The 57,671-nt window shown below is 30.5% G+C and carries 53 protein-coding genes (2 of these 53 running past the window's edge); 41 read left to right on the top strand and 12 right to left on the bottom strand.

From position 1 onward, the window contains the following. Both CLV91_RS04270 and tatA read right to left on the bottom strand, forming a co-directional pair. A protein-coding gene (locus CLV91_RS04270; RefSeq protein ID WP_121064315.1) for a T9SS type B sorting domain-containing protein crosses the window boundary here: on the bottom strand, window positions 1-4,387 show its 5' portion. Its footprint begins 1,823 nt before the window's first position; only the first 4,387 of its 6,210 coding nucleotides appear in the window; its start codon is at window positions 4,385-4,387; its stop codon lies beyond the left edge, outside the window. A 291-nt stretch (window positions 4,388-4,678) separates the two neighbouring features. Beyond that, the gene (tatA, locus tag CLV91_RS04265) at window positions 4,679-4,864 is read right to left on the bottom strand and encodes a twin-arginine translocase TatA/TatE family subunit (protein ID WP_121064313.1); all 186 of its coding nucleotides are present in this window, start codon (window positions 4,862-4,864) and stop codon (window positions 4,679-4,681) included. 175 nt (window positions 4,865-5,039) lie between these two features. Between tatA and CLV91_RS04260 the strand changes: the two genes are divergently transcribed. From CLV91_RS04260 to purD, 21 genes are all read left to right on the top strand, one after another. After that, window positions 5,040-5,909 carry a M23 family metallopeptidase gene (locus tag CLV91_RS04260; protein WP_121064311.1) on the top strand — a complete coding sequence of 290 codons (870 nt, stop codon included), beginning with the start codon at window positions 5,040-5,042 and terminating at the stop codon, window positions 5,907-5,909. Window positions 5,910-5,914: 5 nt separating this feature from the next. Continuing rightward, complete coding sequence (locus CLV91_RS04255; protein WP_121064309.1) at window positions 5,915-7,420, top strand: GH3 auxin-responsive promoter family protein; 1,506 nt, start codon at window positions 5,915-5,917, stop codon at window positions 7,418-7,420. Between the two features lie 32 nt (window positions 7,421-7,452). Beyond that, window positions 7,453-9,144, top strand: a complete 1,692-nt coding sequence (locus CLV91_RS04250; RefSeq protein WP_121064307.1) for a DUF6909 family protein — start codon at window positions 7,453-7,455, stop codon at window positions 9,142-9,144. A 1-nt stretch (window position 9,145) separates the two neighbouring features. Further along, entirely contained in the window at window positions 9,146-10,150 is a 1,005-nt protein-coding gene (locus tag CLV91_RS04245; protein WP_121064305.1) for a hypothetical protein, read from the top strand. Next, window positions 10,151-11,212, top strand: coding sequence for a dTDP-glucose 4,6-dehydratase (rfbB, locus tag CLV91_RS04240; protein WP_121064303.1), 1,062 nt, complete (start codon window positions 10,151-10,153; stop codon window positions 11,210-11,212). It abuts the gene before it with no gap. 9 nt (window positions 11,213-11,221) lie between these two features. Further along, window positions 11,222-12,079, top strand: a complete 858-nt coding sequence (gene rfbA / locus CLV91_RS04235) for a glucose-1-phosphate thymidylyltransferase RfbA (protein WP_121064301.1) — start codon at window positions 11,222-11,224, stop codon at window positions 12,077-12,079. Between the two features lie 5 nt (window positions 12,080-12,084). Then, window positions 12,085-12,627, top strand: coding sequence for a dTDP-4-dehydrorhamnose 3,5-epimerase (gene rfbC / locus CLV91_RS04230; protein ID WP_121064299.1), 543 nt, complete (start codon window positions 12,085-12,087; stop codon window positions 12,625-12,627). Beyond that, a complete protein-coding gene (rfbD, locus tag CLV91_RS04225; protein ID WP_121064297.1) occupies window positions 12,624-13,403 on the top strand; it encodes a dTDP-4-dehydrorhamnose reductase in 780 nt (259 codons plus the stop codon). Before rfbC ends, rfbD begins: the two co-directional genes overlap by 4 nt. A gap of 91 nt (window positions 13,404-13,494) precedes the next feature. Next, on the top strand, window positions 13,495-14,364 hold the full coding sequence (locus CLV91_RS04220) for an N-acetylneuraminate synthase family protein (protein WP_121064295.1): 870 nt from the start codon (window positions 13,495-13,497) through the stop codon (window positions 14,362-14,364). A gap of 1 nt (window position 14,365) precedes the next feature. Then, the gene (locus tag CLV91_RS04215) at window positions 14,366-15,517 is read left to right on the top strand and encodes an acylneuraminate cytidylyltransferase (protein WP_121064293.1); all 1,152 of its coding nucleotides are present in this window, start codon (window positions 14,366-14,368) and stop codon (window positions 15,515-15,517) included. An 11-nt stretch (window positions 15,518-15,528) separates the two neighbouring features. Next, window positions 15,529-16,551, top strand: a complete 1,023-nt coding sequence (locus CLV91_RS04210) for a hypothetical protein (RefSeq protein WP_121064291.1) — start codon at window positions 15,529-15,531, stop codon at window positions 16,549-16,551. Window positions 16,552-16,573: 22 nt separating this feature from the next. Next, window positions 16,574-17,998: a lipopolysaccharide biosynthesis protein gene (locus tag CLV91_RS04205; protein WP_121064289.1), complete on the top strand. Its 1,425-nt coding sequence runs from the start codon at window positions 16,574-16,576 to the stop codon at window positions 17,996-17,998. A 22-nt stretch (window positions 17,999-18,020) separates the two neighbouring features. Beyond that, the gene (locus CLV91_RS04200; RefSeq protein ID WP_121064287.1) at window positions 18,021-18,539 is read left to right on the top strand and encodes an acyltransferase; all 519 of its coding nucleotides are present in this window, start codon (window positions 18,021-18,023) and stop codon (window positions 18,537-18,539) included. Window positions 18,540-18,592: 53 nt separating this feature from the next. Further along, the gene (locus CLV91_RS04195; RefSeq protein WP_121064285.1) at window positions 18,593-19,774 is read left to right on the top strand and encodes a glycosyltransferase family 4 protein; all 1,182 of its coding nucleotides are present in this window, start codon (window positions 18,593-18,595) and stop codon (window positions 19,772-19,774) included. Window positions 19,775-19,987: 213 nt separating this feature from the next. After that, entirely contained in the window at window positions 19,988-21,070 is a 1,083-nt protein-coding gene (locus tag CLV91_RS04190) for an O-antigen ligase family protein (protein WP_147406401.1), read from the top strand. Then, complete coding sequence (locus tag CLV91_RS04185; RefSeq protein ID WP_121064281.1) at window positions 21,067-22,296, top strand: O-antigen ligase family protein; 1,230 nt, start codon at window positions 21,067-21,069, stop codon at window positions 22,294-22,296. The genes CLV91_RS04190 and CLV91_RS04185 overlap by 4 nt, the downstream gene beginning before the upstream one ends. Next, the gene (locus CLV91_RS04180) at window positions 22,283-23,332 is read left to right on the top strand and encodes a glycosyltransferase family 4 protein (protein ID WP_121064279.1); all 1,050 of its coding nucleotides are present in this window, start codon (window positions 22,283-22,285) and stop codon (window positions 23,330-23,332) included. Before CLV91_RS04185 ends, CLV91_RS04180 begins: the two co-directional genes overlap by 14 nt. 28 nt (window positions 23,333-23,360) lie before the next feature. Then, a complete protein-coding gene (locus CLV91_RS04175) occupies window positions 23,361-24,479 on the top strand; it encodes a glycosyltransferase (RefSeq protein WP_121064277.1) in 1,119 nt (372 codons plus the stop codon). 77 nt (window positions 24,480-24,556) lie between these two features. Continuing rightward, window positions 24,557-25,909 carry an exopolysaccharide biosynthesis polyprenyl glycosylphosphotransferase gene (locus CLV91_RS04170; protein WP_121064275.1) on the top strand — a complete coding sequence of 451 codons (1,353 nt, stop codon included), beginning with the start codon at window positions 24,557-24,559 and terminating at the stop codon, window positions 25,907-25,909. A 19-nt stretch (window positions 25,910-25,928) separates the two neighbouring features. Next, the gene (locus CLV91_RS04165; protein ID WP_121065704.1) at window positions 25,929-26,900 is read left to right on the top strand and encodes a UDP-glucuronic acid decarboxylase family protein; all 972 of its coding nucleotides are present in this window, start codon (window positions 25,929-25,931) and stop codon (window positions 26,898-26,900) included. 51 nt (window positions 26,901-26,951) lie between these two features. Beyond that, the gene (purD, locus tag CLV91_RS04160; protein WP_121064273.1) at window positions 26,952-28,223 is read left to right on the top strand and encodes a phosphoribosylamine--glycine ligase; all 1,272 of its coding nucleotides are present in this window, start codon (window positions 26,952-26,954) and stop codon (window positions 28,221-28,223) included. On the opposite strand, the gene CLV91_RS04155 is transcribed toward purD, so the two are convergent. Then, window positions 28,218-28,439, bottom strand: coding sequence for a DUF6341 family protein (locus tag CLV91_RS04155; protein ID WP_121064271.1), 222 nt, complete (start codon window positions 28,437-28,439; stop codon window positions 28,218-28,220). The genes purD and CLV91_RS04155 overlap by 6 nt on opposite strands. A gap of 40 nt (window positions 28,440-28,479) precedes the next feature. On the opposite strand from CLV91_RS04155, the gene CLV91_RS04150 reads away from it, so the two are divergent. The 3 genes from CLV91_RS04150 to CLV91_RS04140 are packed head-to-tail and all read left to right on the top strand — an operon-like array spanning window position 28,480 to window position 31,104. After that, a complete protein-coding gene (locus CLV91_RS04150; protein WP_121064269.1) occupies window positions 28,480-29,415 on the top strand; it encodes a DUF6427 family protein in 936 nt (311 codons plus the stop codon). A gap of 30 nt (window positions 29,416-29,445) precedes the next feature. Then, window positions 29,446-30,048, top strand: a complete 603-nt coding sequence (locus CLV91_RS04145) for a DUF4254 domain-containing protein (RefSeq protein WP_121064267.1) — start codon at window positions 29,446-29,448, stop codon at window positions 30,046-30,048. 12 nt (window positions 30,049-30,060) lie between these two features. Then, window positions 30,061-31,104: a glycosyltransferase family 9 protein gene (locus tag CLV91_RS04140; protein ID WP_245987135.1), complete on the top strand. Its 1,044-nt coding sequence runs from the start codon at window positions 30,061-30,063 to the stop codon at window positions 31,102-31,104. A 1-nt stretch (window position 31,105) separates the two neighbouring features. On the opposite strand, the gene CLV91_RS04135 is transcribed toward CLV91_RS04140, so the two are convergent. The 8 genes from CLV91_RS04135 to CLV91_RS04100 form a co-directional block, all read right to left on the bottom strand. Next, on the bottom strand, window positions 31,106-31,723 hold the full coding sequence (locus tag CLV91_RS04135) for a TetR/AcrR family transcriptional regulator (RefSeq protein ID WP_121064263.1): 618 nt from the start codon (window positions 31,721-31,723) through the stop codon (window positions 31,106-31,108). A gap of 302 nt (window positions 31,724-32,025) precedes the next feature. Further along, window positions 32,026-33,081 (bottom strand): arsenosugar biosynthesis radical SAM (seleno)protein ArsS, encoded by a 1,056-nt coding sequence (gene arsS, locus CLV91_RS04130; RefSeq protein WP_121064261.1) that lies wholly within the window; start codon window positions 33,079-33,081, stop codon window positions 32,026-32,028. 103 nt (window positions 33,082-33,184) lie between these two features. Beyond that, window positions 33,185-33,520: an arsenosugar biosynthesis-associated peroxidase-like protein gene (locus CLV91_RS04125; protein ID WP_121064259.1), complete on the bottom strand. Its 336-nt coding sequence runs from the start codon at window positions 33,518-33,520 to the stop codon at window positions 33,185-33,187. A gap of 2 nt (window positions 33,521-33,522) precedes the next feature. Next, entirely contained in the window at window positions 33,523-34,386 is an 864-nt protein-coding gene (locus tag CLV91_RS04120) for a metallophosphoesterase family protein (RefSeq protein WP_121064257.1), read from the bottom strand. Continuing rightward, window positions 34,371-35,708, bottom strand: coding sequence for an SLC5/6 family protein (locus tag CLV91_RS04115; protein WP_121064255.1), 1,338 nt, complete (start codon window positions 35,706-35,708; stop codon window positions 34,371-34,373). Before CLV91_RS04115 ends, CLV91_RS04120 begins: the two co-directional genes overlap by 16 nt. 12 nt (window positions 35,709-35,720) lie before the next feature. Further along, a complete protein-coding gene (locus CLV91_RS04110; protein WP_121064253.1) occupies window positions 35,721-37,172 on the bottom strand; it encodes a SusD/RagB family nutrient-binding outer membrane lipoprotein in 1,452 nt (483 codons plus the stop codon). A gap of 10 nt (window positions 37,173-37,182) precedes the next feature. Continuing rightward, the gene (locus tag CLV91_RS04105; RefSeq protein WP_121064251.1) at window positions 37,183-40,386 is read right to left on the bottom strand and encodes a SusC/RagA family TonB-linked outer membrane protein; all 3,204 of its coding nucleotides are present in this window, start codon (window positions 40,384-40,386) and stop codon (window positions 37,183-37,185) included. Window positions 40,387-40,440: 54 nt separating this feature from the next. Further along, window positions 40,441-41,151 (bottom strand): TIGR04282 family arsenosugar biosynthesis glycosyltransferase, encoded by a 711-nt coding sequence (locus CLV91_RS04100; RefSeq protein WP_121064248.1) that lies wholly within the window; start codon window positions 41,149-41,151, stop codon window positions 40,441-40,443. A 332-nt stretch (window positions 41,152-41,483) separates the two neighbouring features. On the opposite strand from CLV91_RS04100, the gene CLV91_RS04095 reads away from it, so the two are divergent. Continuing rightward, window positions 41,484-42,293 carry a patatin-like phospholipase family protein gene (locus CLV91_RS04095; RefSeq protein ID WP_121064246.1) on the top strand — a complete coding sequence of 270 codons (810 nt, stop codon included), beginning with the start codon at window positions 41,484-41,486 and terminating at the stop codon, window positions 42,291-42,293. On the opposite strand, the gene CLV91_RS04090 is transcribed toward CLV91_RS04095, so the two are convergent. Then, window positions 42,262-43,317 carry a ferredoxin--NADP reductase gene (locus tag CLV91_RS04090; RefSeq protein WP_121064244.1) on the bottom strand — a complete coding sequence of 352 codons (1,056 nt, stop codon included), beginning with the start codon at window positions 43,315-43,317 and terminating at the stop codon, window positions 42,262-42,264. The two genes, CLV91_RS04095 and CLV91_RS04090, sit on opposite strands and share 32 nt — an antisense overlap. Before the next feature lie 164 nt (window positions 43,318-43,481). Here CLV91_RS04090 and CLV91_RS04085 point away from each other — a divergent pair, with 164 nt between their 5' ends. The 16 genes from CLV91_RS04085 to CLV91_RS04010 form a co-directional block, all read left to right on the top strand. Then, window positions 43,482-43,886, top strand: a complete 405-nt coding sequence (locus CLV91_RS04085; protein ID WP_121064242.1) for a DUF2059 domain-containing protein — start codon at window positions 43,482-43,484, stop codon at window positions 43,884-43,886. A gap of 184 nt (window positions 43,887-44,070) precedes the next feature. After that, complete coding sequence (gene porW, locus CLV91_RS04080; protein ID WP_121064240.1) at window positions 44,071-46,626, top strand: type IX secretion system periplasmic lipoprotein PorW/SprE; 2,556 nt, start codon at window positions 44,071-44,073, stop codon at window positions 46,624-46,626. A gap of 4 nt (window positions 46,627-46,630) precedes the next feature. After that, complete coding sequence (locus tag CLV91_RS04075; protein WP_121064238.1) at window positions 46,631-47,050, top strand: bactofilin family protein; 420 nt, start codon at window positions 46,631-46,633, stop codon at window positions 47,048-47,050. Continuing rightward, the gene (locus tag CLV91_RS04070; RefSeq protein ID WP_121064236.1) at window positions 47,028-47,258 is read left to right on the top strand and encodes an AtpZ/AtpI family protein; all 231 of its coding nucleotides are present in this window, start codon (window positions 47,028-47,030) and stop codon (window positions 47,256-47,258) included. Before CLV91_RS04075 ends, CLV91_RS04070 begins: the two co-directional genes overlap by 23 nt. After that, complete coding sequence (locus CLV91_RS04065; RefSeq protein WP_121064234.1) at window positions 47,258-47,647, top strand: DUF6168 family protein; 390 nt, start codon at window positions 47,258-47,260, stop codon at window positions 47,645-47,647. Before CLV91_RS04070 ends, CLV91_RS04065 begins: the two co-directional genes overlap by 1 nt. 117 nt (window positions 47,648-47,764) lie before the next feature. Beyond that, entirely contained in the window at window positions 47,765-48,841 is a 1,077-nt protein-coding gene (gene atpB / locus CLV91_RS04060) for a F0F1 ATP synthase subunit A (RefSeq protein ID WP_121064232.1), read from the top strand. Window positions 48,842-48,874: 33 nt separating this feature from the next. After that, window positions 48,875-49,066 (top strand): ATP synthase F0 subunit C, encoded by a 192-nt coding sequence (atpE, locus tag CLV91_RS04055; protein WP_031446173.1) that lies wholly within the window; start codon window positions 48,875-48,877, stop codon window positions 49,064-49,066. Window positions 49,067-49,149: 83 nt separating this feature from the next. Beyond that, on the top strand, window positions 49,150-49,650 hold the full coding sequence (locus tag CLV91_RS04050; RefSeq protein ID WP_121064230.1) for a F0F1 ATP synthase subunit B: 501 nt from the start codon (window positions 49,150-49,152) through the stop codon (window positions 49,648-49,650). Between the two features lie 6 nt (window positions 49,651-49,656). After that, entirely contained in the window at window positions 49,657-50,196 is a 540-nt protein-coding gene (gene atpH, locus CLV91_RS04045) for an ATP synthase F1 subunit delta (RefSeq protein ID WP_121064228.1), read from the top strand. Window positions 50,197-50,243: 47 nt separating this feature from the next. After that, window positions 50,244-51,824, top strand: coding sequence for a F0F1 ATP synthase subunit alpha (gene atpA / locus CLV91_RS04040; RefSeq protein WP_121064225.1), 1,581 nt, complete (start codon window positions 50,244-50,246; stop codon window positions 51,822-51,824). 71 nt (window positions 51,825-51,895) lie between these two features. Then, on the top strand, window positions 51,896-52,756 hold the full coding sequence (gene atpG / locus CLV91_RS04035; protein WP_121064223.1) for an ATP synthase F1 subunit gamma: 861 nt from the start codon (window positions 51,896-51,898) through the stop codon (window positions 52,754-52,756). Between the two features lie 106 nt (window positions 52,757-52,862). Then, window positions 52,863-54,338, top strand: a complete 1,476-nt coding sequence (locus CLV91_RS04030; protein WP_121064221.1) for a lipopolysaccharide biosynthesis protein — start codon at window positions 52,863-52,865, stop codon at window positions 54,336-54,338. Next, window positions 54,319-54,753: a dUTP diphosphatase gene (dut, locus tag CLV91_RS04025; protein ID WP_121064219.1), complete on the top strand. Its 435-nt coding sequence runs from the start codon at window positions 54,319-54,321 to the stop codon at window positions 54,751-54,753. Before CLV91_RS04030 ends, dut begins: the two co-directional genes overlap by 20 nt. A gap of 132 nt (window positions 54,754-54,885) precedes the next feature. Next, a complete protein-coding gene (locus tag CLV91_RS04020) occupies window positions 54,886-55,902 on the top strand; it encodes a sugar phosphate nucleotidyltransferase (RefSeq protein ID WP_121064217.1) in 1,017 nt (338 codons plus the stop codon). A 190-nt stretch (window positions 55,903-56,092) separates the two neighbouring features. Then, window positions 56,093-57,055 carry a tetratricopeptide repeat protein gene (locus tag CLV91_RS04015; RefSeq protein WP_121064215.1) on the top strand — a complete coding sequence of 321 codons (963 nt, stop codon included), beginning with the start codon at window positions 56,093-56,095 and terminating at the stop codon, window positions 57,053-57,055. A 6-nt stretch (window positions 57,056-57,061) separates the two neighbouring features. Continuing rightward, window positions 57,062-57,671, top strand: the 5' portion of a protein-coding gene (locus tag CLV91_RS04010) for a DUF4292 domain-containing protein (protein ID WP_121065701.1). 185 nt of this gene lie beyond the right edge of the window; 610 of the gene's 795 nt are visible here — the first part of the coding sequence; its start codon is at window positions 57,062-57,064; the stop codon falls past the right edge of the window.

Below are 57,671 nucleotides of genomic sequence, written 5' to 3'. Positions count from 1 at the left end.
ATTTAAATGTTTCTAGTGGAATTGTACTATCTCCTGTAAAGATTTCTGTGGTACCACAGGCTACTCCTCCACAACTTAAAGCGTCCGTAGTAACATAGGTTGTTAAATCTATATTTGCTGATGTGGTACAACTAGTAGTCTGGTTTGTAATATCAAAATTATATGACAAATTATCTGAAGCTGTTGCTCCTTGCGGAAGTTGTAGTTCTACTTCTTGATGATTACCAACCGTATTTGTAGTAATATAAGTTACTTGTAAAGCACTTGTTGCTACAAAAGATGAAGGTACATACTGTACGCCATCTGGAAGAATTACTCTAACAAAATCAGTAGTGCCAGTAGTGCCATCTATAATTGAAGTGGTAATATTTACTGTTTCTGGTGTACAACCTTCTAAACGAGCAGCGTTTGTTATAGATAAAGAATTATCTGTACTATAAGGAGGTTCTGCACCAGTAATAATTATTGGGTTTGCAGCTGTTCTACTTCCGCTTCCTGTTGCAGGTGTACCATAAGGATTATTTCCTGTTACGGTATATGCTGTTCCAGTGTTAGAAACATAATTACATTGTGGACTTAAGTCTAAACTAATTATTGCAATTTGCTCATTTATATTTACAGAATTTAGAGAACCTACGAGTCCGTTATTTGCTGCAATTAAGCTGTGATCTAATAGATTTACAGATACATTATTTCCTGTAATTGTTGGGGTTATACTTTCTATATTACCAGAACCTCTAGGATATTCTATAGTAATATCATTAATTAATATAGCTGATATATCTCCGGGAACATCAAAATTCATGATTGGAGAAATTAAATCTGCTTCCCCAGCATTTCTTACTTCTAACACAATATCATAGTCTGTACAGGTATCTACTGTTGTTGTTGGCTCATTTAATATTTGTAATTGTATAGCAGCTGGTGCTGGTTCTAGTGTAAAAGTTTCTTCATGGAAGAATGGAATACCACTAAAGTTTGCGGGGTAAGCTACACAGTCGTAATTATGTGATATTTCTAAATCTATTGGTGTACTAGAAGTGTATGTTCCTTCAAATCTAATTTTTCTACAAATCCAATTACCAGCTTGCATATTTCCAAACTGTATATAAGTAACATCATTTTCTTCTGTAAAAGTTAAAGGAGTTTCTGTTGCACCATTAACTAAAAAAGCATTTGTAACAGTATAATCTGTTCCTGTATCTATACGTAGCCAATTGTTATTTATTTCGCCTGCATCTTGTTTACAAATATCTATCGTAAAACCTTCAATTTCTGAATTTCCAATTTCTACTACATTATCTGAAGAAATCCAATAGTTAGGTATTGTATAATTAAAATCTTTAACATCACTTTCGGTTTTTTGTACAGGGTTATCTGCATAAGCATATTCATCATATGTTACCGAAATATTATGAGAACTTAAAGCTGGTGTAGCACTAGTTGCTGTTAAGCTTATAGATACGCTAGGGTAATAATTTCCTCCTTGGTCTAAATGTGTAAATCTTGGACCAGGGGTTATAGTTACAATATTTCCTGAAACCGAGTAATTTAATCCATTATTCCAAGATGCGGGATCTTGATTTTCTGGCATAACATTGGGGTATCCCCAACTACTAACAAGATTGTTAAATTGCATTCCATCAGGAATTTGTATAGTGGTATTATCCCATAATAAAGGAGGTCTAAATTCGTCTGGAAATTTATCTGCAACACCAGACGCTTGTGATAGGCCTACGTATAACCATTTTTCATCACAACCATTGACAGAGTCACTTAAATCTGCATTAAGTTGAATGTTATTTTCAAAAAAGAAAGCTCTATCATTATAGGTACCACAACCAACCTCATTACTAAAACTATCTAAGCTATAATAACGACCTTGAAAAGAGTGAAACTCATACAATCTTGCTTCTTCAGGAAAACCTTCTTTAAATTCAAAGTTTAGTTCTAAAGAAATTTCATCAGCCTCTAACCCTTCTCCATATTGGTATGTTCCAGATATTAAAGATTGATAAGACGTTAAATCTAAAGTAAAGAAATTATCATTTGTTCCTTGTGTAGTTATTACTGGTGTGTTAGTAATAGGAAAAGTTTGTGGCGTTCCTGAAGAAACGTCGTTAATGGTTATTGTACCATCTGTAAATCCAATAATATCTGCCATGTTTTGACCATTGTCGGTTACATAACGCATTTCAAAATATAAGTTGTCCTGTGTACTACTTTGCATTATAGCATTAGCAGTAACGGTCATTTTATCTTTTGCCATATAATATTTAGTAGCATGTACATTAGGGTCTAAAACTACTTTTGTACTCATAGTTTCATCTGTCCAACCAGAAGTAGTTCTGTTTGCTTCAAAATCTGTAGTTGTTGGTCCTGTACAACTATTTGGGCAGTGTGTAGTTACTCTAAAAGAGCCACAATGTAAATCCTTATTATAGCAAGAACTTTCGTATGATGTAGTATAATTTAAGGCTAATTCTTCTGGACCGGCATAGGTGCTACAATCTATATTTAAAGCAAAATTTATAGGAATACGTAATGCATAGGAGTTATATTCAAAGTCCTCTAATTGTGTTTCTGTAAATATAATTTGATTACCCACCTGAGTATACCTGGAATCTGCACTAGAATCTAGTGTTATACCATTTGGTATATCTAATACAGCCCTGTATATAGTTGAAGGATCGTTAGAAAACATTTCTATACCATTACAAGTAGGAGATTGGTTAGAAGCAACAAAACTACCAACAAAATTTAAATTAAAAACAGAACCATCTTCTGCATCTAAATCATAATCTTCTGGGAATTCCCAATTAAATAAGGCATCTCTTCTTACATAATGTCTTTCTAATTCTTCTCTTAATGTTTTATTGCTGTTATTACATTTATTTACAGTCCAAGTATCTATATTTAAACTTAAGCTTTCTGAGTAATCTGCATTATAAGCATCACATGCAGGGTTTAATTGCAACATAGTAAGGTCTACATTTATTTCAGTAGATGCACCAGGTAACATATCATCAAAAAAACCATCCCCATCTAAATCTTCTAATCCGCCTGCGCCATCTGGATCACTAGTAAAAAAATCTGCTCCGAATAAGTAGGAACCTAGTCCAGTACCACTTGTTGTTGTGCTAGGCCATCTTTGTGGAGAAAAATTGGCTCCTCCAGAAAATCTAAAATTTGATAATTGGCGATTTGTGCCATTATCATCACCATACATAGGATTAAAACCAATGGAAGAGTATCTACTATCCCAAGTAAAGCCAATATTAAAGTTTACATCATATGCATTATCTGCACTAGCATCATTTTCTAGTCTATAGGTATAGGTTACTGGCGCATCCCAACGTGGGCGTGGCTCATTTACTGTAATTAAATTTATGTCTGACCATTCTTGATCAACACCAATAAACCCAGGAATAGGAGCTCCTATTTGGCAGTAAGTACCAGATGTACAACCCCATTTAGGACTATGTCTTGTAACTTGATTATTCGCACAATTTGTAAGAACTAGTCTTTCATTAAGAACAATATTTTCGTTTTCAAAAAGGGCATCACCATCCCCAACTTGTCCTGAAAAGGGAGCAGAATTGAGGTCTATTTGGTAAGTATACATATTTCCACTTATAGATGGCGTAAGTATAGTGCCATTAAAAGATAACTGGTAATTACTTTGTAAACCAGGAGAAACCTCTACATCATGGACAAAAGATTGTATGCTACCATTTCCAGAGTTTGTAATAGTAATTGGCCTATTTGTGGTTTGCCCTACAAGTGCGTTTTCCGTAGTTATATCTTCTACAGCAAGGTAGGCACTTAAAAAGCTATATGCGTTTACAGTTACATCTGTGTCGTTATGAGACCTAGCAGATGTTCCTTGTAGATAAGTTATAGTATGCGCATCTTTAAAAAGTCCGCCATTATAAGAATATTGTACTGCTTCGCAAGCAGCTGTTTTATTAAAAGTAAATTCCACAAAATCGGAAACTTGCCAATTTGCATTACTTGGTCTTTCTATTTGAAAAATTGGATTATTTAAATCTGTTATATCAAATTCTGATAATGTAAAGTTAGAAGAACCCGTTTGGTTTACTATAAGTGCTGTTCCTGTTTGGTAAGTTACACCATCTGGTAAATCAAAATTTATTTTAAAAGTATTTAAATTGGCCATTTTGGCTGTAATACCAACAGTACTTGTTCCGTTATTACTGCCACCACAAGGCCCCATAGTTGTAGAGCTTAGGTCTACTCTAAAATTTCCATTATTTATTTGAGAGAATCCTGTGTTTACGGAAAACAGAATAAAAACAAATAATAGTAATAAATTAGTCTTACTAGATATGGGTTTATTTAAATCGAGGAAACTTTTAATATGCATAGCTTTCTGATAAACACAAGCGATATATTTTTTTGGTTGCTTATGGTTTATCACAAATCTATATATATGGATGGAGGAGGAATATTTTTTGTTGTGAAAGACCTATAAATAGAGGTAAAGTCTAAATTTTTGTTAATTTCCTACAAAGCTAATTTTTAAAAAGTTAGAGGAGTTTGAATAGTAAAAGGTAATTATAACATTATATTTCCTAAAAAAACAGGAATGTATTTTGGGGATACACCATAAAAAAACCCAGCATTTGCTGGGTTTTTTTATGGTGTATTATAAAAATTAATCTTCTTTATTTTCTTCTAATTTGTCTTCGTCTTTAGAGGCATCTTTAAATTCTTTAATGCCGCTACCTAAGCCTCTCATTAATTCAGGTATTTTTTTACCTCCAAATAATAAAAGAACTACTACTACTACTAATATTATTTGTGGTGCACCAATGGCTAAAAATGTTTGTAAAGCTATCATCTTGTATGATTTTTATAGAAAACAAAGATACTAAAAAGTTTATAGAATCGTATTAAATTTTAAAAAGTGAATATTTAATAAAATAAAACAACAATTATATATATTTATAATGCTTAATAAGATAATTTATTGTTGTGTTAGTTAAAGTTTAATACTAGCATTATATTTGTGATTAATGGCTAAGAAAACAAAGAAAAGGAAAGAAATAAAAAGAAAACTGCTTCATAAGTATCGTTTAGTAATATTAAACGAAAGTACTTTTGAAGAGAAAATATCTTTTAAGCTTAGTAGACTAAATGTTTTTGTAACCGGAACTCTTTGTATTATAGCACTAATTGGCTTTACTACTTTGTTAATAGCTTTTACCCCTTTAAGAGAATATATTCCAGGGTATTCTTCTACAAAACTTAAAAGACAAGCTACGGTACTTACTTATAAAACGGACTCTTTAGTGAGAAGATTAAATTATACCAATAGGTATTTAGATAATATTCGTAAAGTATTAAGAGGAGATATTGAGAATAATGAAGTGAGTAGAGATTCTCTTTTTGGAAAATTTAAATTAGATCCATCAACAGTAGATTTAACACCAATTAAACAAGATTCTTTGTTAAGAGCAGAAGTAGCTTTAGAGGATAAGTATAATTTATTTGAACAAAATACAACAAACACCGATTTTATTCTTTTTCCTCCAATATCTGGAATAATTTCTCAAGAATATGATGCAAATGCAAAACACTATGCAGTAGATGTGGTTGCACCCAAAGATTCTCCAGTAAAAGCTATTGCAAACGGCATGGTTATTTTTGCAGAGTGGACAGCAGATACAGGTTATGTAATTATTATAGAACATAAAGATGGTTTATTAAGTATATATAAGCACAATGGTTCTTTAAACAAAAAACAAGGAGAAGTTGTTAGGGCTGGTGAAGTAATTGCATCCGTAGGTAATACGGGAGAATTAACAACAGGTCCGCATTTACATTTTGAAATATGGAATAATGGTGCGCCAGTAAACCCAACAGATTTTATAGATTTTAAATAAAACGTATGTCATTAAAATCCGTAGCCGCAAAAATATTTGCAAAAAATATTGTAAATAAGACTTTAAAGTGGGTAAATAACCCGGTTAAAGCGCAGGAAAAAGTATTTCAAAACCTAATAAATACAGCAAAAAACACTTCGTTTGGAAAAGATCATAATTTTAATAAAATAGGTTCTTTTGAAGATTTTTCTAAAGCAGTACCCGTTAGAGATTATGAGGAGTTAAAGCCTTATGTAGAGGAGGTTGTAAAGGGTAAAGAAAATATTTTATGGCCAGGAAAGCCTATATATTTTGCCAAAACATCTGGCACAACTTCTGGAGCAAAATATATTCCTATAACAGAAGAATCTATAAAAGAACAAGTAAATGCTTCTCGTAATGCAATACTAACTTATATTAACGAAACAGGTAATTCCTCTTTTGTAGATGGTAAAATGATTTTTTTGCAAGGTAGCCCAGAATTAGAACTAAAAAATGGAATTAATTTAGGTCGTTTATCAGGAATATCTGCACATTATGTTCCAAATTATTTACAAAAAAATAGGCTTCCCAGTTGGGAAACCAACTGTATAGAAGATTGGGAAACTAAAGTAAATGCTATTGTAGAAGAAACCATAAATGAAGACATGACTGTTATAGCAGGAATACCTTCTTGGGTACAAATGTATTTTGAAAAGCTAAATGAAAAATCTAAAGTAAAAGTTGGAGACTTATTTAAAAACTTTAATTTATTTATTTACGGAGGTGTAAATTACGAACCATACAGAGCCAAGTTCGAGAATTTAATTGGAAGAAAAGTAGATAGTATAGAACTGTTTCCTGCTAGCGAAGGTTTTTTTGCCTACCAAGATTCTCAAAAAGAAAAAGGCATGCTTTTGTTACTAAACTCTGGAATATTTTATGAGTTTATAAAGTCCGATGATTTTTTTGAAGAAAACCCAAAACGACTAACAATAAAAGATGTAGAAATAGATGTAAATTATGTTATGATTATCTCTACAAACGCAGGTTTATGGGCATATAACCTTGGAGATACCGTTCAGTTTATTTCTTTAAAACCCTATAGAGTAATAGTTTCTGGGCGTATAAAACATTTTATATCGGCATTTGGAGAGCATGTAATAGCTAAAGAAGTTGAGCAGGCTATGCAAGAAGCTATTGGCGCAACTAATGCTAGTGTAAATGAATTTACGGTTGCACCACAAATAACACCACAAGAAAATGAACTTCCATTTCACGAGTGGTTAATAGAGTTTGAAACTTTACCAGATAATATGGAAAAGTTTATTGAAACTTTGGATACATCTTTACAAAATCAGAATAGTTATTATTACGATTTAATAGTTGGGAATGTGCTTCAAACCTTAAAAATTACACAAATAAAACCAGGAGGATATACATCTTACATGAAATCTATAGGTAAACTAGGAGGTCAAAATAAAGTACAAAGACTATCTAATGACCGTAAGTTAGCGAATGGATTACATAAGTATAGTACTACAATTAGTTAAATATAAATTGTAATTTTACATGAAATAGATATATGGGAAAAGCAATAATTACAACTAGAGCACAAGAATCTACCAATGCTATAGAACGCTTGTATATTACAATGCGCCATTTATTTAATCGCGGCTTTTATAAGCCAACTGGAATATCTGGACAAACACTTAAAGATGCTTTACTATTATTACGCCCAGAAATTTATGGTTCTATTGCAGAAGAAAAATCAGAATTAAACGGTCTTATTTATGTTTTAGAACGCCTACCAGAAGGTATAGAGCAATGCAGATTTATAAACTTAACCGCAGACGAAGGCTATAGTAAATCTCATTTTAAAGCTATAGTTCCTCCTAAAAGAAGAAGAAATTGCTATAGAATTGATGATGAGCAAATGAATATTGAAATAACCAGAGGGCGCTCTGATATTTATGATATTCTAACGCATATAACTTTTTTAATTATTGAATCTGAAAAAATTTGTAAAAGGGTTTTAATAGAAGACACGAATAAGACTATAAGAGATTGGGGAAAGCTAGAAGCTTCTGTTAGTAAAAAGAAATTATCTCAGTCCGAAAGAGAAGTAGCATTAATACACACCGCAAATATTTTAGGGCGTTCTTTTGAAGAAATTATTAGTGTTTATGAAAAGTTTGCTACCAAAACAGATCCAGAAAGATTCTTAAGAATAATATACTGGTTAGGTAAACTAGCAATAGAGGAAGAGGTTTCAGGAAACAAGCGAGCAATTACCTTTAGCTCTATACTTAGAGAAACCTTAGGTCATCATATACATGGGGAGCTTTGGGCAAACACAATAAAAGAAACTTTAGTAGCTAATAACTTACTAAACAGACCCATCCATATTATTAGTGCAAACATGCATAGTGTAATGAATTCTTTATTTGCAAGAAAAGCACTTAAAAATGAATTTAAAGACACCAAAAACGATTTAGAAATTTATGAAGCTTTAAGCGCTTCAGAAAATGGAAAATTAAGGGACAAGGTTAAAAGTGTTGCTCTAAAAAATGGTATGATTAGTATAGATGATAAATCTGGGACTAATATAGATATTCAGATTTTTGACATGGCTAAATTAGGAAAAGATAGTTGTTGTTACTCTTTTTCAGATACATTAAAAGAAGAAGAGCTACCAGTAATTTTTGTGATGGACTATGCATTTGGAGAACAAGCATATGAAACTATAGATGAGTTTTTAAAACCATATAAAAAAGAAGGTGAGAAACCTCAATTTTTAAATATTGATTCAATCTCTGTTATGGGGAAAGCAGGTATATTAGATGGCGGTAAAGGAGATTTAATGATTCCTTCTTCTCATATCTTTGAAGGCACCGCAGATAATTATCCTTTTAAAAACGAATTGTGTGCCGAAGATTTTAAAGGACATGGTTTACAAGTTTTTGAAGGTACAATGGTATCGGTTTTAGGAACATCATTGCAAAATAAAGATATTCTTAAGTTTTTTTATGAATCTACCTGGAATGTTATAGGCCTAGAAATGGAAGGTGTACACTACCAAAAAGCAATACAATCTGCATCTAAAATACGTAAGAGTATAAAAGAAGATGTAAAAGTAAGGTATGCCTATTATGCTTCTGATAATCCATTAGAAACAGGAAGCACATTAGCTTCTGGTGGTTTAGGGACTACAGGCGTAAAACCAACCTATTTAATTACAGATAAAATTTTGAAACAGATATTTAATACCAAATAAAATGGAAGAAAAATCACCAACAAACAATACTTCTTCTGATGAAATAGATTTAGGGCAGTTGTTTGAGTTAATTAAAAAAGGATTTCATAAGGTTTTTATTGGGATTCTTCGCGTATTTCTATACTTTAAAAAAAACCTACTAATTTTAGTGCTTTTAGGAGTGGTAGGAGTTGGTTTAGGATATGGTTTAAAACAAATATCTACCATCACAAAAAAGACAGAGGTTATTGTAAAACCTAATTTTGAAAGTAAGGATTATTTGTATGGAATAGTTAATGAATTACAGTCTAAAATTAAAGGAAAGGATAATGAATTTTATAGTAGTATAGGTATAGATTTAGAAGCTATAAAAGGATTTAAAATAGAAATTGAACCTGTTCAGGAATCTAATAATAAGGTAGTAAATTTAGAAGAATCCTTAAAGTATTTAGAATATCTAGGAAATCTTAAAGATGATAACTCCATAAAACAAGTTGTAAAGAATGAAGTTTTGGCAAGTAGTTATGTAAACCATAAAATTTCTTTTTTATACAAAGATGCTAAAATGGGGCAAGATGCTGCGGAGAAAATTATAAGCTATATTAATAAAAATAAGTACTTTCAAGAACTAAAAGAAATATATTTAGACAATGCAGAGTCTCAAATAAGAGAAAATGAAGCACTTGTTAAACAAATTGATTTATTAGTAACAAACTATACAAAAGCCCTTGGAAGTAAAAACGGTACATCTGGAGACGGAATGGTATTGTTAGGCGGAGAAGAAGGGCTAGATATTCCTCAGCTATTAAATCTAAAGAATAAATTAATAGAAACTACAGGTACTAATAAGTTGGAAATTAAAGAACAACAAGAAACTATAAAAATATTAAACTTTGGAGGGCCACAACAAATTAAACAAGCATTTTTTACTAAAGGGCTTGTTTTAATACCTTCTATTTTAATTTTTCTATTTTTTGTTTGGTCGTTCATTAAATATTTAAATAAAAAAACAAAGGAGTTATTATAAATGGATAAACCAAACCAAAAAATATTAATTACAGGAGGAGCAGGTTTTATAGGCTCTCATGTTGTTAAAAGGTTTGTGCTTAAATATCCAAACTACAAGATTTATAATATAGATGCCTTAACATATGCAGGGAATTTAGAGAATTTAAAAGATATAGAAAGCCTTCCTAATTACACTTTTATAAAAGGAGATATAGTTAATGAGAATTTTATTTTTAATCTTTTTGATACGCATAAGTTTGACAGTATAATACATCTAGCAGCAGAATCTCATGTGGATCGCTCTATAAATGAACCACTAGCATTTGTAAAAACAAATGTTATTGGTACATTAAACTTATTACAAGCTGCAAAGAAAATATGGAAAAGGAATTATATTAACAAACGATTCTATCACATAAGTACAGATGAAGTATTTGGTAGTCTGGTTAACAACAATGATTTTTTTACAGAAGAAACTAATTATGACCCTAGTTCTCCATATTCAGCTTCAAAAGCTAGTTCAGATCATTTTGTAAGGGCCTATGGAAAAACGTATGATTTGCCCTATGTAATTTCTAATTGTTCAAATAACTATGGTCCAAATCAGTTTCCAGAAAAATTAATCCCACTTTTTATAAATAATATCATTCAAAATAAACCTTTACCAGTATATGGAGATGGTAATTACACAAGAGATTGGTTATACGTTATAGATCATGCATTGGCTATTGATTTAGTTTTTCATAAAGGAAAGATTCACGAAACGTATAACATTGGTGGGTTTAATGAATGGAAAAACATAGATTTAGTAAAGTTACTTTGTGACTTGATAGATCAAAAACTTAATAGAGAAAAAGGAAATAGTAAAAAATTGATTACATATGTTAAGGATAGACCAGGACACGATTTAAGGTATGCTATAGATGCTAATAAAATTTATAAAGAATTAGGATGGAAACCATCTGTTACTTTTGAAGAAGGATTAGAAAAAACAATAGATTGGTTTTTAGAAAATAAAGAATGGTTACAGAATGTAACGTCGGGTTCCTATAGAGAATATTATCAAAAACAATACCTATAAAGTTATAAAATGAAGGGGATTATTTTAGCAGGTGGGTCAGGAACAAGGTTATACCCATTAACGTTATCTATAAGTAAGCAATTAATGCCTATTTATAATAAACCAATGATTTATTATCCTCTAGCAACACTTATGTCTGCAGGAATAAGAGAAATACTATTTATAACAACACCAAAAGACCGTCCTCTTTTTCAAAATTTATTAGGAGATGGTTCTCAACTAGGTTGCTCCTTTGAATATATTTCGCAGGAGAAGCCTAACGGACTTGCAGAAGCTTTTATACTTGGAGAAAAATTTATTGGAGAAGATAAAGTAGCTTTAATTTTAGGAGATAATATCTTTTATGGATCAGGCCTAGCAGATTTGCTTCAAAATAACAATAATCCGGATGGAGGTTTAATATATGCTTATCACGTACAAGATCCAGAAAGATATGGTGTGGTTACATTTAACTCTGAAGGCAAGGCTATTTCTATTGAGGAAAAGCCAATGAAACCAAAATCTAATTTTGCTGTTCCTGGGATTTATTTTTATGATAACGATGTTGTTACTATAGCAAAGAATATTAAGCCAAGTAATAGAGGAGAATTAGAGATTACAGATATTAATCGTGTATATCTTGAAAAAGGAAAATTAAATGTAAGTATATTAGATAGTGGTACCGCTTGGTTAGATACAGGAACTTTTAATTCTTTAATGAAAGCATCACAGTTTGTTGAAGTGATTGAAGAAAGACAGGGGTTAAAAATAGGTGCTATTGAAGAGGTTGCTTATAATATGGGATACATCAATAAAAAACAACTTCAAGAACTTGCTAAGCCATTATTTAAAAGTGGTTATGGAAAATACTTATTGGATTTAAAATAATTGTATTGAAGGTAACAGAGACTAATTTAAAAGGTTGTTTTATTATAGATCCAACAATCTATGAAGATGATAGAGGTGTGTTTTTTGAAACATACCAAAAAGAACGTTTAGATACTATAGTTGGGTATGAAGTAAATTTTGTCCAAGCTAATCAATCTTTATCTCAAGAGGGAACATTAAGAGGACTCCATTTTCAGCGAGGTAATTATGCTCAGGCAAAACTGGTTTCCGTTGTAAAAGGGAATATTTTAGACGTTGTCGTAGATATTAGAAAAGATAGTAACACTTATGGAGAACATTTTAAAATACAATTGTCTGAAATAAATAAAAAACAACTTTTTATACCAAAGGGTATGGCACATGGTTTTTTAGCTTTAGAAGAAACTATTTTTACATATCAATGCGATAATTTTTATAATAGGAATTCCGAACAAGGGATTATTTATAATGATGAAAAATTAGGCATTAATTGGGGGTATCCAGAATCTAAAATGATAATTTCATTAAAGGATAGAGAGTTACCATCATTTTCAGAAATAAAGTTATGAAACGGATTTTAGTTACTGGAGCAAATGGGCAATTGGGGAAATCAATTCAAGAAATTTCAAGAAATTACCCAAATATTAATTTTGATTTTAAAAGTTCTAAAGAGTTAGATATAACTAATCTTATTGATTTGAAGATTTTGTTCCATACAAACACATACGATTATTGTATAAATTGTGCAGCATATACAAATGTAAAACAAGCAGAAAAAACTCCTGAAATTGCTTATAAAGTAAACACTGAAGGAGTTAAAAATTTGGCTGAAAGTTGTCAAAAAAATCATACTATTTTAGTGCATCTTTCTACAGATTATGTTTTTGATGGGGAAAAAGAAGAACCATATACAGTTAATGATGTTCCTAACCCAATTAATGCATATGGGAAATCTAAATGGGAGGGAGAAAAATACATTCAAAAAATATTAAAAGAGTATTTTATAATTAGAACTTCTTGGTTGTATAGTAAAAAATTTGGCAAGAACTTTTATAAGACTATTTTGGAGAAGGCACAAAAAGGAGAAATTCTGAAGGTAACCAATGAACAAATAGGGTGCCCAACAAATACTTTAAATTTGAGCTTATTTATAATTGAAAAAATTGTTTTAAATAAAAATAGTATATATGGAACATTCCATTTTACAGATAAGCTTCCAATGACTTGGTATGAATTTGCAAAGCTAATTTTAGAAGAAAATAATATGGAAAAATCTATTAAGATTATTAAATCTAAAGATATTTCTTTAAACTTAAAAAGACCAAAAAATAGTGTAATACAATAATTAAAATTTATTTAATTATTGTATTACAAAAATATAGTAGCTTTGTTAAACTGCTAAATAAAAATTTTAATTAACAAACGAAAATTATAACATGAAATTTAAGGAACCAAAAGTAATTGCAGAAATAGGATGTAACCACAAGGGAGAAATGGATATTGCTAAAGAGCTAATTAAGTTAGCGAAAGAGTGTAATGCAGATGTAGCTAAATTTCAAAAAAGAAATAACAAAGAATTATTAACTAAAGAACAATATTTAGCAGAACACCCTAATCCTTCAAATTCATACGGAGATACATATGGAGAACATAGAGAATTTTTAGAGTTTTCTGTTGAACAGCATGAAGAGTTAAGAGATTATTGTAACCAAATAGGAATTGAATATTCTACCTCAGTATGGGATGTAACTTCTGCGAGAGAAATGATTTCTTTTAAGCCTTCTTTATTAAAAGTTCCTTCAGCCTGTAATAATCATTTTGAAATGCTAAAGGTCCTTAGAGATGAGTATTCTGGAGATGTACATTTATCTTTTGGTATGACAACTCAAGATGAAGAAGAAAAGATTGTAAATTTTTTTTTAGAAAAAAAACAAGCCAAAAGGTTGGTAATTTATTCATGTACTTCAGGGTACCCTGTTCCATTTAAAGATGTTTGTTTATTAGAAATTTCTAGGTTAAAAGAAAAATATGGAGATAAAGTTAAAGATATTGGTTTTTCTGGTCATCATCTAGGTATTGCAATAGACAATGCAGCAGTAGCACTGGGAGCTACTTGGGTGGAAAGACACTTCACAAAAGATAGAACTTGGAAAGGAACAGACCATGCCGCTTCATTAGAACCTGCAGGTTTACGAAAACTTTGTAGAGATATTAAAGCAACTTATGATTCTTTGTCTTATAAGGCTGAGGAAATTCTTCCAATTGAAGAGGTTCAAAGAAAAAAGTTAAAATTTCAAAAAGCATAATTTGGAAACAATAGCCTTTATTCCTGTTAGAGGAGGTAGTAAATCTATAAAGAATAAAAACATAAAGAATTTCTGTGGTAAACCTTTAGTTTATTGGGTAATTAAAGCTGCTTCAGAGTCTAAGTATATAAACAAGGTAATTGTTGCTACAGATGATAATAAAATAAAAGAACAAGTTGCTGGTTTTAGTTTAAAAAAAGTTGAACTATATAATAGACAACCTCAAAATGCTACAGACACTTCATCTACTGAAAGTGTAATGATTGAATATTTGAAAAATGTTAATTTAGATTTAGAGAGTAAATTTATATTAATTCAGGCAACTTCACCTTTTTTATTAGAACAAGACCTTTCTAGTGCAATTGAGCAAATGGATCAGGGTGTTTATGATTCCGCTTTAAGCGTTTGTAGAATAAAAAGGTTTTTTTGGGGTAAAAACGGAACTCCAATTAATTATGATTATAATAATAGACCAAGGAGACAAGATTTTGACGGTATATTAGTAGAAAATGGAGCTTTTTATATTTCAACTGTTAAAAGCATTTTGGAGAATGAAAATAGATTAAGCGGTAAGATTTTAACCTATGAAATGCCAGAATATTCTATTACAGAAATAGATGAACCAGACGATTGGGTTTTTGCGGAATATATAATGAAAAAATATATTTTAATTAAAAATAAATCATCTATTAAATTAGTACTTACGGATGTTGATGGAGTTTTAACCGATGCAGGGATGTATTATTCTGAAAGTGGTGATGAAATAAAAAAGTTTAATACCCACGATGGTATGGGGTTTCAACTGTTAAGAGAAGCGGGTTTTAAAACAGGAATAATTACTTCTGAAAATACAAATATTGTTAAAAACAGAGCAGAAAAGCTTAAAGTAGATTTTTTGTTTCAAGGAAAAATTAATGGAGGAAAACTAAATGCAGCTCAAAGTATTTGTGAAAAATTAAATATTACTTTAGATGAGGTTGCATATATTGGAGACGATATAAATTGTAAAGAACTGTTAACTAATGTTGGTATTTCTGCTTGCCCTAAAAATGCTACAAGAACAATAAAAGAAATATATAATATAAATATTTTAGGTAAAAAAGGAGGAGAAGGTGTGTTTAGAGAGTTTACAGAGCTTCTTTTGAAAGAATAGAGTGTAAGGTTATGAAAATACTTATTATTGTAGAATCTCCATTACAACTAATTAATGCTAACGAATATATAAGTAGTTTAAACCAAAAGACTCAATGTAAATTTTACTTTATAAACTGTAAAAGTGAAAGTAATATTTTACAAATGAGAAAAGTCTTTAAGACTTTAAAGATAAAGGGAAATGTAATTGAAGCATCTAAGAATAATGCTTTAAAAAACTTTTATACTAGAACCCTTTACTATATAAAAATAAGAACCTTAAAAATTAAATTAAATTATAATGAAAATATGTTTGATTTGGTATTAATGGGACACATTTTATCAATGTATCAAACAGTTTTAGTTAATGGAGTAACATCTAAAAAAATTGTAATTTTAGATGATGGAAACTCTGCATACATGGAACAAAAAAGATTAAGAAAAGAGAAAATTTTTTCTTTTTTTTCTCCAAAGCAAGTATTTATTGCAAAATTAACAGGATGCAATATTAATTTAAATTATAAGCAAGGAAAATTAAATTTTTATACAATGTATAAAGATTTAATTACGGATAAATACTCTTACTTAAATTTTGAGTTTAATAATTTTAATAGGTTAAGAAAATTATTGTCTACAAAAGTAACTAATACTGAAAAAGTTTTTTTTATCGGGTCTCCGTTTAATGGTAAGATAATATCAAGAGATTATTTTAATAAAAATATAGAGAAGATTACTAAGCATTATTTAAATAAACAAATTGTTTACTTTCCTCATAGATATGAGGACAAAGAACAATTAGAAGTTATTAAACAATTCGGGTGGGAAATAACAAATTTTAATTTACCAATTGAAATAGCATTGGTAGAAATGAAATTTTTACCATTAGAGTTTGCTTTTTTTTATTCTACAGCATTTGTTAGTATTTCTAAATTAGTAGACAAAAACTTTACTTCTTTTGAAATAGATAGTTCAGAATTAATGCTTCAGTATGATTTAATTACAGGGCTTTACCAAGAATATGTTTCTAATGAGAGAATAAATAAAATAAATCTTTAATAAATGCTTTTATAAATTTTTAATGAGTAAAATAGTACAAAATTCTACTATATACATATTCCTAAATTTTTTTCAAAAAGGAATAAACCTATTATTACTTCCTGTATTAACAGTTTATTTGACCACAAATGATTATGGAATTGTAGCAGTTGTAGTAGGAATTAATTCTTTTCTTAATATATTTTATTTATTATGCTTAAATGCAAGTTTAAATAGGTTTTATTATGAGTATAAAGGAGACAAATTAAAAACTAAAAAGTTATTTGGAACTATAATAACCTTTGTCTTAATTTTTAGTGCTTTTTTAAGTTTAATTCTTTTTGTTGCTCATAAATGGCTAATTGACCCTTTTTTAGATTCAATTGATTTTTTTCCTTACATGTTTTTAGGGATGATTTCCGTTTTATTTAACCCAGTATTTGCTATTTTTCAAAGTGCTATGCAAGCAAAACAAGAAGGCAAACGTTTTGGAAAAAATAACTTTGCTTTTTTTATTGTTAACGTAGTATTTGTGTTAATAACAGTTTTAGGGTTTAATTTAGGAGCGAAAGGAGTACTTGGTTCTTTGGCTATTACCAATGTTCTTTTTGGATTTTATACATTAGGTAAATTTGGCAAAGAAATTGTTTTTGGTATAGATTGGCAGATACTTAAAACATGTTTAAGATATTCATTGCCTTTAGTACCACATTCATTATCTGCAGTAGCTACAAATTTTATCGATAGAATTTTTGTAAATACCTTTTTAAGCACCTCATTAGTTGGTATATATAGTCTAGGGAATGTTTTTGGTAGTATTGTTTTGTTTATAGCTACAGGTATTAATCAGGCTTTTGTTCCTTGGTTTAATGAAAAAGTAAAGAAACAAGAACAAAATCAGATACCAGAAAAAGCTAAATTAATTGTATTAGGTTATTGTATTATTGCTTTGGGGCTTTCTTTTTTTGGAAAAGATGTAATATCTATATTAACTCCTAAAGCATACCATGACGCTTGGCAAGTAGTTCCTTTTTTTGCCTTTTCTGCTGTTTTTAATGGTATTTATTATTTTTTAGTTGCTCCATTGTTTTATAATTTAAAAGCGAATGGAAATAGAATTATTCCATTGCTCACAATTTCTACAGCGATAATAAATATAACTTTAAATTATTTTTTTACTATAAAGTACGGTATTATGGGTACAGCAGTATCCACACTAATATCTAAAATGATACTTGCTGTTTTAGTAAGTTTAGTTTATAAAAAGTTTATGAAGATTAATTTTTATGTTAAACTTATGATGATTTATGCATTTAGTTTTTTCATCTTATCGTTATTAATTTTTGTTAACTTTGAATGGAACCAATTTTTAATAAAATTAGCTATTTATCTCTTGTTAATTGTAATAGTATTTATTATGAATAAAAAAAAATTCATAGAACTTTCAACTACTTTTAGGAAGTATTAAAGATGATAAATGCGAGTAACATATGATAAAAAAAGTAATAAAATTTAGTTATGATACTTATCGAAGATTTTCAAAATATTTTTTTACATATCTTGCTAATTTAAGTGTTGGGTTTAAAAGAGGAAAGTTAACTGCGAATGGCTTCACTCTTTTAACAAAGAATACAAAAATAGGTAGTAACATTAATTTTAACGGTTTACGTGTCTTTGGCCTTGGAGAGGTAAATATTGGGGATAATTTTCATTCAGGAAGAAATTGTAAAATAATTACTGATATTCATAATTATAATGGCAATAGTTTGCCCTATGATAGCACTTATATTATTAAAAAAGTTATCATTGAAGACAACGTTTGGCTGGGGTCTGATGTTACAATACTTGGAGGTGTTACTATTGGTGAAGGAGCAATTGTCCAAGCAGGTAGTGTTGTTGTAAAAGATGTTATGAAATTAGCAATTGTTGGAGGTCATCCAGCAAGCAAATTTTCTGAAAGAGATAAAGAACACTATTACAGATTAAAAAAATTAGAAGCATTCCATTAAAACAATTATTTGTTATTTTCATAATCTAAAACTGAATAACTAAAACAAAGAGATTGAACATTCTTTTTATAAATACCCTATATTATCCTTATCAAATTGGTGGGGCTGAAAAATCTGTACAACTTTTGGCAGAAGGTCTTGTTACATTAGGGCATACTGTTTCTGTTTTAACATTAACAAATAAAAAGAATAACCAAGAGGATAAAAATGGAGTTACTATTTACCGTTTAAAAATTAAAAACATTTACTTTCCTTTTACAAAGACGAAGAAAGGAAAGGTGTCTAAAGTTATATGGCATTTACTTGACTCATTTAATCCGTTTTACACAAAGGAAATTAATAATATTATAAAAGTAACCAAACCTGATATTGTTAATGCCAATAATTTAAGTGGTTTTTCTCCTTATATATTAAAAACTATTCATAAAAATAAAATTCCAATAGTAAATACGTTAAGAGATTATTACCTTTTATGTTATAAAGCAACCATGTATCATGGGGGTTGTAATTCAGAAAAGCAATCTATGTTGTGTAAATTAACTGCTAATCAAAAAATTAAATTAGTAAATAAATATAGTTTTGCAACTATTGGCATTAGCGATTTTATTTTGAAAAGACATTATAAATTTGGTTTAAACAAAAACCCCCTAGACAATGTAATATATAATACAGTAGCTTCTAATTCGATTAATAGTACCACAGAAATTGATGAGAAAATATATAAAATAGGTTATATTGGTAGAATTTCAGAAGAAAAAGGAGTCTTATATTTGTTAAAAATGTTGTCATCAAAACCTTTACATAAGTTACATTGGAAATTATTTTTAGCAGGCAATGGAAGTGATGACTTTATAAATACAATTAAAAAGAATTTTCAAAAATTAAATATAGAGTTTATAGGGCATGTAAATAGTGATGAATTTTATAAAAAAATAAACCTTTTAGTAGTACCTTCTTTATGGGAAGAACCCTTTGGTCGAGTTGCTCTTGAGGGAATAAAAAACAACCTACCTGTTTTAGTTAATAATGTTGGTGGTTTAAAAGAGTTATCTGTTAAAATAGGAGGTATTTCTATTTTAACAGAGCAAAGCTTAGAGACTTCAATAATACAAAAAAAAATTATTGATAAAGAGAAAGCTATTAAAGATCTAGCGTTTTTCTCGTTAAGCAATCATATTGAAAAATGGCTTACTCTTTCAGAGAGTGTAGTAAATAACTATAAGAAAGAATATTAAAAATATATAACTTTGAAAATACAAACCAGTGTATTCTTTAACTATTTTTTGCTTTTCTTACCATTTACGCAGGCTTTAACGGTACATTTATTTTTCCCACTTAAGGTATCGGAAATTCTACTTTTTATTATAATTTTCTTTTCACTACAATTAAAATTAAAGAAAGATTATATTAATACTATAAGAAAAATAGATGTTCTAATATTTTTTTTGTTGCTAGCTACAATTTCATTTATTATTAATATTCCTTGGGTTTATAATTATCCTATAAAAAACATTCCATATAGAATAGCAAGAGTTCCTGATAGTTTACTTCGTTTAATATATATATATCTTAATGTTGGAGCTTTTTTTCTTGCAATTTTTTTCTTAAGTAGAGGAAATAGAGCGTTAAATTTTTGGATAAAAGGTGCTGTTATAGCTGCATTTTATGGGTGGTATTTAGCAATATCATCAGCTTTTAATATTCCATATTTAAGCCTTCCCGGCATGGATGAGTCTCCACAAAAAATAGTTGGAATTGTTAGATGTGGAACTTTTAAAGAAGGAAATTATTTTGGGTTATATCTTTTGCTTTCGGCTACTATAGCTTTTTATTTAAATAAAATAAAGATAGCATGGTTTCTTATGGTCTCTATTCTTGTTTCTTTTTCTACAATCTCTATTTTTAGTGCAATTTTACTATTAGGTGTGTATTTTAAAAGTTATTTTTTAAAGAAAAAAGTACTAAGAATAATTCTTATAATAATCCCCCTTTTAATGATATTACTAGTATATTTTATTAAAGGAGATTTCTATAAAAAATATGTACATGATAAACTCTTTACCCCTTTAAATTCCCTTACAACATCTAACCTTTCTAAGGTAGATAGGTATTTAACAGGAAATATAGCATATGAAGCAGGTATTGATAATCCTTTTTTTGGGGTAGGGCCATATAATTATGGGTTGCATTATGATGAATATAATACCATTTTAAATATAGTAGATAACCACTCAAAATGGTCTATAAATTTTTTTAACAGAGATAACATTAGAGCAATTCCAAATAATGTTTATCTAGAAATTTGGGCAGAATATGGTATTATTGGGTTTGTTCTTTTTTTATCCTTCTTGATAATAACGTTACGAACAGCTTTAAAACTTAAAAACATTATTATTACTGGGGGGTTGTTAGCTATGTACATTTCTTTGAACGCTTTTCCATCATTTATAATGCTTTTTTTATGGGTATATTTAGCAATACCTTATGGATTGGCAATAAGGCAAAATAGAGATAAAGAAAAGTTACTATGAGGAGCATAAAAATGGTTAGACATATTTTATTATATAGCCTAGCTGTTTTACCATTGTTAAGTATGGCAATGGTAAATATTGCAATTTTATTTTTTGTTATTGCTGGGGTATGGTGTTATATTACAAAATCTAAATCATTGTTAAATAAAAAAGATATATTAAAAAGTTTATTTTGGCTCTCATTACCATTTACAATGTATTTAATGGGTTTATTTTGGTCTTTAGATATAAAAAATGGTTTTTCTTTTGTAGAAAGGAGTTATGTTTTTTTTCTTTTCCCGTTATTAATTTTCTGTTGTCAAATTTATGATTCAATTAAAATAAAAACGTTTATCCAAATTTATATAATAGCTAGTAGTATATTCTCTTGTGTAGTATTTTTATTTATTACCTATAAAATATTGATAGGGAAAATACTTATAGAAAATTCAGATTATTTTAGTGTTGTAAGCCTCAGAGCAGAACTAGATAGAATTCCTATTATACATGAACACCCAATTTATTTAAGCTTAATGTTAGCTTTAGCTTTAATTTTGTTGTTTTATAATAGATTTAAAAAAAAATGGCTTAATGTTGGAATTGTTTTAGTAATAATACCAACACTTTTACTTGCTAGTAGTAGAGGTCCTTTATTGGCTTTAATAATTGTTTTTTCATGCATAATAATACAGAATAATAAAAATAGATTAAGAGCTCTTTTATTATTGTTTCTTTTTTTTATTTCAATTGTTTTTGTTACTTTCTTTTCTCCACTAAATAGTAGAATAAAAGAAATATCAACAACTAAATCTTTTTATCCAGAAGGGATTCACCATAATTCATTTAATATAAGAAACGGGATTTATAAATGTGCTTTTGAAATAAGTAAACAGGTTCCTATTTACGGTTTTGGAACGGGTAGTGTTCAAGGGGTGTTAAATAGTTGCTACGAAAAGAGTTTTAATACAAATGTTTATGAAAAAAAAATATATAATACACATAATCAATATTTTCATTTTTATATAAGCTTTGGTTTGTTAGGTTTTATTATCATTGTATATAGTTTTATTTTATTTTTTAAAAGAGCATTGATAATAAATGACAATAGTTACTTTTATTTTCTTGTTTTCTTCTTAATATGTTTCCTAACGGAGAATATAATAAATAGGAATACAGGAATTGTACTTTTTAGTATTTTTAATTCTCTTTTTTATTATAGAACTTATTTAGAAAATGATAATAGTTAACGCACGATTTTTAACCCAAAAAATTACGGGTGTACAAAGATTTGGAATAGAAATTTCTAAAGAGTTAAAAAGACTAAATCCAGATATTATTTTTGTTTCTCCAAAAAATATAATTCATGTTGATGTTGCAAAAGAATTAAATGTAAAATGTATAGGACCATTTAGTGGCCATGCATGGGAACAAATTACACTTCAAAAATATGTTATTAGCAAAAATGCATTATTAATTTCATTGTGTAATACCGCTCCTCTTTTTATCAAAAACCAAGTAGTAACAATTCATGATTTATGTTTTAAAGTACATCCAGAATGGTTTTCAAAATCATTTTATACATTTTATAATTTTTTAATTCCTAGAATAGTTAAAAAAGCACTTTTTGTATTAACTGTAAGTGAAACTTCAAAAAATGAAATTATTGAAATACTTGGTGTTCATGAGAATAAGATTTCAGTTATATATAACGCCGTAGCCCCCTTTTTTTTAAGTAATGAATTTCATGAAAATGTTAAAAATAAATTATTAAATAAAAAATATATACTTACAGTTTCTTCACATCACCCAAGGAAAAACTTTAAAAGTCTTATTGATGCTTTTAATTTAATAAATGACCCCAATTTAAATTTATATATTATTGGTAATGTAAATAAGCATTTTATTCAAAATTATATTAAGAAAGACAATACTAGGGTTAAATTTTTAAGCAATATTTTAGATGCAGATTTAGTAGAGTTTTATAAAAGAGCCACTTTATTTGTATATCCTAGTTTGTATGAGGGTTTTGGGATTCCTATTATTGAAGCTTTAAGTCAACAAACAACTGTTGTTGTTTCTGATATTCCTGTTTTTAGAGAGGTATGTGAAAATCATGATGTGTTTTTTTTTAACCCGTACTCTATTAATGATATTAAAAACAATATTTTATTAGGGCTTAAAAATCTAAATAAGAATAAAATTAAGCAGGAGGATTTATCTTTAAAATATTCATGGGAGAAGAGTGCTAAAAAAGTACTTAAAATTATTAATGAAAATATATAGACTAAGTATTTTCTAATATTAAAAAAAAATGAAAAAGGCTTTAGTACACGATTGGTATTATGTAGACGGAGGGGCAGAAAAAGTAATAAAATCCTTTAACTCTATTTGGAAAGATTTTGACCATTTTGCTTTAGTAGATTTTTTAAAAAATGAAGATCGTAAAGCAATTCTTAATGGAAAAAAAGTTACGACTAGTTTTATTCAAAAATTACCTACAGCAAAAAAAGGGCATCAAAAATTTTTACAATGGTTTCCATATGCAATAGAACAATTTGATTTTACAGAGTATGACTTAATATTAAGTTCTTCAGCATCCGTTTCAAAAGGAGTTCTAACCAACCAAAATCAATTGCACATTTGCTATTGTCATTCTCCCGTTCGTTATGCTTGGGACTTATACCATCAATATTTAAAAGAAACAGGTTTAAATAATGGGTTAAAAGGAATTTATGCTAAATATGTTTTGCATAAAATAAGAAATTGGGATATACTAAATACAAATAGAGTAGATTATTTTATAGCAAATTCTAATTTTGTGGCTGGTCGAATTAAAAAAATATATAATAGAGAAGCAACAGTAATATACCCTCCAGTTGATACAGATTTATTTACATTAAATGAAAATAAAGAAGAATATTATTTTACAGCTTCTAGGATGGTATCTTATAAAAAAGTAGAATTAATAGTTAGAGCATTTAATGAGATGCCAAATAAAAAATTAATTGTTGCTGGTGCGGGACCTGAGTTTAAAAAAATAAATAAAATTGCAAAAAGGAATATTACATTATTAGGTTTTATTTCTGGGAATGAATTGAAAATTCATCTCCAAAAAGCTAAAGCATTTATCTATGCTGCAGAAGAAGATTTTGGAATTGTGCCTGTAGAAGCCCAATCTTGTGGAACACCTGTAATTGCTTATGCAAAGGGAGGTCTTAAAGAAACAGTGATTAATAATAAAACAGGAGTTTTTTTTTATGAACAGTCTGAACAAGCTATTATTAAGGCAATAAACAATTTTAGCAAGCTAGAATTTAACCCCATATTAATAAGAGAACACGCTTTAAAGTTTAGTGTAGATAGGTTTCAAAAAGAAATTAAAAACTTTGTTGAAAAAAAATATTTAGATTTTAAAAGCAAAGGTATTTAGTTAATAATTGTTAAACACTAAATAAAAAGTATCTTTATACATTGTATTTCTTTTTTATAGAAAAATTTAGATGATTAATGCTATTTAAGCAACACAGGTTTTCTGGGTATATAACCCCAATCTTTTTAGTAATAGATTTATTGGTCATAAATTTATTTGCATATTATATGCCAATTAATTTTCAGACTCCTATCTTATTCCATAGTTATTTATCTCTTTCATGGATTTTACTTTCTTATAAGAACGAATTTTATAAAATATATAGGTATTCTAAAGTAGTATATATACTTCGTAAGTTATTTAATCAATTTGTATTCTTTGGATTGTTATTATATGCATTTATAGGCTTTTTTAAACAACCTAATATGAGCCGACTAGCAATGGCTCAATATTTTGGTTTGATATTAGTTAGTATAGGAGTTATAAAATTTTTGAATTACTTACTATTAATGAAATATAGAAAAAGTGTTAAAGGAAACATTAGAAGAGTTGTTGTAATAGGAAAAAATAAAAAAACGGATCAATTGATAGAAGTTTTTCAGGAAAGAACAGAATTTGGTTTTCAATTTGTAAATCAATTTGACCCTAAAAGAGATAATTTTGATCCAACTACTTGTTATAGATTTATTGTTGATAATAAAATAGATGAAGTATATTGTTCTGTTTCAGAATTAGGGAATGAAGAATTAACAGGGTTTATTAATTTTGCAGATAATAATTTAAAGACTCTTAAATTTTTACCAGATAATAAAAATATTTTTTCTAAGAAATTAAAATTTGAATATTATGATTATCTACCTATTCTTTCATTAAGAGATATTCCATTGCATACTACAATTAATGCTTTTTTAAAAAGAACCTTTGATATTGTTTTTTCATTAATTGTAATTTTTGGTCTTTTAATATGGATTGGACCAATACTAGCAATACTTATAAGATTAGAATCTAAAGGACCTGTTTTTTTTATTCAAAAAAGAACTGGTTTTGACAATAAGGAGTTTCAATGCTTTAAGTTTAGATCTATGGGGGTAAATAATTCTTCAGACGCTATTCAAGCAGGAAAAAATGATATGAGGGTAACTAAAATTGGAAAATTTATAAGAAGAACAAGTATAGATGAGCTACCTCAATTTTACAATGTTTTTTTTGGAAATATGTCTATTGTAGGCCCTAGGCCACATATGCTAAAACATACAAATGAATATGCTAATACGATAGATAAATATATGTTGCGCCATTTTGTTAAACCAGGCATAACTGGTTTAGCTCAAGTTCGAGGTTATAGAGGGGAAATTGAAAAAAAAAGTGATATTCAAAACAGAATACGTTTTGATATTTTTTATGTAGAGAATTGGTCATTTATTATGGACATAAAAATTATTATTCAAACAATAATAAATGCTATTAGAGGAGAAGAAAAGGCATATTAATTTGAAAGCAAACAATAAAATGAAAAGAATACTAATTACAGGAGCCGCAGGATTTTTGGGGTCACATTTATGTGATCGTTTTATAAAAGAAGGGTATCATGTAATTGGTATGGATAATCTTATTACAGGAGATTTAAAGAATATAGAACACCTTTTTCCCTTAAAGAATTTTGAATTTCAACATCATGATGTTAGTACATTTGTTCATGTTCCTGGGGAGTTAGATTATATTTTACATTTTGCTTCTCCAGCAAGCCCTATAGATTACCTTAAAATTCCTATAGAGACTTTAAAGGTAGGATCATTGGGAACCTTAAACCTTTTAGGTGTAGCTAAACAAAAGAATGCTAGAATTCTAGTAGCATCTACTTCAGAGGTATATGGAGACCCATTAGTCCACCCGCAAAACGAGGAATATTATGGCAACGTAAGTCCAATAGGCCCAAGAGGAGTTTACGATGAAGCTAAGAGGTTCATGGAGTCTATTACAATGGCATATCACCGCTTTCATGGGTTAGACACCCGTATAGTTCGTATTTTTAATACTTATGGCCCTAGAATGCGTTTAAATGACGGTAGGGTTGTTCCTGCTTTTATGGGACAAGCATTACGTGGCGAAGATTTAACTGTTTTTGGTGATGGTTCACAAACACGTTCTTTTTGTTATATAGATGACCAAGTAGAGGGGATATATAGATTATTAATGAGTGATTATACAGACCCTATTAATATTGGTAATCCGCATGAAACAACTATAAAAGAATTTGCTGAAGAAATTATAAAACTTACAGGAACTTCTCAGAAAGTTATATATAAACCTTTACCACAAGATGATCCATTACAAAGACAACCAGACATTTCTAAAGCTAAAGAAATATTAGATTGGGAGCCTAAAGTGGAGCGTTCTGAAGGGTTAAAGATTGTATTTGATTATTTTAAGTCCCTATCCAAAGAGGAGCTTCAAAAAAAAGAACATCGTAATTTTTCTTAGAAAACTTAAATTATAAATTGGCATCGCCTATTTTTGCCAAAATTTTTTACCATGAACATACTTATTCTTGGCTCTGGAGGCCGCGAACATACATTTGCTTGGAAACTTAAACAAAGCCCTAAATTATCTAATTTATTTGTTGCACCTGGTAATGCAGGAACAGCAGAAATTGCAACTAATTTAGCAATAGGTGTTAATGATTTTGAAGCTATAAAAAAAGCGGTGATTGAGAACGCTATAGAAATGGTAATTGTTGGGCCAGAAGATCCTTTGGTTAACGGAGTTCATGATTATTTTTTAAAAGATGAAGCTTTAAAGCATATTCCTGTTATTGGCCCACAAAAAGCAGCAGCTACTTTAGAAGGTAGTAAAGAGTTTGCAAAAGAGTTTATGTACAGACATAATATACCTACTGCTAAGTATGAAAGTTTTACCTCTGCAAACTTGGAAGAAGGGTATGCTTTTTTAGAAAGCTTAAATGCACCATATGTGTTAAAGGCAGATGGTTTAGCTGCGGGTAAAGGAGTTTTAATTCTTAAAGATTTGCAAGAAGCAAAGGATGAGCTAAAAGCAATGTTGGTAGATTCTAAATTTGGTAACGCTAGTGCTACTGTTGTTATCGAAGAGTTTTTAGATGGTATAGAGCTTTCTGTTTTTGTTCTTACAGATGGGAGTGGATATAAAGTACTACCAACAGCTAAAGATTACAAACGTATAGGAGAAGGAGACACTGGATTAAATACCGGAGGCATGGGAGCTATTTCACCCGTTCCTTTTGCAAATAAAGAGTTCATGGATAAAATACATGAGCAAGTTGTTATTCCTACTGTAGAAGGTCTTAAAAAGGATAACTTACCATATAAAGGATTTATTTTTATTGGCTTAATAAAGGTTAATAATAATCCTCTAGTAATAGAATACAATGTTCGTATGGGAGATCCCGAAACAGAGGTTGTTATCCCAAGAATTAAGAATGATTTAGTAGAGGTTTTTCAGGCAGTTGGGAAACAAACTTTAGATACTATAAATATTGAGTTAGATGATCGTACAGCAACTACGGTTATGACCGTTTCTGGCGGATATCCAGAAGCGTATGAAAAAGGTAAAGAAATTACAGGATATAATACGATAGAAGATTCTTTAGTTTTCCATGCAGGAACAACAATAGAAAATGGTACAGTGGTAACTAATGGTGGTCGTGTAATGGCAATTACTTCTTATGGAGAAGATTTCAAAGAAGCACTAAAAAAATCTTATCAAAACATAGAAAAACTACATTTTGATAAGATGAATTATCGTAAGGACTTAGGATTCGATTTATAAGTAAGAGTGGCTTGTGCTACTCTTATCTTCTTCTCCTTTATCATTGTATTTTTTTAATTCTAGCATCCAATAAACCATAGCTATTGATCCTATTATCATAAAAATCCAATTAAGGGTATTTGCTGCCCACCAGCTCTCCATAAAACGTAATGTGTCTAAAGGAGCAAATAGTACATTTACAAATAAATCTTGTATGCTTTCAAAAAATGCTTTCATCTTATAGTATATTTACGGTGCAAAAATATAAAAATCAAGGATGATTTCAAGCATTTTTGGCAAAACAAAGCCAATAAACTACATAATTGTAGTAACTTTTTTGTTTTTGCTCTATTGGTTAGTACAATTTTATCTTCCTAATGCAGCATTAAAAACAGAACAAATACTTATAAGAGTTGCGGTAATAGTAATTTTAATGAGCAGTGTTTTTGTTGCTAATTTTATTATTCAGCGTAATAAAATTACTGGTGCAAATTCTTTTGCAATGTTAATTTTTGCTGCATTATGTTTTGTTTTTCCAGAAACCCTACTAGATAGTAAGGCTATAGTAAGTATGTTTTTCTTGTTGCTAGCAATTAGAAGAATATTAAGTATAAAATCTTTAAAAAGTATTAAGTTAAAAATTTTTGATGCCACTTTATGGATTTTAATAGCGTCCTTATTTTACAATTGGTCTCTTTTGTTTTTAATACTTGTTTTTGCTGCAATTTATATTTACGAGCCTAAAAATATAAGAAATTGGTTAGTACCAATTGTAGGAATAGTTGCTTTTACTTCTATAACATATAGTATTTTAATTTTAGCAAATTCCTCCTCCTTTTTTTTAGAGCAGTATACCTTTAATTTTCATTTTAATAAAGACTACTTTTTAAATTGGGGAACTAATGCTAAATATAGTATTTACATTTTACTAAATATTTTTATTAGTGTATTAGCTTTTCTTAAAATGGGTGCCTCAGGCGTTGGTAAAGTAACTACTATGCGATTAATTTCCTATGTTTTTCTTTTAGGGTTAGTAATTGTATTATTAACTTTTGGCAACGGAAATCCTATTATTTTTACTTTTTTCTCTTCTGCTATTTTTTTCACAAACTATGTAGAATCTATAGAAAAACCTAAATATAAAGAAGTAGCATTAATACTTAGTATTGTAGTTCCTTTATTAGTTTTTTGTTCTACTTTATTCCTATCATAAAATAGGTATCTTTGTTTAAAATTTATTATTATGTTTAGTCAATTTGCTTTCGATATTTTTGAAAAAAGCATTCAGCAATATCATGTTTTGGATGATGTTAAGCAGCCTTTTAATAACCCATATCCAAAGAACGAAATCTCCCATCTTTTGTATAGAAAAAATTGGATAGATACCGTGCAATGGCATTATGAAGATATAATAAGAGATCCAGAAATTAACCCTGAAGCAGCATTAACACTAAAGCGTAAGATTGATGCTAGTAACCAAGACAGAACAGATTTAGTAGAGTATATAGACAGTTATTTTCTAAATAAATACCAATTGGTACAAGTAAAAGAAAATGCTACTATAAATACAGAAAGTCCTGCATGGGCAATAGATCGTTTATCTATTTTAGCATTAAAAATTTACCATATGCAAGAAGAAGTAGACCGTAAGGATGCTTCTAAAGAACATATAACTACTTGTACTTCAAAATTAAATGTTCTTTTAGAGCAAAAAAAAGACCTTACTACTGCAATAGACCAATTATTATTAGATATTGAAGAAGGCTCTAAGTTTATGAAGGTTTATAAGCAAATGAAAATGTATAATGATGATGAGCTAAACCCAGTTCTTAGGGGGCAAAAATAAATACAATTTCTTGTGGGCACACAAAAGCACATTCTTGTTATTCGATTATCCGCTATGGGAGATGTAGCAATGACTATTCCTGTGCTTTCTACATTAATTAAACAAAACCCTCAAATAAAAATTACGGTTTTAACCAGAGCTTTTTTTAGACCTATGTTTGCGCAATTAAAAAATGTGCAGGTATATGAGGCTGATGTTAAAGGGAAACATAAGGGTGTTCTTGGTTTAAGAAAACTATCTAAAGAGCTTAAAAATTTAGGTATTTCCCAAGTGGCAGATTTACATAATGTTTTACGAAGTAATATTTTAAAAACATACTTTGTACTAGGCTCTATTCCTTTTGTTCAAATAAATAAAGGCAGACAAGAGAAAAAGGATTTAACGGCTCTTAAAGTTAAGACCATACAACCTTTAAAAACTACGCCTGAAAGATATGCAGACGTTTTTAGAAAATTAGGGTATACCATAAACCTTTCTAAAGAAAATGTTTTACAAAGAGAGCCTATAGAAGATACTATTGTAAAATTAGTAGGATCTTCTCCAAAAAAATGGATAGGAATTGCCCCTTTTGCAGCTTTTAAAGGAAAAATGTATCCTTTGGAATTAATGGAAAAGGTTATTAAGCAAATAGACGCTACAAATGAGAATACTATTTTACTTTTTGGAGGCGGAAAATCGGAAAAAAAGCAACTTCAAAAATTAGAAGAGACTTATACTAATTGTATAAATATTGCAGGTAATTTGCCTTTTAAAGAAGAGCTTACCCTTATTTCTAATCTAGATGTTATGTTGGCCATGGATAGTGGTAACTCTCATTTAGCTGCAATGTATGGTTTACCTACAATTACACTTTGGGGGGTTACACACCCTTATGCTGGTTTTGCTCCTTTTGGGCAAGAGATGGAAAATTGTTTAACATCTGATACTAAACAATACCCTTTTTTACCAACATCTGTTTACGGAAATAAATTCCCAGAGGGTTATGAAAGGGTAATGTATACTATAGAACCCAAAACTGTAGTTCAAAAAGTTATTGAAATTTTAAGTAAAAAGTAATCTATACGTTTTCTGGTTTTAGTTCTATACTTTTTAAGTATTGTCTTAATTGTGCCATAAACCTGTATTTACGTGCACTTGGAGCAACATCGGTCATTAGTGTTCTAATACCAATAAAAGAACTCATTAAATAGGTAGCAACGCCTTCACAGTCTACATGCCTATCTATAAAACCATTAAATTTTCCTTTTTGTAATGTAGTAACTAAGTTAACTTCCCATATTTTTAAAACATCGGTTAAATGTTTCATTATGGTATCATTTTTACCGTTAAATTCGGCAATTAAATTACTTAACATAAAACCAAAGTCCATTTCATTATGAACTGCAGTTTCCAGAGCATTATCAAAACAATTTGTAATTAAATCTAAAGGATTGTCATGGCCTTCTATAGGTTCAATTAACATACTATATACTCTACGCACAATAAGGTTGTCTATAATTTGAACAAAAAAGTCTTCTTTAGAATCAAAATGATAGTAAAAAGCACCTTTAGAAAGGGAAAGCTCTTTTAAGATATCGTCTACACTAGTGTTGTAATATCCTTTTTTGTAGATTAATTCTAGTCCTGTTACTTGCATTCTTTGCATGGTAGCCATGCGTTTTATACTATTACTCATAAGATTTGGGTTTTGGGTTAAACAGACCGTTAAGTCTCTATACAAAGAACCGCCGAACTTAGTTTTGCTAGTATTTTAAAAGGTGTAGTGTAGTGTAAAATCGTTAAAATGTAAAAAGCCCGATGAACTACCATTATCTTCACTATAATTACAAACTACCTAGTTTGTTAAACGGTAATATAAATAAGATAAACGGGTCTTTTTTAATTTTTAAGTGGAGATTTAAAATACAAAAACCCCTAAATTAATAGAGGTTTTGCAAACATTTTTCCTGCCGAGGGAACTACGCAGAAAAAAATTCTTTAAGCAACTGTTCCTTGGCAGCTACTACCAGAACCAGCAGTACAACCATAACAATGTTGCGATATAATTATGTTTCTATCATTTAATATATCTTCATTATAATCTTTAATATGTTTTACCTTACTAGCCACCTTTAAATCTAACATTTGGTTAAAATCACAATCATATAACCAACCATCCCAACTTATAGAAATAGTATTGGTACACATAACATTTGCAACAGCAGAAGGATTATATGCTTCTACTAATGCATACATATAGTCTTCATAATTTTCTGACGCTATTAGGTAATCTAAAAACCGTGCTATTGGTAAGTTAGTAATTGCAAACAAATTATGAAAATCTATATTAAAATCTTCTTTAAGAGCCTTTTTAAAATCGGCCTGTAAAGCCATTTGGTCTCCAGGTAAATATGCACCAGATGGATTATAAACCAAATCTAACCGCAAATCACTACCAGGCATACCATAGCCACGTTCATTTAGTTCTTGCAATGCTTTAATAGATTTATCAAAAACACCATCACCACGTTGTTTGTCTGTTTTTCCACGGGTATAATGTGGCATAGATGAGATTACATGTACATTATGTTTTTTAAAGAAATCTGGTAAATCATAATACTTCTTATTTGCTCTAATAATAGTTAGGTTAGAGCGTACAATAAAATCTTTAATACCAGCTTTAGCAGCTTCTTCTACAAACCAACGAAAGTCAGGGTTCATTTCTGGAGCACCTCCAGTTAAATCTAAGGTATGTGCTCCTGTGTTTTTTATTACTTCTAAACACTGCTGCATAGTCTCACGAGTCATAATCTCTTTACGATCAGGACCAGCGTCTACATGACAGTGCTCACAAACTTGGTTACACATATAACCAACATTTATCTGAAGAATTTCTAACTTTTTTGGACGTAAAGGAAAATGACCAATTTTAGCAATATTATCCTTAAAATAAGGAAGTTCTCCATCAGCGAAAATACCTCCATTTAAAATTTCTAGTTGCTTATTAGCTATTGCTAGATCTTCACCCTTTGCTTGTAATGATTTTGTAGCCATTTTTTCTAATTAGTAAAAGTAATACATGCTTAGTACTCTATTTTATGCATTACTTTCATTTTAATAAAAATATTTTTTTGTTTTCCTTCAAATATTTAGGAGGTTACATAGATAATTTATCATGTTTATTCATCATTTGCACACCATGTACTAAGGCTGCACCACTTTTTATTGCAGCACCTACATGAACAGCCTCCATCATTTCTTCTTTAGTAATTCCTTTTTGCAATCCATCTTTTGTATAGGCATCTATGCAATAGGGACATTTTTCTGTGTGTGCTACAGCTAATGCAATTAAAGATTTTTCGCGGGCTGTTAAAGCTCCTTCTTTAAAAACCTCCCCATAATAGTCAAAGAACTTTGTTCCTAAATTTTCACTCCATTCGGTAATTTTTCCGAATTTTCTTAAATCTTTTGGGTCGTAATAAGAATCTGCCATGTTTATTTTTTTATAGTTTGATGTTCTTTAATAAATGTTTCAAAATCATAAGGTATTCCTTGTAATTTCTTTTCTATTTCGGGTAATATTTCCATGTTATCCCATATACCAGAAACTAAGGTTTTGGTATATTCTATGGGTAAATTATTTTCTTCCATTAAGGAGGAAGCTTTTTCGTAATTGTAATTTAAATACCTATGAGTATACTTTATGTTTCCTTCTATATTTTCTAAAATCATGTACCAAACTCTAGAAGTGCCATCATTGGCTGGCATGCCTATTACACCTGGGTTTAGCCATAATTTTTCTTTTATAATAGAATGAAAAGGTAGACCGCAATGTCCTGCAAGAATAACATCAGAATTTAAGTTCTTTAAGCTTTCTTCTTTTATTTTTTCTGAGGTAGACTCAAAAATAAATTCGGATATATTAGTATAGGAACCATGTACTAAACTAACTTTTTTAGTTCCATAAGTAAAAGAAATATGATGGGGTAAAGTTCCCATCCATTCTATGGAATTGGCAGATAGTTTACTTTGCGCATAAGGGTACCATAATTTAGAAAAATTATCACATCTACTACCTTGCGTAAAATCGCAGCCGCAATCTTCGGCTCCTTCCACTAATTGTAATTCTACATTTCCTAGAATACTTAATGCGTTCCAATCCCTAAACAATTTAACCGTTTCTTCAGGTTGGGAGCAGTATCCAATAATATCTCCAGTACAAATACAATTTTCAGGAACAATACCTTCTTCTTCAGACACATATTTTAGTGCTTGCAAAGCTTGTAAATTGCTATAAACGCCACCAAAAACTAGTATTTTTCCTTTGCGTTCTCCAAGATGTATTACTTTTTTATCCATGTAGGTATAAAATATAAGATTAGACAACAAATAATACCCCAGAAATTAACCCAAAGCAAATCGGCATACTTGCCAGTTGTAAAAATTAATTGTTGTGGGAATATTTTAAAAATTAATAAAAAACCGAAAATAATTCCTGTAAAAACACTTAAATGAAAACTTAGTATATCTGCTTTTTTATGCCAAAAAATAAATATTGGTGTTAACCCAATTACCATAGTGCCACTAATGGTTGTTGCAGATAATATTTCGGCATTTAAGAAAACAGGAATAGTTCCTATAACTGCTATTACAATCATAGATAATCTGCCAAATTTTAGGGTATTTCCTAAATTTAAATCTATAGCTAGTAATTTAGAAAAAGAAGAAAATGTAGAATCTAAAGTAGATGCCGCTGAGGTTATCATAATAAAATTAATTACTAATAAAATAACAACTCCAAAAGCCTTACCAACTTCCACGGCAGCCTGCCCTTGCAACCCAGAAGACTGTGCATAAATTCCAATTACACTAAATAGTATAATACAAATAGCGCCAATAAAAGATGCCCATAAAAAGCTTTTTAGAGTAATTTTTGGGCTGCTAATAAATCCTCTGTCTGTAAGAACAGGGTCATGAAAAGGATAACTTAAAGATTGTAATAATGCTGCAAATAATAAGTTTAATCCCATATCAAAAGACCAAGTGCCAGAGGTTATTACTTTGGAAGTTGTAAAATTTGCATCTGAACTAAAAATAGCACCAAGAATAACAAGTAATAATATAGAGAAAAACCCCATTTGAATTACATCTGTAAAAATGGAACTACTCATTCCGCCTTTTAATACATAGGATAGAGTAAGCACTGTAAAAACTAAAATAGACCAGTAATATGCAGTGCTATCTGGATCTCCAAAATAGGAGCCAATTACCATGGTATTACTCCAAACTTCATTAAACAAACGAAAAGCTATTAATATAGAGAAAACCGCAACGGCACTTTTACCAAATTTTGTGGTTAAAAATTGATGAATGCTTATGTAATTACCCTTAGTTCGCATCTTATAAATTATAATGCCGGCTACAGCAAAAGACACGTAATATGCAGCATATGCAACGCCACCTACTAAACCAAAAGCTAAGCCTAAATTTGCAGCATTAGTAATACTCTTGGCAAATATCCAAGAGATTACCAAACTACCCATTAGCATAAAGGTATTAGGCGTTTTTTTACGTTGCTTAGCCATAAAAAACTGATTGGTATTTTTAGCCAATGGAGACAAGAAAAACAACACCAAACTAGATGTTATTACTAATGCCCATTGCCAAATTTTTATATCCATCAGTTTTTTATTTTAATCTTGGTCCCACCAAACTTTTACGTTTATATTATTACCATCTGTATTTTCTTCAGCGATATTATAATTACTACTATTTAATGCTTCTTCCTCTGCAGGGTATGGCATACGAACAGGAAGAAGGTTGTTATTTAAACTAGCAGATATTGGTTTAAGGTTTGGGTAACCAGTTCTTCTATATTCTATCCATCCTTCGTAACCATTTATCATAGTAGCAATCCATTTTTGAGTGCAAATTTGCTCTATAGGATTTTGTCCGTTCTGCCCATACGCAGCAACTGTGGTAAGGTAATTTACGGGTAATGTTGTACCCCAATATGCAAAAGATTCTTCTACAGCTTGTTCATATAAGGTTTGTGCATTTGCAGAGATTAGTAATTTTTCTGCAGCTTCTGCAAGTAAAAACTTGGTTTCCCAACTAGTCATAAAATTAGCATCTAAAACACCAGGATTTTCTCTAAAAATAGTTCCTGTTAAAGAATAATCTGCTAATGCAATGGAGGTTTGTGAGGCATCAATACCATTTAGTAAACCATTATATTCTCCTGTAGTACTATTGCTAAAGGGTCTAAATAAAGTTTCTAATCTTGGGTCGTTTAGATTGGTTAAAATTTCATCCATTGTTTCTGATAAAACAAAGTTGTTAAAATCTCCAATTCGTAATCTTGCTAACCTAAAATTGTTTGGTTCTCCATCTGTAAAATCGAACGTAGCATTTTGAGTGTTATTTGCAATGAAATTATTTTCGGTATATAGGGCTTGAATTTGTGTTGCAACATTTTCTTTGCCTGAAATACGCATTAAAAATTTTAATTGTAACGATTTTGCAAAACGTACCCAAGCATCTAAATTGCCATTAAAAAGAATATCACCTTCTAAAGTTATAGAACCATTATAGCTCTCTATAGCAGTAATTCCTTTTTCTAAATTATCTAGTATACCACCTTCTTCTAAGTAAATAGATTCTTGTGTATCATAAGTAGGAGTTACTGTAATGTCTTTTCCTTTAAAAGCTTCGGAATAGGGTACATCCCCAAAAATATCGGTAAGTGCGCCTGCCATATACGCTTTTAGTATTCTAGAAGGACCTTCATAAACCGCAAGGGTTTCGTTCTCTAAAGCAAGTGTTAGTATTTGTTCATTGTCTCTAAGATTAGTATATAATATTGGCCAAGGATTGCCACCAAGTTGTGGTGATTTTAAATCGTGGCGATCAAAAAGATTAAAATCTAATGCTGTAGTATATTGTCCTAATAAATTACCTGCGGTAAAACCTTCATAGGACATTTGTTCTCCATAATCGTAGATAACCTGCCTTAAAAGTAAACTAGGTTGTACACTAACGGGAGCATTAGGATTTGTATTTATTTCTTTAAAGTCTTTAGTACAAGAAAATACTGTTGCAATAATGCAAAGTGTTATTAGTACTTTATATTTTTTATATATCATTGGTAATATCTTAAAAATTAAATCCGGCTTTTATTCCAAAGCTTCTAGTGGTAGCGTAAGACATGTCTTCTATACCGCTAATAAAACCTTGTCCTTGAACAGCTAATTGTTCAGGGTCAAAGTGTGGATTTTCTGTTATTGCAAAAAGGTTTTTTCCGATTAAAGAAACACGTAAAGTAGCGTCGTTTTTAAATACTTTTAAATTATCAAAAGTGTACCCAAGGGAAACTTGGCGTAGTTTTAAAAAGGAAGCATCGTAAGTATTGTTTTCTTCATGGTTACGGTCATAAAATTGACGATAATAACTTTCTGCGGTTACTGCTGTAGTGTTGGGTTCATAAACAGGATTATCTATTGTACCAACATTAACAACACCTTGAGCAATAATACCTTCTTCTGGTCTAAAAGCAGTTTCTGCTAATTGACCACCAACATTTCCTAAAGCTCTTGTTCTAGAAACTATAATTCCGCCTTGTCTCCAATCGAACAAAAACCCTAAATCCCATTTTTTATAAGAGAATTGATTATTAAACCCTAAGATAAAATCGGGATTATAATTTCCTAGTTTTTGTAAATTATTATCTGGTATGTAGCGACCTTCATTGGTAAGAACAAAATCGCCGTTTTCATTTTTTAGATAGCCCGTACCATACAAATCCCCTATACGGCCTCCTTCTTCTGCTTGTAAAAATACCGTTTGGTTTTGACTATCGTATATTCTTGAATAAGCCAATGTTAATAGGCCTCCGTCTTGCGGCAAACTTTCTACAGTTGCTCTGTTTCTACTAAAATTAAAAGTAGTATTCCAACTAAAATCCGTAGTATGAACAGGAGTAGCATTAAGAATAATCTCTACCCCTTTAGAGCGCACTTCTCCACCATTAACTACCTGTTGTGTAAAGCCCGAAGATATACCAATAGGTAAAGAAATAATTTGGTCTTTAGTGACCGCATTGTAATAGGATATATCAAAACTTAATCGGTCTTTAAAAAAACGAATATCGGCACCAATTTCAAACGATGATGTTTGTTCAGGTTTTAGGTTTGCATTTGCAATAGTATTTTGGTCACTAAAAGTTGGCTGACCATTAAAAGGAGTTTGTGCTACAAAAGCTCCTGTAGTTTGGTAAGGGTTGGTATCATTACCAACTTGTGCCCAACTAGCTCTTAATTTTGCAAAAGAGATTTCTTGCGGTAGATTTACTACTTCAGATACTATAAAACTTGAAGATACCGAAGGATAAAAGAGAGATGTATTATCTACTGAAAATGGTGTTGCAAGAGCACTGGACCAATCGTTCCTTCCTGTAACATCTAAAAATAAGTAATTTTTATAGCCAAACTTTGCAAGGCCATAGATGCTATTAATTCTTTTTTTGGATGCAAACTCAAATACTTCAATTGGTGATGCCGCATTAGATAATTTAAAAATTCCTGGTTGTGCTAAACTCGTGGTTTGCGATTGGTTAGTTACCGCTTTTTGGTTTATTCTATTGGCACCTAAAGATATATCGACCTTAAAATCACCAAAATTATTTTTATAATTCAGTAAAAAATCGGTATTTATTTCTCTAAAGAATACATCATGTTCGGCATATGCTCCGTTTCTAAATCGGTTAGAACTATAGGCACGTTTAAGCTGTCTTAGCTCACTAGAATAATCCATTCCTGTACGGATGGTTGCACTTAAATTATCTGTTATATCATATTTTGCTGAAAGGTTTCCAAATACCCTATCTCTATTAAAAGAGTTAGTATTTTCATTTAAGATAAAATAAGGGTTGTCAAAAAAAGTATAATTAAAAGAATATTGTTGTGTGCCTTCTAAACCAGGTTGCCAATAGTTTTTTAGATCCTTAATGTTTAAAGAACGAGGCCCCCATGCTACTAAAGAATAATTTACGTTTTCGGAACCATATCCACTAGAGGGTCTATTATCGCTTTGCGAATTTACATAGCTAATAGAAGAATTTATATGTAGCTTTTCTGTTGGATGAAATCCTAAACGAGCAGCTATGGTTTGGCGATCCAAATTTACACCTGGAATAATAGACTCACTTCGTAAATCGGTAAAAGAGAGTCTTAGATTTCCTTTATCAAAATTAGAAGCTATTGCTAAATTGTTTATTGCTGTTGTTCCTGTTTCATAAAAATCTTTAAGATTATCTGGGTTAGAGGTAAAAGGTGTAGCAGTAATTGGCAAACCATTGTAAAGAGCAGTATCACCACCACGTACTACCGTACCATTTGCTAGAGTTACAGGACTATTAAACTGAGGCACTAGATTACCTGCATCTAATCTTGGCCCCCAACTGTAGGTAATATTATCGTTTGTTCCACCACCTAGACCATCTACATATGCAAATTGTCCAGAATTACCTTGTCCGTATTCATTTTGAAAGTCAGGTAAACGAAAAGCAGAATCTACAAAGAAACTTGTATTGTAACTTATACCTAAACCTTTGCTTTTTGCACCACTTTTTGTTTGTATTAATATAACACCGTTAGATGCTCTGGTACCGTAAAGTGCAGCTGCACTTGGGCCTTTTAATACAGAAACCTCTTCAATATCATCTGGATTTACCTCCATGGCACCGTTTCCAAAATCTATTTCTTGAAAACCAGCAGCAGCTTCATTAGTAAAATTAAAAACCGAGTTGTTATTAATAGGAACCCCATCTACCACAAAAAGAGGATTGTTGTTAGAGAAGGAAGCTTCTCCTCTAATAGTTATTTTAGACGAAGAACCAACACCAGTTGCACCTTGATTTATAGTTACACCAGCTAGTTTACCACTTAAATTATCTAAGAAATTGGCAGATTTTACTTCGGTTACTCCTTTTGCATTTATGCTTTGTACGGCATAACCTAGTTCTTTAGTTTCTCTTTTAAAGCCTAAAGCAGTTAAAACTACCTCCTCTAATTGTTCTGAAGATTCTTCTAAAACTGCATTTACGGTTTCATTATAATGTATTGGTATTACTTGCGTGGTATACCCTAAGGCAGAAAATTGTAATGCGCCCTGGAAGTTTGGAACATCTATAGCATAAGCCCCTTTAGTATTTGAGGCAGTTCCTTTTGAGGTTCCTACTAATGTAATATTTACATTAGAAATTGGGTCTCCAAAAATAGTTGTAATAGTTCCGGAAATGGTTTGTTGTGAATGGCCTAATGCACTAGCAAATAGGACAAATAAAAGCATGGTATACTTCATTAATTGGTATAAAGAATGATTATTAGCAGACAGGAAAAATGTCTGCAAAATTATTTAATTAAAAAAAGGGTGTTGTAATTGTAAAAAAGGCGACCCTTTATTGTAGAAGACACTTTTTGTAGATGAAATAACTATATTTTGTATATAGTAGAATATGTTTTTGGTTTCTTGAACAAATTGAAGCAGTAGAATGTAAAAACTAGAATTTCTTAGAATGTATAAAGAAGATATTGTAAAAACATCTTTTTCGGTATCAATATCTTTAAGTGCATTTAGTTTTAAGACATTAATTTTATTTGCCTTTATCCAAGTAAAAACTTGTTCTTTAAGTGCATTTGTTTGCCAAGATAAATTTTTAAATAAATGGGCATTAAATTGGGCTTTATGGAAACCCATAAGGTAAAAACCACCATCTAAAGACAATCCTAGAACGGTTTTATTTTCAGAAATTTCTTGAGCAGCTTTTAATAAATGATGCTTTGTTAACTGTGGGGTATCATTGCCAATTGCAATAACGCGTTCGTAACCTAAATCATACACAGAACTTATTGCATTCGTAAATCGCTCTCCAAAAGTATTACCTACTTGTTCTTGTTCTGTAAAATGAAAAAATGGAAGCTTAGACTTATAAATAGTGTCTAATGTCTTTTTTGTTAAGGCTGAAAATAAAGAAATACCGTTAGCTATTTTTTTGTGCTTTACTTCCTCGATAGAAGATTGCGCAAAAAAAACAATGGCAGTTTGTTTTGAACTTTTAAATTTCATTTCCTTAATTCTAAAGTAAACTTACACAAAAAAAGATGCTTTTACATTGGTCGATAGCTTCTTTTTTTCATTACAAAGTATTGTTTCTTTTATTTTTTTGTGTTTTTAATTAAGAATAAAGAAAAGACTAAATGGTTTGTAATAGAAAGTGGTTTAAACTTATATATTTACTTAGAATACGGTAAAGAGAGTTGTTTGTTAGGTAAAAAGTTGTTTTGAAATTACTTCTTTAAATAATAGAAACAAAACAAACTATAGGGTTTGTTTTATTTAGAATTTTAGAATGATTTTTTAGTATAAAAAGGGTAATTTTAGGCAAGTATTATGGTAAAATGGCAAAGACAATAATAGACTTAGATTCGGTAGGCCTAGTACTTTCTGGAGGGGGCGTTCGTGGGCTTGCTCACATAGGTGTAATTAAGGCTATGAAGGAGAATAATATTAATGCCACTACAATTTCTGGAAGTAGTGCAGGTGCTTTAGTAGGGGCATTGTATGCAAACGGAAATAGTATAGAAGAAATGTTAGATTTTTTTAAGGAAACACCAATCTTTAAATATAACTTTTTAACTATGGCCAAGGCAGGCTTTATAGATACAGATAAATATATTACCCTTTTTAAGAACTACTTTCCAGAAGATTCTTTTGAAGCTTTAGGAAAGAAATTGTTTTTAGTAGCCACTAATTTACAGAAAGGGGAGGAAACTTATTTTTCTTCGGGAGAATTAATACGACCTTTATTAGCTTCTGCAGCTTTACCACCAGTGTTTAGTCCTGTAGAAATGAATGGTACTCTATATGCAGATGGCGGAATCATGAACAACTTTCCGATAGAGCCAGTGCAAAAAGCAGCAAATTTTATCATAGGAAGCAATGTCTCTGTAATAAGTAGTTTAGAGAAGAAAGAACTTAAAAATGCAGTTAAACTTGCTGCAAGAGTAACTAATTTAATGATTTATGCTTCTTCTAAACAAAAACTAAAATCCTGTAACATAGTTATAGAGCCAATTGCCCTAGAAAAAATAGGTGTTTTAGATAAACGAGGAATGCAAAAAGCTTTTGAAATAGGCTATGAACACGCCAGCAAAAAGATAGAAACGTATTTAGAATCTAGACATCATCAAAATCTACCTTTAAAGTAGGGGTTATTGGGTGCGCTTGGCAAGTAAGTATTAATCCTTCTTCAATTTCGCCATCCGTTAAAATCTGATTTTTTACCATAGTAGCTTTTCCTTCGGTAACACGAGCAATACAGCTACTACAAACACCGCCTTGGCAAGAGTAAGGAGCATCAATATTTTCTTTAAGAACAGCATCTAAAACAATTTCTTTCTTATTCATAGACAATGAAAATTCTTCATCATCAACCACAACGGTTACTTGTGTTTTTCCGTCTGCACTTTCAGTTACAGGAAGTTCTTCTTTAATTTCGGTACTGGTAAAAAGTTCAAAATGTATTTTATCTTTAGGAACTTCATTCTCTTCTAAAGTGGCAGAAGCTAAAGTAATTAATGCCTCTGGTCCGCAAAGATAGTAACCATCAAAAGTAACATCTTTATGTTTGTTTTTTAGTGCATAGTTTATAGTAGAAACATCAATCCTACCAAAAAGAGAATTTTCTTCTTTGGTTTGGCTATTGGTAAAATATACAAAAAAGCGATTGGCGTACTCCAATTGTAATTTCATTAAATCGGTATAAAACATAGTCTCTTTATAAGACTTGTTTCCATAGACCAAAACAAATTTGCTTTCTGCATTACTATCTAAAACAGCTTTTGCAATACTCATAATAGGAGTAATACCACTACCAGCAGCAATTGCAGCAATATTTTTCACAGAAGAGGTTGCATTAAAAACAAAACGCCCTTCTGGTGCCATAACCTCTAAAATATCCCCTTCTTTAAGTTTGGTGTTAGCATAGTCAGAAAAACCACCACCATCTATTTTTTTAACTCCAATAGTAATAGAATCGCTTTTCGGAGAAGAACTTATAGAATATGCTCTACGCAATTCTTTTCCCTTTATTTCTTTTTTTATGGTAATATATTGCCCAGGCTCAAAATGAAACGTTTGCAAATGTTCCTTTGGAATACTAAGGGTTATTGCTACAGAACTAGGGGTTAAATGTTTTATATGTTTTATTGTAAGGGGATAAAAATGAGCCATGCTTTGCTATTTAAATAAGAATGCAAAATTAAGCAAAGCAAGTAGTTTCTTTAAGTAGAAGAGCTAAAAATTATGATTATTTTGTATAATTACCTTTAAAATAATATAAAACTTGTAACAAAAATTTAATTTTAGCACTAACAAATAAATTTTAAACACAAATCATGAAAAAAGTAGTATTAGGTCTTATTTTATTTTTAGCAGTAACTGTACAAGCACAAGAAAAATCAGCTTTACAAACAAAATCAGAAGAACTTATAAAATTAACAGGAGCAGGAAAAGCTTTTGAAGATGCTATAATGCAAATAGGCGCAGGTGTTGGTGCAGACAAAAAAGAAGCGTATAAAAAAGAGGCAGAAGGCACTTTAGTAGAAATATATGATCAGTTAGGAGCATTATATGCAGAAGAGTTTACAGAAGAAGAAATAGATTCTTTAATTAGTTTTTACCACACAGATTTAGGTAAAAAGTTGAGCGTAAAACAATTATTAATTAGTCAAAAAGCAATGATGGTTGGGCAAACTTGGGGTATGAAGGTATCTGGAATTGCACAAAAATATGCACAATAAATACGTTTTTATTCTAGGGTAATAAATTGTTTTTTAAAATTTAAGGACTAAGCACTTTTAAAAGCGTTTAGTCCTTTCTTTTTTTAGAAGCCTATTAATCACAAAAATAAAGTGCATTTTACCGACCAACGGTATAATAATATGGTTGTTTTTTAGTTTAAGTTAGGTACGAATACAGATAATTTTGAAGCTTCAACACAAATTTATAGTTACCACAATTTTAATTGGACTAGGGTTTAACTCTTGTTCTACTAAAAAAGATGCCTTTTTAAATAGAAATTGGCATGCCTTAAATACTAAGTATAATACCCTATACAATGGCAATATTGCTTTTGAGGAAGGTAGAGAAACTTTAAACACTAATTACCAAGACGATTATTGGGAAATACTACCAATTGAGCGTATGGAGGTAAGTGGAGAAATAAAATTAGACTCCGAAGATAATAATCCAAATTTTATTATTGCCGAAGAAAAAGCTACAAAAGCCATACAAAAACATAGTATGGATATTAAAAATGTAGAGCGTAATCCACAAACAGATGAGGCTTTTCTACTTTTAGGAAAAGCAAGGTATTTTGATGAGCGCTATATTCCTGCACTAGAAGCTTTTAATTACATACTTAGAAAATACCCAGCTAGTGACAAACTTAGTGAAGCTCGTATTTGGAGAGAAAAAGTAAATATTCGTTTAGAAAATGATGATTTGGCGGTTAAGAACTTAAAAAACTTAATGAAGTATGATAAGTTAAAAGACCAAGAATATGCAGATGCTCGTGCTATGTTGGCACAAGCGTATATTAACTTAAATGCACCAGATACTGCAATTCAGCAATTAAAAATAGCATCGCACTATACTAAAAAGAACCCTGAAAAAGGACGTTACTACTATATTATAGGGCAATTATACAATCAGCTAGGTCATAAAGACAGTGCAAACTATGCTTTTGATAAGATTATAGATTTAAACAGAAAATCTCCAAGAGTGTATATGATAAATGCACATCTTCAAAAAATTCAGAATATAGAATTAACAGGAGAAAATGAAGAAGAACTTTTAAAATACCTTACAAAGTTAGAGGAGAATAGAGAAAACAGACCTTTTTTAGATAAAATTTATCGTCAAAAAGCAGAATATTACTTAGCAACAGAATCCGATAGTTTGGCAATTGTATATTTTAATAAATCGCTAAGAAAAACACAAAATACTCCAAAGCTTAATGCTTTAAATTATGAGAACTTGGCAGAGTATAATTTTGACCAGAATTCCTATAAAAATGCTGGTGCTTATTATGATAGTGTACTTACTAATCTAGCAGAGAATACAAAAAAATATAGAGCAACTAAAAAGAAGTTAGACAATTTAGAAGATGTTATAAAATATGAAGACGTTGTACATTATGCAGATAGTGTTATTACGGTTTATGATATGCCTAAAGACAAACAAATAACATATTATGGTAACTATATTGAAGAATTAAAGAAAGCCAAAGAAGAAGAAGAAAAAAAGGCAAAACAAAAATTAACAGATGGTTTTGCAGCCTTTAGCGAAAGTAAAGGAGGTAAGGAAAATAAAGGCAATTTCTATTTTTACAATATTACTAGCTTAGGATACGGTAAGAACGATTTTAAGAATAAATGGGGAACAAGAAAACTAGAAGATAATTGGCGTTGGAGTAATAAAAACACAACAGTTATAGAAGACAATTCTGGGGATATTGTTACTAATAATAATAGCGCGTCTTTAGACCCAACAGAAGAAGAAAAGTTTTCGGTAGATTTTTATATGAAACAAATTCCAACAGATGTTTCTGTAATAGATAGTCTTAAAACAGGAAGAAATTTTGCTAACTACCAATTAGGGTTAATCTATAAAGAGAAATTTAAAGAAAACCTTTTAGCTGCGGGTAAACTAGAGGGCGTGTTAAAATCTAATCCAGAAGAAAGATTAATATTACCATCTAAATATAATTTGTATAAGATTTACGAAGAAGAAGGTAGCTCTTTAGCAGAATCTATGAAACAGAATATTATAAGCAATCATGGAGATTCTCGTTACGCAGAAATATTATTAAATCCAGAAGCAGTATTGGAGGGTAGTTTAGACAGCCCAGATGTGCGCTATGCAGCATTGTATAAAAAATACCAAAACCAAGAGTTTTTACAAGTAATAACAGGAGCAGAAGAAAATATTAGCAAGTTTACAGGAGATCCTATAGTTCCAAAGTTTGAAATGCTTAAAGCAAATGCTATTGGAAGACTACAAGGTTTTGTAAATTTTAAAGAAGCCTTAAATTATGTTGCTCTTACCTATCCTAATAACCCTGAAGGAAAAAAGGCAGAGCAAATGATTGCAGAGCATTTACCTAAGTTAGAAGAAAAAGAATTCTCTTCAGAAACAGGCGCTACAGGAACAGGAAACTGGAAAGTAGTATTCCCTTTTAAAAGAAATAATAACGATGCAGCCCTAGTTTTAAAAGAACTTTTGGAAAAATCTATAAAAGATTTACGTTATAAGAATGTAATTTCTAAAGATATTTATAACTTAGAAGACCAGTTTGTAGTAGTGCATGGTTTTAAATCTAAAGAATTTGCTTTAGGTTATGCAGAGCTACTAAAAAATAATAAGGACTATAAAGTTACTAATGAGAATTTTGTAATTTTATCTTCTAACTATAAAGTAACACAAGTACATAAGAATTTAACAGATTATAAAAAGTCTCTTTTAACCCCAAAACCCTAAATTAATGTTTTCAGATAAACAAAAACCTAGAACTATGAACGAAGTAGGAGGACAGCCTAACAGAATTGAAAAGAACACTAAAATAAAAGGAGATATAATATCGGAAGCAGATTTTAGGATAGATGGTAAGTTAGATGGTAATGTTACCACTTCTGGTAAAGTTGTTATTGGTAAAGGTGGGTATATCCACGGAAAAGTAGAATGTGTAAATGCAGATATAGAAGGTAATTTTAATGGAGAACTTTTAGTATCCGATTTACTTTCTTTAAAAGCCTCTGCAGTAATAGAAGGTACTGTTTCTGTGTCTAAATTAGCAGTAGAGCCAGGTGCAACTTTTAACGCTTCTTGTACTATGAAAGGTAAAGGAGGTTTTAGTAAACAACCTGTTAGCAATGCAAATAATGGAGCAGCAAAAGCCTCATAAAAAAAATAAAAATTTAAAGAATTTTGGCATCCTTTCTGGCATAGCAATAGAAATGGGTGCTATTATTTTTTTAGCAGCCAAAGGAGGCCTTTGGTTAGATGTGCATTACCAGAATGAAAAAAAATTGTTTACTGCATTTTGTACAATAATAGGAGTTGCAATTGCGCTATATTTGGTATTAAAACAATTGAAGCGAATTAAGCAATAATGCCCAAAAACAAAATACTCTTCCCTTTTCTTATAACTTTTTTTACTATAATAGTAATTACGTTTGGCATTCATTTATTTATTCTTAATCAACTAAATAAAAGTTTGTTTAGTAATATGATAGTAGAATCCTATCTTGTTAATTCTTTACTAGCAATAAGTATTTTTATTCTATTATTTTTTTCAAGAAATAAATTTAAAACCCAGTTAGGATTCTTTTTTCTAGGAGGGAGCATGCTTAAATTTCTTTTCTTTTTTATAATTTTTAACCCTGTTTATAAAGCAGACGGGGAGATTCAAGCTGTAGAATTTGCAGCTTTTTTTATTCCTTACTTCCTTTCTTTAGCGCTAGAAACTATTTTTGCAGCAAGAATGTTAAATAATTTGTAGAAAGTTTGCATTTTAATTTTCTTTTATAAAAATAGAAACAAACTTTTAAATGCTTTTTGTTTTTGATATAAAAGCGTACATTTGCACGGATTTTTCGAGACCGATATTCTTAAAGATATGCAAAGACCATTTTATTTCAAGATATTTTTAGTCGCTACACTTTTACTTGGTATTAATGTTTTCGCTAAAGAAAATAGCCATCCAGTAGAGGAAACTGAAAAAGATCTTAAATCCGAAATAAAGGAATTTATAGGACACCACTTGTTAGACTCTCATGACTTTACACTTTACACTGTAGATGAGGAAAAAAATGAGCACGTAGGATTTCCACTTCCTGTAATTTTATGGGATAACGGTTTAAAAGTTTTCTCTTCTTCAAAATTTCATCATGGAGAATCTGTTGCTGAGGTTGATGGTAATTATTATGCATTAAATCATGGTAAAATTGTAAAGACGGATGCTGAAGGGACTATCACTTACGACGATCACCACCATGCAACTAATACAAAGCCATTGGATTTTTCTATTACAAAAAATGTGGTTTTTATATTACTAGTGGCAATTCTTATGTTCTTTATGTTCACAAGGATGGCAAAATCGTATAAAAACAATCCATTACCAAAAGGTATTGGTCGTTTGTTAGAGCCAGTAGTGCTTTATATTAGAGATGATATTGCTATTCCGAATATTGGAAAAAAACACTACAAAAGATACATGAGTTATTTACTTACTGTATTTTTCTTTATCTGGATTATAAATTTATTAGGGTTAACGCCATTAGGTGTTAACGTAACAAACAATATAGCGGTAACTTTAGCTTTAGCTTTACTTACCTATTTAATTACTACGTTTACAGCAAACAAAAACTATTGGAAACATATTTTTTGGATGCCAGATGTACCTGTGTTTATGAAATTGGTTTTAGCTCCTATAGAGTTATTAGGAACTATAATTAAGCCTTTTTCATTAATGATTCGTTTGTATGCAAACATTACAGCAGGTCACGTAGTATTAATGAGTATTTTGGGAATGATGTTTATTTTCAAGAACTGGATAGGGAGTCCATTGTCATTTGGTTTGGCATTTGCCCTTTCACTTCTAGAATTATTAGTTGCAGCATTACAAGCCTATATATTTACAATGTTATCGGCATTGTATTTTGGTTCTGCTGTAGAGGAACACCACGACCATTAAAAATTGAATGTTTAATAATTAAATATATATATTATGGAAATCCCAACTATTGTAGGAGCTGGTTTAATCGTTATCGGTGCTGGTTTAGGTATTGGTAAAATTGGTGGATCAGCGATGGATGCTATCGCTCGTCAACCAGAAGCTTCTGGTAAGATTCAAACAGCAATGTTAATTGCTGCCGCTCTTATTGAAGGTATTGGTTTTGCTGCGTTATTCGCATCATAAAACATTTAAACAACAGTTACAACGGTTGGTTGTAGCTGTTGTTAATTAAACATTTTAAATTTAATTTTTTTACGTTTACAAACATGGATAAATTAATAGAACAGTTTTCATTTGGGTTGTTTTTTTGGCAACTTTTATTATTCGTTGGCTTACTTCTTTTATTAAGAAAATTTGCATGGAAGCCTATTCTTAATGCGGTAGAAGATCGTGAAGAAGGGATTAAAGATGCTTTATTAGCAGCGGAGAATGCAAAAAAAGAAATGCAAAACTTGCAAGCAGATAATGATAAGTTATTAAAAGAAGCGCGTGCAGAAAGAGAAACTATGCTTAAAGAAGCTAGAGAAATTAAAGAAAAAATGATTTCGGATTCTAAAGAGCAAGCACAGGCTGAAGGAGATAAAATTATTAAACAAGCGCAAGCAGCTATTGAAAGTGAGAAAAAAGCAGCATTGGCAGATATTAAAAACCAAGTTGGTAGCCTTTCTGTAGAAATTGCAGAGAAAGTAATAAAAGAGCAGTTATCTGATAAAGACAAGCAACTAAAATTAGTTGAAGGTTTATTAGGAGATATTAAATTGAATTAATAGAAGATGAGCAATTCAAGAGCAGCCGTTCGTTACGCCAAAGCAATTTTAGACCTTGCAGTCGATAATAAATCTGTGGATGCAGTGGAAGCAGATATGCGTTCTATAGTTAGCACTATTGCAGAAAGCAAAGAATTGCGAGATGTATTAGAAAGCCCTATTGTTAATGGAGAAACTAAGAAAAGTGCATTATTAGCGGTTTTTAGTGGAAGTAATACTATTACGCAAGGAGCTATTTCTAATTTAATAGCAAATAAAAGAATCTCTATATTAAATGAGGTTGCTTTAAAATATATAATACTTAATGAGCAGTTAAAAGGGAAAGATATTGCTTTTGTTACAACAGCAGTTCCTTTAACAGCAAGTTTAGAAAAGAAAGTATTAGAGAAAGTAACAAAGTTAACAGGAAAAGAAGTTACCTTAGAAAACAAAGTTGATGAGAGTATTCTTGGAGGTTTTGTGTTACGTGTAGGCGATTTGCAGTATGATGCTAGTATCGCCAATAAATTAAATAATTTACAAAGAGAGTTTACAAGTAGTCTATAATATATTTTCGGATTTTTTAGGAATCCAGAACCTTATATCTAAAACAAATGGCAGGAGTAAAAGCCGCTGAAGTATCAGCAATTTTAAAGAAACAATTATCAGGATTTGACGCTACAGCATCCTTAGACGAGGTAGGTACAGTATTACAAGTGGGAGATGGTATCGCACGTGTATATGGTTTATCTAACGCGCAATATGGAGAGTTAGTAGAATTTGAAGGGGGTTTAAAAGGAATCGTTCTTAACTTAGAAGAAGATAACGTTGGGGTGGTACTTTTAAGTCCATCTAGAGATGTTAAAGAAGGGTCTGTTGTTAAACGTACACAAACTATTGCATCTGTAAACGTAGGTGAAGGTATTGTAGGTCGTGTTGTAAACACTTTAGGTCTTCCTATAGATGGTAAAGGTCCTATTTCTGGTGATACTTATAAAATGCCATTAGAGCGTAAAGCTCCTGGGGTTATTTATCGTGAACCAGTAACAGAGCCATTACAAACTGGTATTAAAGCAATTGATGCTATGATTCCTGTAGGTAGAGGACAACGTGAGTTGGTTATTGGTGACCGTCAAACAGGTAAAACTACGGTTTGTATTGATACCATCTTAAATCAAAAAGAATTTTACGATGCTGGGGAACCAGTATATTGTATATATGTTGCAATTGGACAAAAAGCATCTACGGTTGCTGCCATAGCACAAACATTAGAAGATAAAGGAGCATTAGCATATACAACTATTGTTGCTGCAAATGCATCTGATCCTGCACCAATGCAGGTGTATGCACCTATGACAGGAGCAGCTATTGGAGAATATTTCCGTGATACTGGTCGTCCTGCATTAATTATTTATGATGATTTATCTAAGCAAGCAGTTGCTTACCGTGAGGTTTCTTTATTATTAAGAAGACCACCGGGACGTGAGGCATATCCTGGGGATGTATTCTATCTTCACTCTAGATTATTAGAGCGTTCTGCAAAAGTTATTGCAGATGATGATATTGCAAAAGATATGAATGATTTGCCAGATGCTTTAAAACCAATCGTAAAAGGAGGCGGTTCTTTAACTGCTTTACCAATTATAGAAACACAAGCGGGAGATGTATCGGCTTATATTCCAACTAACGTAATTTCTATTACAGATGGACAGATTTTCTTAGAGCAAGATTTATTTAACCAAGGTGTTCGTCCAGCAATTAACGTAGGTATCTCTGTATCTCGTGTTGGTGGTAACGCACAGATTAAATCTATGAAGAAAGTATCTGGTACATTAAAACTGGATCAAGCACAATTCCGTGAGCTAGAAGCTTTTGCTAAATTTGGTTCTGATTTAGATGCAGCTACATTAAATGTAATTGAAAAAGGTCGTCGTAATGTTGAGATATTAAAACAAGCACAAAACGATCCATTTACAGTAGAAGATCAAGTTGCTATTATCTATGCAGGTTCTAAAAACTTGTTAAGAGATGTTCCTGTAGATAAAGTAAAAGAATTCGAAAGAGATTTTATTGAGTTTTTAAATGCGAAGCATAGAGGTGTTTTAGATACCTTAAAGTCAGGAAAACTTACCGATGAAGTTACAGATACATTAAGTGCTGTTTGTAAGGAAATGTCGGCGAAGTATAAAGCTTAAAAGTAATATAGTACAAAGTAATGAGTACGCAGTTTAAAGCTCTTTATACTGCGTACTAAATACTAAAAAGAATGGCAAACTTAAAAGAAATACGTAATAGGATTGCATCGGTATCTTCTACCATGCAAATTACTAGTGCCATGAAAATGGTATCTGCAGCAAAGCTTAAGAAAGCACAAGATGCAATTACAGCTATGCGTCCATATGCAGATAAACTTACAGAGCTTTTACAGAGCTTAAGTGCAAGTTTAGATGCAGATTCAGGAAGTACGTATGCAGATAATAGACCTGTAAATAAGGTGTTGGTTGTAGCCATTACATCAAATAGAGGTTTATGTGGTGCTTTTAATACTAATATTCTCAAGCAATGTATTTCTTTGGAAGAAAATACATATGCAGGAAAGCAAGTAGATTTTGTTGCAATTGGAAAAAAATCTAATGATATTCTTTCTAAGAAACATAATGTAATTGCAAATCATAGTGCTGTATTTGATGATTTAACTTTTAATAATGTTGCTGCAATAGCAGAAGAGTTAATGCTTCTTTTCACAGAAGGGAAATATGATAAAATTGAGATCGTTTATAACAAATTTAAGAATGCTGCAACGCAAATTGTTATGACGGAACAATTTTTACCAATTGTACCAATGGAAGGGGAGTCTAATTCAAATGTAGATTACATTTTTGAACCTTCTAAACTAGAGATTGTTGAAGAACTTATACCAAAGTCTTTAAAAACACAATTGTTTAAAGGTATTCGCGATTCTTTTGCTAGTGAACATGGTGCTCGTATGACTGCTATGCATAAAGCAACAGATAATGCAACAGAGCTAAGAGATCAATTAAAACTTACTTATAACAAAGCAAGACAAGCCGCAATTACTAATGAAATATTAGAAATTGTTGGTGGTGCAGAGGCTTTAAATAGTTAGAATAGTTTTTCAAGTAAATATATACGTTAAAAAGCTCTACTTTTAAGTAGAGCTTTTTTGTTGCCTAAGTTTAAATAACTATTTTTAAACTCTAATTTCTAGACTATTGAATCCGTTAAAAAAACTTTTTAAGCAGACTTTTGTATATGGTCTTGCTACGGTATTGCCTAGAATGCTTTCCTTTATTTTAGTGCCTTTATATACCTCGGTAATGGCGCCTGGTTTATATGGTAAAGTAAGCGTAATATTTGCTTGGTTTGCAATATTTAACGTGGTATTAGCTTATGGTATGGAAACTGCTTTTTTTAGGTTTTATAGCAAGTCTAAAGAAAAGAATACAGTAGTATCTACCTCTTTAATTTCTATAGTAATTACAACTGCTGTTTTTGTTTGTATAGCGTTTTTATTTTTTGGTTCTTTGTCTCAAATCTTAGAAATAGACAAAAAATACTTAGGATATGTAATTAGTATTTTAGCATTAGATGCAATAGTTGTAATTCCGTTTGCTTGGTTACGAGCAAACGAGAAACCTATGAAATACGCAATTATTAAGATATTAAATGTAGGTATAAATCTTGGTCTTAATGTATTCTTTTTACTACTGCTCCCAAAGCTTGTTAATGAAAATCAAGACGGTATTTTATCAACCCTATACAAACCAAATTTTCAGATTTCGTATATTTTTATTTCTAACGTAATAGCAAGTGGTATTACGTTTTTATTGATGAGTGAATTGTATAGAAAAACGAAATGGGTTTTTGATAAAGTACTATGGAATTCTATGATGAAATATGCAATGCCAGTTATGGTAGCCGGAATTGCTTTTAGTATAAATGAAGTGTTTGACCGCGTTTTATTAGAAAAGTTATTACCAAAGGATATCTCAGAAGCTAAAGTAGGAATGTATTCTGCATGTTATAAAATAGCATTATTTATGACACTATTTGCCACGGCATTCCGTATGGGTATAGAACCTTTTTTCTTTAGTCACTCTAATTCAGAGAATCCACAAAAAGCATATGCCCAGATTACCAATTACTTTGTGGTTTTAGGAAGCATAATTTTATTAGGAGTTGTAGTTTATGCAGATGTTTTAAAAACAATTATTGTACGTGACCCTGCCTATTGGGAAGCAATGTCTATTGTTCCAATAATTGTACTTGCCAGTTTCTTTTTAGGCATATACCATAACCTTTCTGTTTGGTATAAGGTAACAGATCGTACAAAGTTTGGTGCTTATATATCTATAATTGGTGCAATTTTAACTATAGTTATTAATTTAGTTTTTATAAAATATTTTGAATATATGGCCTCTGCAGTAGCAACTTTAGTTGCTTATGGCACTATGATGTTTCTTTCGTTTTATTTTGGAAGAAAATATTACCCTATTCCTTATAACTTTAGAAAAATAGGATTTTATTTAGCATTATCTATTAGTTTCTCTGCAATTGCTTTTTATGGGTTTAATAGAAATTTAATTATTGGAAACATATTACTAGCTATATTTTTAGGATTACTATATAAATTAGAAAACGAGAACCTTAGAAAGGTATTTTTAAAAAATGGAAATAAAAATAATTAATAAATCGTCCCACGATTTACCGCATTACGAAACTGGCGCATCTGCTGGTATGGATTTAAGAGCTAATATTCAAGAAGCTATTACATTAGAGCCAATGGGAAGAGCCATTGTAAAAACAGGATTATTTATAGAGCTTCCTGTTGGCTTCGAGGCACAAGTAAGACCAAGAAGTGGTTTAGCTGCTAAAAAAGGCGTTACCGTGCTTAATGCACCTGGTACTGTAGATGCAGATTACCGTGGAGAAATAGGAGTTATACTTGTTAATTTATCTAACAACGCTTTTGTAATAGAAAACGGAGAACGTATTGCGCAATTAGTAATAGCAAAACATGAAAGAGCGGAGTGGGTTTCAGTAGAAGAATTATCCGAAACTGCAAGAGGAGAAGGGGGCTTTGGTAGCACAGGGGTAAAATAAACATAAGATTAGCTTAAAGCTAAACCCCAATAATTAAGATATTTTTACGTTGTATTAGGCGTAAAGAGATTCCTGCCTTTGTAGGATTTAAGTTTAACCATTAATAGACATCCGCATTTGCGGACAATAAGTATGAAAATAATAGTTCCAATGGCGGGCAGAGGCTCGCGACTAAGACCACATTCTTTAACCGTTCCTAAACCATTAATTCCGGTTGCAGGAAAACCAATTGTTCATCGTTTAGTGAGTGATATAGCTAAAGTGTTAAAACAACCAATTGAAGAAATTGCTTTTGTTTTAGGTGATCCAGCTTGGTTTGGAGAAGATGTAATTGCTAGTTTAAAAGAATTAGCAGAAAGCTTAGGAGCAAAAGCATCTATCTATAGACAAGATAAACCATTAGGAACAGGACATGCAATTATGTGTGCAGAACCTTCTTTATCTGGCCCTGCAGTAATTGCATATGCAGATACTTTAATTAGAGCAGAGTTTGATTTAGACCCAACAGCAGATAGTGTTATTTGGACTAAGAAAGTAGAAAACCCAGAAGCATACGGAGTAGTAAAACTTAATGATAAAAATGAAATTGTAGAGCTTGTAGAAAAGCCAGAATCTTTTGTTAGTGATCAAGCAGTAATTGGTATCTATTATTTTAAAGATGTTGCGGTTTTAAAAGGAAAATTGCAAGAAATTCTAGATGAGAATATCATGAACGGTGGAGAATACCAAATTAATGATGGTATTAAACGTATGATGTCGGATGGTAAGATTTTTAAAACAGGTACCGTTGATGAGTGGATGGATTGTGGTAATAAAAAAATCACCATAGAAACCAACCAAAGAATGCTAGGCTTTTTAGAAGCAGACGGAGAAGAATTAATATCTAATTCTGTACAATTAGAAAACGCAAATATTATTGAACCTTGCTATATAGGTAAAAATGTAGTTTTAAAAGACACTACAGTTGGCCCTTTTGTTTCTATTGGGGATAATTCTGTAGTAGAGAATTCTACAATTAAAAATAGTTTAATACAAACAAATACTACAATTACTAATGCTAATTTAGATAATGCCATGATTGGTAATCATGCTAAATTTAATGGTAATTTTGAAAGTATAAGTATCGGAGATTATTCTGTTTTGGAATAGTTTTACTTTATAAATAGATTTAAATGCCTCGTGGGTTAGCCTACGAGGCATTTTTATTATAAGCAATTGTTCTAGCCGCTGTTAATTCCTTGTTATAGAAAGCCTTTCTTTTTAGAAATATTCAAGTTTTTATAATAATTTAGTAGTTTACAAGGATTACAAATTCTTCTCTTTGCTAAAAAACATTTCAATGAAAATTAGAAATATATTTAAAGTAGTATCTCATTTAGGGTGTTTTTTTATACTCTTATTGGGGAATAATACTGCTATAGCTCAAGAAGATAAAATAGATATAGAAGAAAGCGCTGCGGTCTTTTTAGAGGACTATTCCGATGATTTTCAAGAACAGTTTTTTGAAGGGTTAAAGCAAAAAGGCATTGAGAATTATGATAAAGCCATTAATCACTTTCTAAAATGTAAGGCAAAAGAGCCTAATAATGCTGTTGTGAGCCATGAGCTGGCAAAAGTTTATTTATTAGATAAACAATACATAAATGCTCAAAACTATGCTATAGAAGCTTTAAATAATAAGCCAGAGAATATGTGGTATTTATACACCCTAGTTAAAGCCTTACAATTACAAGGAAATACAGTAAGTAATATAACTAAAGAGGTTCCATATAGTAATTTAAAACTTAGAGAAAACCTAAGTCATATTTATTATAACCAGGAAAAGTATAAAGAAGCATTAGCGGTGATAGAAAAGCTAAAAAGAACAGATAAAACACAAGTATTATATTCTAAAATAAAAGATGCTTTAAAAAAACAAGAATCTCAAATTTCATCAGTTTCTTATTCTACTTCTACTATTACAAAAACTTCAAATACTAGAGATAACGCAGCACAGTCTTATAAAACTAGACTTCAGGGTCTAATACGAATAGAAGCTTATGCATTGGTAAAGCAAATTTCTAAAGAAGCTTTAGAACAATATCCTTTGCAGCCTTATTTTTATTATGCACAAGGATTAGCTTTAAATCAAAATAAAAAATACAGAGAAGCCCTTACTATTTTAGAAGCTTCTATAGATTATTTAATAGATGATATTTCATTAGCAAACAAAATATATAAAGAAATGGCAAACGCCTATACAGGATTACACCAAACTTCTAGAGCAAATATGTATCTTCGTAAGATAAAACCTGGTTTTTAAAGTATGATGCATTCCACAAAGCAATTTATTAAATACACTATACTAAGTATTGGTTTTCTATTTGTTTTTTCATGTAAAACCAATAAAGTTGTAACAGATGGTAGTATAAATGAAAACCTTTCTGCTAAGGCCATTATAAAAACGCATTACCAAAACCATATAGATTTTAAGACTTTAAGTGGTAAGATGAAAATTAACTATTCTGACGGGGAATCTTCCCAAGGAGTATCGGTTAGTTTGCGCATGGAAAAAGACAAAGCCATTTGGATGAGTGCTCCACTTGGTATGGTAAAAGTATACATAACACCAAGCAGAGTATCTTTCTATAATAAACTGCAGAATGAGTATTTTGATGGTAATTTCTCTTATTTAAGTAACTTATTAGGAACCGAATTAAATTTTGAAAAAGTACAAGATTTACTAGTTGGGCAAGCAATTTTTGATTTGCGTAAGGAGAAATACAATGCTTCTATAGCAGATAAAAACTACCAATTAAAACCACGTAAAGCAGGTAATTTATTTAAAACACTTTTTACAATAGAGCCCACTAATTTTAAAATATCTACACAACAACTCTCTCAACCTTTAAAGAAAAGAGTATTAGAGATTGATTATA

It is taken from the genome of Maribacter vaceletii (assembly GCF_003634105.1).
GTDB lineage: Bacteria > Bacteroidota > Bacteroidia > Flavobacteriales > Flavobacteriaceae > Maribacter_B > Maribacter_B vaceletii.
The sequence above is the reverse complement of the archived record's forward strand: the minus strand, read 5'-3'. Positions and strand labels throughout refer to the sequence as shown.

Excerpts from the sequence above, each read along its gene's own strand:
- tatA (WP_121064313.1), bottom strand. The coding sequence starts at position 4,864 with ATGATAGCTTTACAAACATTTTTAGCCATTGGTGCACCACAAATAATA.
- CLV91_RS04260 (WP_121064311.1), top strand. The coding sequence starts at position 5,040 with ATGGCTAAGAAAACAAAGAAAAGGAAAGAAATAAAAAGAAAACTGCTT.
- CLV91_RS04255 (WP_121064309.1), top strand. The coding sequence starts at position 5,915 with ATGTCATTAAAATCCGTAGCCGCAAAAATATTTGCAAAAAATATTGTA.
- CLV91_RS04250 (WP_121064307.1), top strand. The coding sequence starts at position 7,453 with ATGGGAAAAGCAATAATTACAACTAGAGCACAAGAATCTACCAATGCT.
- CLV91_RS04245 (WP_121064305.1), top strand. The coding sequence starts at position 9,146 with ATGGAAGAAAAATCACCAACAAACAATACTTCTTCTGATGAAATAGAT.
- rfbB (WP_121064303.1), top strand. The coding sequence starts at position 10,151 with ATGGATAAACCAAACCAAAAAATATTAATTACAGGAGGAGCAGGTTTT.
- rfbA (WP_121064301.1), top strand. The coding sequence starts at position 11,222 with ATGAAGGGGATTATTTTAGCAGGTGGGTCAGGAACAAGGTTATACCCA.
- rfbD (WP_121064297.1), top strand. The coding sequence starts at position 12,624 with ATGAAACGGATTTTAGTTACTGGAGCAAATGGGCAATTGGGGAAATCA.
- CLV91_RS04220 (WP_121064295.1), top strand. The coding sequence starts at position 13,495 with ATGAAATTTAAGGAACCAAAAGTAATTGCAGAAATAGGATGTAACCAC.
- CLV91_RS04210 (WP_121064291.1), top strand. The coding sequence starts at position 15,529 with ATGAAAATACTTATTATTGTAGAATCTCCATTACAACTAATTAATGCT.
- CLV91_RS04205 (WP_121064289.1), top strand. The coding sequence starts at position 16,574 with ATGAGTAAAATAGTACAAAATTCTACTATATACATATTCCTAAATTTT.
- CLV91_RS04200 (WP_121064287.1), top strand. The coding sequence starts at position 18,021 with ATGATAAAAAAAGTAATAAAATTTAGTTATGATACTTATCGAAGATTT.
- CLV91_RS04185 (WP_121064281.1), top strand. The coding sequence starts at position 21,067 with ATGAGGAGCATAAAAATGGTTAGACATATTTTATTATATAGCCTAGCT.
- CLV91_RS04180 (WP_121064279.1), top strand. The coding sequence starts at position 22,283 with ATGATAATAGTTAACGCACGATTTTTAACCCAAAAAATTACGGGTGTA.
- CLV91_RS04175 (WP_121064277.1), top strand. The coding sequence starts at position 23,361 with ATGAAAAAGGCTTTAGTACACGATTGGTATTATGTAGACGGAGGGGCA.
- CLV91_RS04170 (WP_121064275.1), top strand. The coding sequence starts at position 24,557 with ATGCTATTTAAGCAACACAGGTTTTCTGGGTATATAACCCCAATCTTT.
- CLV91_RS04165 (WP_121065704.1), top strand. The coding sequence starts at position 25,929 with ATGAAAAGAATACTAATTACAGGAGCCGCAGGATTTTTGGGGTCACAT.
- purD (WP_121064273.1), top strand. The coding sequence starts at position 26,952 with ATGAACATACTTATTCTTGGCTCTGGAGGCCGCGAACATACATTTGCT.
- CLV91_RS04155 (WP_121064271.1), bottom strand. The coding sequence starts at position 28,439 with ATGAAAGCATTTTTTGAAAGCATACAAGATTTATTTGTAAATGTACTA.
- CLV91_RS04150 (WP_121064269.1), top strand. The coding sequence starts at position 28,480 with ATGATTTCAAGCATTTTTGGCAAAACAAAGCCAATAAACTACATAATT.
- CLV91_RS04145 (WP_121064267.1), top strand. The coding sequence starts at position 29,446 with ATGTTTAGTCAATTTGCTTTCGATATTTTTGAAAAAAGCATTCAGCAA.
- CLV91_RS04135 (WP_121064263.1), bottom strand. The coding sequence starts at position 31,723 with ATGAGTAATAGTATAAAACGCATGGCTACCATGCAAAGAATGCAAGTA.
- arsS (WP_121064261.1), bottom strand. The coding sequence starts at position 33,081 with ATGGCTACAAAATCATTACAAGCAAAGGGTGAAGATCTAGCAATAGCT.
- CLV91_RS04125 (WP_121064259.1), bottom strand. The coding sequence starts at position 33,520 with ATGGCAGATTCTTATTACGACCCAAAAGATTTAAGAAAATTCGGAAAA.
- CLV91_RS04120 (WP_121064257.1), bottom strand. The coding sequence starts at position 34,386 with ATGGATAAAAAAGTAATACATCTTGGAGAACGCAAAGGAAAAATACTA.
- CLV91_RS04115 (WP_121064255.1), bottom strand. The coding sequence starts at position 35,708 with ATGGATATAAAAATTTGGCAATGGGCATTAGTAATAACATCTAGTTTG.
- CLV91_RS04110 (WP_121064253.1), bottom strand. The coding sequence starts at position 37,172 with ATGATATATAAAAAATATAAAGTACTAATAACACTTTGCATTATTGCA.
- CLV91_RS04105 (WP_121064251.1), bottom strand. The coding sequence starts at position 40,386 with ATGAAGTATACCATGCTTTTATTTGTCCTATTTGCTAGTGCATTAGGC.
- CLV91_RS04100 (WP_121064248.1), bottom strand. The coding sequence starts at position 41,151 with ATGAAATTTAAAAGTTCAAAACAAACTGCCATTGTTTTTTTTGCGCAA.
- CLV91_RS04095 (WP_121064246.1), top strand. The coding sequence starts at position 41,484 with ATGGCAAAGACAATAATAGACTTAGATTCGGTAGGCCTAGTACTTTCT.
- CLV91_RS04090 (WP_121064244.1), bottom strand. The coding sequence starts at position 43,317 with ATGGCTCATTTTTATCCCCTTACAATAAAACATATAAAACATTTAACC.
- CLV91_RS04085 (WP_121064242.1), top strand. The coding sequence starts at position 43,482 with ATGAAAAAAGTAGTATTAGGTCTTATTTTATTTTTAGCAGTAACTGTA.
- CLV91_RS04075 (WP_121064238.1), top strand. The coding sequence starts at position 46,631 with ATGTTTTCAGATAAACAAAAACCTAGAACTATGAACGAAGTAGGAGGA.
- CLV91_RS04070 (WP_121064236.1), top strand. The coding sequence starts at position 47,028 with ATGGAGCAGCAAAAGCCTCATAAAAAAAATAAAAATTTAAAGAATTTT.
- CLV91_RS04065 (WP_121064234.1), top strand. The coding sequence starts at position 47,258 with ATGCCCAAAAACAAAATACTCTTCCCTTTTCTTATAACTTTTTTTACT.
- atpB (WP_121064232.1), top strand. The coding sequence starts at position 47,765 with ATGCAAAGACCATTTTATTTCAAGATATTTTTAGTCGCTACACTTTTA.
- atpE (WP_031446173.1), top strand. The coding sequence starts at position 48,875 with ATGGAAATCCCAACTATTGTAGGAGCTGGTTTAATCGTTATCGGTGCT.
- CLV91_RS04050 (WP_121064230.1), top strand. The coding sequence starts at position 49,150 with ATGGATAAATTAATAGAACAGTTTTCATTTGGGTTGTTTTTTTGGCAA.
- atpH (WP_121064228.1), top strand. The coding sequence starts at position 49,657 with ATGAGCAATTCAAGAGCAGCCGTTCGTTACGCCAAAGCAATTTTAGAC.
- atpA (WP_121064225.1), top strand. The coding sequence starts at position 50,244 with ATGGCAGGAGTAAAAGCCGCTGAAGTATCAGCAATTTTAAAGAAACAA.
- atpG (WP_121064223.1), top strand. The coding sequence starts at position 51,896 with ATGGCAAACTTAAAAGAAATACGTAATAGGATTGCATCGGTATCTTCT.
- dut (WP_121064219.1), top strand. The coding sequence starts at position 54,319 with ATGGAAATAAAAATAATTAATAAATCGTCCCACGATTTACCGCATTAC.
- CLV91_RS04020 (WP_121064217.1), top strand. The coding sequence starts at position 54,886 with ATGAAAATAATAGTTCCAATGGCGGGCAGAGGCTCGCGACTAAGACCA.
- CLV91_RS04015 (WP_121064215.1), top strand. The coding sequence starts at position 56,093 with ATGAAAATTAGAAATATATTTAAAGTAGTATCTCATTTAGGGTGTTTT.